53 protein-coding genes and 7 tRNA genes (2 of these 60 running past the window's edge) are annotated in these 56404 nt (G+C 60.2%); 17 read left to right on the top strand and 43 right to left on the bottom strand.

All coding sequences use genetic code 11. From position 1 onward, the window contains the following. Positions 1-826, top strand: partial view of an FAD-binding oxidoreductase gene (locus tag P3C29_RS02390; RefSeq protein ID WP_275963829.1) — the 3' portion only. The gene continues 458 nt to the left of window position 1, outside the view; only the last 826 of its 1284 coding nucleotides appear in the window; the start codon falls outside the window, past its left edge; its stop codon occupies positions 824-826. Positions 827-991: 165 nt separating this feature from the next. Here the strand turns inward: P3C29_RS02390 and P3C29_RS02385 are convergent. The 19 genes from P3C29_RS02385 to leuC form a co-directional block, all read right to left on the bottom strand. Beyond that, positions 992-1068: transfer RNA gene (locus P3C29_RS02385), tRNA-Asp, on the bottom strand. A gap of 105 nt (positions 1069-1173) precedes the next feature. Beyond that, positions 1174-1250 (bottom strand) — tRNA-Asp (locus P3C29_RS02380). Between the two features lie 55 nt (positions 1251-1305). After that, positions 1306-1381 (bottom strand) — tRNA-Val (locus tag P3C29_RS02375). Positions 1382-1488: 107 nt separating this feature from the next. After that, entirely contained in the window at positions 1489-2253 is a 765-nt protein-coding gene (locus P3C29_RS02370) for an SDR family oxidoreductase (protein WP_010175731.1), read from the bottom strand. An 11-nt stretch (positions 2254-2264) separates the two neighbouring features. After that, positions 2265-3476, bottom strand: a complete 1212-nt coding sequence (locus P3C29_RS02365; RefSeq protein ID WP_169387647.1) for an O-succinylhomoserine sulfhydrylase — start codon at positions 3474-3476, stop codon at positions 2265-2267. A 66-nt stretch (positions 3477-3542) separates the two neighbouring features. After that, positions 3543-5048, bottom strand: coding sequence for an amidophosphoribosyltransferase (gene purF / locus P3C29_RS02360; protein ID WP_003212683.1), 1506 nt, complete (start codon positions 5046-5048; stop codon positions 3543-3545). Between the two features lie 41 nt (positions 5049-5089). Beyond that, entirely contained in the window at positions 5090-5647 is a 558-nt protein-coding gene (locus P3C29_RS02355; protein WP_003212681.1) for a CvpA family protein, read from the bottom strand. A 175-nt stretch (positions 5648-5822) separates the two neighbouring features. Further along, entirely contained in the window at positions 5823-6485 is a 663-nt protein-coding gene (locus P3C29_RS02350) for an SPOR domain-containing protein (protein WP_010175738.1), read from the bottom strand. Further along, positions 6469-7776 carry a bifunctional tetrahydrofolate synthase/dihydrofolate synthase gene (gene folC / locus P3C29_RS02345; RefSeq protein WP_275963828.1) on the bottom strand — a complete coding sequence of 436 codons (1308 nt, stop codon included), beginning with the start codon at positions 7774-7776 and terminating at the stop codon, positions 6469-6471. Before folC ends, P3C29_RS02350 begins: the two co-directional genes overlap by 17 nt. After that, the gene (gene accD / locus P3C29_RS02340; protein ID WP_010175741.1) at positions 7773-8693 is read right to left on the bottom strand and encodes an acetyl-CoA carboxylase, carboxyltransferase subunit beta; all 921 of its coding nucleotides are present in this window, start codon (positions 8691-8693) and stop codon (positions 7773-7775) included. Before accD ends, folC begins: the two co-directional genes overlap by 4 nt. Before the next feature lie 243 nt (positions 8694-8936). Beyond that, a complete protein-coding gene (locus P3C29_RS02335; RefSeq protein ID WP_201122723.1) occupies positions 8937-9569 on the bottom strand; it encodes a phosphoribosylanthranilate isomerase in 633 nt (210 codons plus the stop codon). 63 nt (positions 9570-9632) lie between these two features. Beyond that, positions 9633-10457: a tRNA pseudouridine(38-40) synthase TruA gene (gene truA / locus P3C29_RS02330; RefSeq protein ID WP_201126139.1), complete on the bottom strand. Its 825-nt coding sequence runs from the start codon at positions 10455-10457 to the stop codon at positions 9633-9635. Positions 10458-10613: 156 nt separating this feature from the next. Beyond that, the gene (locus P3C29_RS02325; RefSeq protein WP_275963827.1) at positions 10614-13175 is read right to left on the bottom strand and encodes a FimV/HubP family polar landmark protein; all 2562 of its coding nucleotides are present in this window, start codon (positions 13173-13175) and stop codon (positions 10614-10616) included. Positions 13176-13335: 160 nt separating this feature from the next. Continuing rightward, positions 13336-14346, bottom strand: coding sequence for an aspartate-semialdehyde dehydrogenase (locus tag P3C29_RS02320; protein ID WP_201122719.1), 1011 nt, complete (start codon positions 14344-14346; stop codon positions 13336-13338). A 248-nt stretch (positions 14347-14594) separates the two neighbouring features. Further along, the gene (gene asd / locus P3C29_RS02315; protein WP_010175747.1) at positions 14595-15707 is read right to left on the bottom strand and encodes an aspartate-semialdehyde dehydrogenase; all 1113 of its coding nucleotides are present in this window, start codon (positions 15705-15707) and stop codon (positions 14595-14597) included. A gap of 64 nt (positions 15708-15771) precedes the next feature. Further along, complete coding sequence (gene leuB / locus P3C29_RS02310) at positions 15772-16854, bottom strand: 3-isopropylmalate dehydrogenase (protein ID WP_201122717.1); 1083 nt, start codon at positions 16852-16854, stop codon at positions 15772-15774. Between the two features lie 53 nt (positions 16855-16907). Beyond that, positions 16908-17672 (bottom strand): class I SAM-dependent methyltransferase, encoded by a 765-nt coding sequence (locus tag P3C29_RS02305; protein ID WP_201122715.1) that lies wholly within the window; start codon positions 17670-17672, stop codon positions 16908-16910. A gap of 134 nt (positions 17673-17806) precedes the next feature. After that, positions 17807-18451, bottom strand: a complete 645-nt coding sequence (gene leuD / locus P3C29_RS02300; RefSeq protein ID WP_010175750.1) for a 3-isopropylmalate dehydratase small subunit — start codon at positions 18449-18451, stop codon at positions 17807-17809. Between the two features lie 10 nt (positions 18452-18461). Further along, positions 18462-19880, bottom strand: a complete 1419-nt coding sequence (leuC, locus tag P3C29_RS02295; protein WP_010175751.1) for a 3-isopropylmalate dehydratase large subunit — start codon at positions 19878-19880, stop codon at positions 18462-18464. Positions 19881-20025: 145 nt separating this feature from the next. Here leuC and P3C29_RS02290 point away from each other — a divergent pair, with 145 nt between their 5' ends. Continuing rightward, a complete protein-coding gene (locus P3C29_RS02290; RefSeq protein ID WP_003212656.1) occupies positions 20026-20916 on the top strand; it encodes a LysR family transcriptional regulator in 891 nt (296 codons plus the stop codon). A 63-nt stretch (positions 20917-20979) separates the two neighbouring features. Further along, positions 20980-24258, top strand: coding sequence for an EAL domain-containing protein (locus P3C29_RS02285; RefSeq protein WP_201122710.1), 3279 nt, complete (start codon positions 20980-20982; stop codon positions 24256-24258). Between the two features lie 2 nt (positions 24259-24260). On the opposite strand, the gene P3C29_RS02280 is transcribed toward P3C29_RS02285, so the two are convergent. The 12 genes from P3C29_RS02280 to gltX all read right to left on the bottom strand — a co-directional run bounded on the left by P3C29_RS02280 (position 24261) and on the right by gltX (position 33900). Then, the gene (locus P3C29_RS02280) at positions 24261-25910 is read right to left on the bottom strand and encodes a hypothetical protein (protein ID WP_275963826.1); all 1650 of its coding nucleotides are present in this window, start codon (positions 25908-25910) and stop codon (positions 24261-24263) included. Positions 25911-26026: 116 nt separating this feature from the next. Then, positions 26027-26965, bottom strand: a complete 939-nt coding sequence (locus P3C29_RS02275; RefSeq protein WP_275963825.1) for a hypothetical protein — start codon at positions 26963-26965, stop codon at positions 26027-26029. 89 nt (positions 26966-27054) lie between these two features. Then, positions 27055-28089, bottom strand: coding sequence for a hypothetical protein (locus P3C29_RS02270; RefSeq protein WP_275963824.1), 1035 nt, complete (start codon positions 28087-28089; stop codon positions 27055-27057). A gap of 565 nt (positions 28090-28654) precedes the next feature. Then, positions 28655-29632 carry a tRNA-dihydrouridine synthase family protein gene (locus tag P3C29_RS02265; RefSeq protein WP_275963823.1) on the bottom strand — a complete coding sequence of 326 codons (978 nt, stop codon included), beginning with the start codon at positions 29630-29632 and terminating at the stop codon, positions 28655-28657. 40 nt (positions 29633-29672) lie between these two features. After that, complete coding sequence (locus tag P3C29_RS02260) at positions 29673-30122, bottom strand: thioesterase family protein (protein WP_169387636.1); 450 nt, start codon at positions 30120-30122, stop codon at positions 29673-29675. A 50-nt stretch (positions 30123-30172) separates the two neighbouring features. Then, positions 30173-31006 (bottom strand): alpha/beta fold hydrolase, encoded by an 834-nt coding sequence (locus P3C29_RS02255; RefSeq protein ID WP_275963822.1) that lies wholly within the window; start codon positions 31004-31006, stop codon positions 30173-30175. A 28-nt stretch (positions 31007-31034) separates the two neighbouring features. Further along, positions 31035-31574 carry a TetR/AcrR family transcriptional regulator gene (locus tag P3C29_RS02250; protein ID WP_275963821.1) on the bottom strand — a complete coding sequence of 180 codons (540 nt, stop codon included), beginning with the start codon at positions 31572-31574 and terminating at the stop codon, positions 31035-31037. Positions 31575-31758: 184 nt separating this feature from the next. After that, positions 31759-31834: transfer RNA gene (locus tag P3C29_RS02245), tRNA-Glu, on the bottom strand. Between the two features lie 79 nt (positions 31835-31913). Then, positions 31914-31989: transfer RNA gene (locus P3C29_RS02240), tRNA-Ala, on the bottom strand. A 50-nt stretch (positions 31990-32039) separates the two neighbouring features. Beyond that, a tRNA-Glu gene (locus tag P3C29_RS02235) sits at positions 32040-32115 on the bottom strand. Positions 32116-32195: 80 nt separating this feature from the next. Then, positions 32196-32271 (bottom strand) — tRNA-Ala (locus P3C29_RS02230). Between the two features lie 147 nt (positions 32272-32418). After that, positions 32419-33900, bottom strand: coding sequence for a glutamate--tRNA ligase (gene gltX / locus P3C29_RS02225; RefSeq protein WP_025856465.1), 1482 nt, complete (start codon positions 33898-33900; stop codon positions 32419-32421). A gap of 196 nt (positions 33901-34096) precedes the next feature. Between gltX and P3C29_RS02220 the strand changes: the two genes are divergently transcribed. Both P3C29_RS02220 and P3C29_RS02215 read left to right on the top strand, forming a co-directional pair. Then, complete coding sequence (locus tag P3C29_RS02220) at positions 34097-35143, top strand: HlyD family secretion protein (RefSeq protein WP_169387634.1); 1047 nt, start codon at positions 34097-34099, stop codon at positions 35141-35143. 49 nt (positions 35144-35192) lie between these two features. Next, the gene (locus tag P3C29_RS02215) at positions 35193-36683 is read left to right on the top strand and encodes an MDR family MFS transporter (RefSeq protein WP_201126138.1); all 1491 of its coding nucleotides are present in this window, start codon (positions 35193-35195) and stop codon (positions 36681-36683) included. Positions 36684-36858: 175 nt separating this feature from the next. Here the strand turns inward: P3C29_RS02215 and uvrB are convergent, their stop codons facing one another. Further along, on the bottom strand, positions 36859-38874 hold the full coding sequence (gene uvrB, locus P3C29_RS02210; protein WP_275963820.1) for an excinuclease ABC subunit UvrB: 2016 nt from the start codon (positions 38872-38874) through the stop codon (positions 36859-36861). A gap of 343 nt (positions 38875-39217) precedes the next feature. Here uvrB and P3C29_RS02205 point away from each other — a divergent pair, with 343 nt between their 5' ends. Then, a complete protein-coding gene (locus tag P3C29_RS02205; RefSeq protein ID WP_275963819.1) occupies positions 39218-40414 on the top strand; it encodes an amino acid aminotransferase in 1197 nt (398 codons plus the stop codon). Positions 40415-40736: 322 nt separating this feature from the next. After that, complete coding sequence (locus P3C29_RS02200) at positions 40737-40946, top strand: hypothetical protein (RefSeq protein ID WP_169387631.1); 210 nt, start codon at positions 40737-40739, stop codon at positions 40944-40946. A gap of 284 nt (positions 40947-41230) precedes the next feature. Here the strand turns inward: P3C29_RS02200 and P3C29_RS02195 are convergent, their stop codons facing one another. After that, a complete protein-coding gene (locus P3C29_RS02195; RefSeq protein ID WP_010175788.1) occupies positions 41231-42100 on the bottom strand; it encodes a LysR family transcriptional regulator in 870 nt (289 codons plus the stop codon). A 104-nt stretch (positions 42101-42204) separates the two neighbouring features. Between P3C29_RS02195 and P3C29_RS02190 the strand changes: the two genes are divergently transcribed. Beyond that, positions 42205-43596: an aldehyde dehydrogenase family protein gene (locus tag P3C29_RS02190; protein ID WP_201122696.1), complete on the top strand. Its 1392-nt coding sequence runs from the start codon at positions 42205-42207 to the stop codon at positions 43594-43596. A 124-nt stretch (positions 43597-43720) separates the two neighbouring features. Continuing rightward, a complete protein-coding gene (locus tag P3C29_RS02185; RefSeq protein ID WP_201122694.1) occupies positions 43721-44353 on the top strand; it encodes a hypothetical protein in 633 nt (210 codons plus the stop codon). Here the strand turns inward: P3C29_RS02185 and P3C29_RS02180 are convergent. Then, the gene (locus P3C29_RS02180; RefSeq protein ID WP_275963818.1) at positions 44350-44988 is read right to left on the bottom strand and encodes a TetR family transcriptional regulator; all 639 of its coding nucleotides are present in this window, start codon (positions 44986-44988) and stop codon (positions 44350-44352) included. The two genes, P3C29_RS02185 and P3C29_RS02180, sit on opposite strands and share 4 nt — an antisense overlap. A 129-nt stretch (positions 44989-45117) precedes the next feature. On the opposite strand from P3C29_RS02180, the gene P3C29_RS02175 reads away from it, so the two are divergent. Both P3C29_RS02175 and P3C29_RS02170 read left to right on the top strand, forming a co-directional pair. Beyond that, positions 45118-45774, top strand: a complete 657-nt coding sequence (locus P3C29_RS02175) for a class I SAM-dependent methyltransferase (protein WP_275963817.1) — start codon at positions 45118-45120, stop codon at positions 45772-45774. A gap of 97 nt (positions 45775-45871) precedes the next feature. After that, positions 45872-47083, top strand: coding sequence for a YeeE/YedE family protein (locus tag P3C29_RS02170; RefSeq protein ID WP_169387625.1), 1212 nt, complete (start codon positions 45872-45874; stop codon positions 47081-47083). Positions 47084-47090: 7 nt separating this feature from the next. On the opposite strand, the gene P3C29_RS02165 is transcribed toward P3C29_RS02170, so the two are convergent. Next, positions 47091-47474, bottom strand: coding sequence for a c-type cytochrome (locus P3C29_RS02165; RefSeq protein WP_201126137.1), 384 nt, complete (start codon positions 47472-47474; stop codon positions 47091-47093). Between the two features lie 108 nt (positions 47475-47582). Between P3C29_RS02165 and P3C29_RS02160 the strand changes: the two genes are divergently transcribed. After that, positions 47583-48119 (top strand): hypothetical protein, encoded by a 537-nt coding sequence (locus P3C29_RS02160; protein WP_275963816.1) that lies wholly within the window; start codon positions 47583-47585, stop codon positions 48117-48119. Here P3C29_RS02160 and P3C29_RS02155 read toward each other — a convergent pair. From P3C29_RS02155 to P3C29_RS02140, 4 genes are all read right to left on the bottom strand, one after another. Then, on the bottom strand, positions 48116-49021 hold the full coding sequence (locus P3C29_RS02155) for an alpha/beta hydrolase (RefSeq protein WP_275963867.1): 906 nt from the start codon (positions 49019-49021) through the stop codon (positions 48116-48118). The genes P3C29_RS02160 and P3C29_RS02155 overlap by 4 nt on opposite strands. 62 nt (positions 49022-49083) lie before the next feature. After that, the gene (locus P3C29_RS02150) at positions 49084-49524 is read right to left on the bottom strand and encodes a TspO/MBR family protein (protein ID WP_275963866.1); all 441 of its coding nucleotides are present in this window, start codon (positions 49522-49524) and stop codon (positions 49084-49086) included. Between the two features lie 124 nt (positions 49525-49648). Continuing rightward, on the bottom strand, positions 49649-50041 hold the full coding sequence (locus P3C29_RS02145) for a hypothetical protein (protein WP_275963815.1): 393 nt from the start codon (positions 50039-50041) through the stop codon (positions 49649-49651). Between the two features lie 45 nt (positions 50042-50086). Next, positions 50087-50686, bottom strand: a complete 600-nt coding sequence (locus P3C29_RS02140) for a hypothetical protein (protein WP_275963814.1) — start codon at positions 50684-50686, stop codon at positions 50087-50089. A gap of 464 nt (positions 50687-51150) precedes the next feature. Here P3C29_RS02140 and P3C29_RS02135 point away from each other — a divergent pair, with 464 nt between their 5' ends. From P3C29_RS02135 to P3C29_RS02125, 3 genes are all read left to right on the top strand, one after another. Then, the gene (locus P3C29_RS02135) at positions 51151-51477 is read left to right on the top strand and encodes a DUF6124 family protein (protein WP_275963813.1); all 327 of its coding nucleotides are present in this window, start codon (positions 51151-51153) and stop codon (positions 51475-51477) included. A gap of 171 nt (positions 51478-51648) precedes the next feature. Next, a complete protein-coding gene (locus P3C29_RS02130) occupies positions 51649-51885 on the top strand; it encodes a hypothetical protein (protein WP_177089087.1) in 237 nt (78 codons plus the stop codon). Next, the gene (locus P3C29_RS02125; RefSeq protein WP_345952304.1) at positions 51861-51986 is read left to right on the top strand and encodes a hypothetical protein; all 126 of its coding nucleotides are present in this window, start codon (positions 51861-51863) and stop codon (positions 51984-51986) included. Before P3C29_RS02130 ends, P3C29_RS02125 begins: the two co-directional genes overlap by 25 nt. 22 nt (positions 51987-52008) lie before the next feature. Here the strand turns inward: P3C29_RS02125 and P3C29_RS02120 are convergent, their stop codons facing one another. Further along, the gene (locus tag P3C29_RS02120; RefSeq protein WP_003214497.1) at positions 52009-52242 is read right to left on the bottom strand and encodes a hypothetical protein; all 234 of its coding nucleotides are present in this window, start codon (positions 52240-52242) and stop codon (positions 52009-52011) included. A gap of 675 nt (positions 52243-52917) precedes the next feature. Here P3C29_RS02120 and P3C29_RS02115 point away from each other — a divergent pair. Next, entirely contained in the window at positions 52918-53412 is a 495-nt protein-coding gene (locus tag P3C29_RS02115; protein ID WP_275963812.1) for a hypothetical protein, read from the top strand. A 256-nt stretch (positions 53413-53668) separates the two neighbouring features. Here the strand turns inward: P3C29_RS02115 and P3C29_RS02110 are convergent, their stop codons facing one another. The 3 genes from P3C29_RS02110 to P3C29_RS02100 all read right to left on the bottom strand — a co-directional run bounded on the left by P3C29_RS02110 (position 53669) and on the right by P3C29_RS02100 (position 55621). Further along, positions 53669-54181 (bottom strand): hypothetical protein, encoded by a 513-nt coding sequence (locus tag P3C29_RS02110; protein ID WP_201122669.1) that lies wholly within the window; start codon positions 54179-54181, stop codon positions 53669-53671. Positions 54182-54443: 262 nt separating this feature from the next. Further along, entirely contained in the window at positions 54444-55343 is a 900-nt protein-coding gene (locus P3C29_RS02105; RefSeq protein ID WP_201122667.1) for a nucleotide-binding protein, read from the bottom strand. Next, positions 55340-55621 carry a hypothetical protein gene (locus P3C29_RS02100; protein WP_242487033.1) on the bottom strand — a complete coding sequence of 94 codons (282 nt, stop codon included), beginning with the start codon at positions 55619-55621 and terminating at the stop codon, positions 55340-55342. Before P3C29_RS02100 ends, P3C29_RS02105 begins: the two co-directional genes overlap by 4 nt. 524 nt (positions 55622-56145) lie before the next feature. On the opposite strand from P3C29_RS02100, the gene P3C29_RS02095 reads away from it, so the two are divergent. Beyond that, positions 56146-56404: the 5' portion of a (2Fe-2S)-binding protein gene (locus tag P3C29_RS02095; RefSeq protein WP_169387611.1), read on the top strand. It continues 194 nt past the right edge of the window; the window shows 259 of its 453 coding nt (coding positions 1-259); its start codon is at positions 56146-56148; the stop codon falls past the right edge of the window.

Below are 56404 nucleotides of genomic sequence, written 5' to 3'. Positions count from 1 at the left end.
GCTGGAGTTGCTGGACGAGCGGCGCATTCGTGAAGTGGTCGCCTGTGACAACTATGTGGGCGGCCTGCTGGACATGAGCGGCGGGCACATTCACCCGCTGAACCTGGCGCTGGGCGAAGCGGCCGCGGTGGAATCCCTCGGCGGCACGATTTATGAGCAGTCGGCGGCGACTCGCATTGAGCGCGGCGCCAATCCGGTGGTGCATACGGCACACGGCAAGGTCAGGGCCAAGTTCATTATTGTCGCGGGCAATGCCTACCTCGGGAACCTGGTACCCGAGCTGGCAGCCAAGTCGATGCCGTGCGGTACGCAGGTGATTACCACCGCGCCACTGGGCGATGAGCTGGCGAAGACACTGCTGCCGCAGGACTACTGCGTCGAGGACTGCAATTACCTGCTGGACTACTACCGCCTGACCAGCGACAAGCGCCTGATCTTCGGCGGTGGCGTGGTGTATGGCGCGCGCGACCCGGCGAACATCGAAGCGATCATCCGGCCGAAGATGCTAAAGGCGTTCCCGCAGCTCAAGGACGTGAAAATCGATTACGCCTGGACCGGCAATTTCCTGCTGACCCTGTCGCGCCTGCCACAGGTTGGCCGCCTGGGGGATAACATCTATTACTCCCAGGGCTGTAGCGGCCATGGCGTGACGTACACCCACTTGGCGGGCAAGGTCCTGGCGGAAGCCCTGAGAGGCCAGGCAGAGCGTTTTGATGCGTTTGCCGGCCTGCCGCACTACCCGTTTCCGGGTGGGCAACTGTTGCGCACGCCGTTTGCGGCGCTGGGCGCCTGGTACTACGGGCTGCGGGACAAGCTGGGGTTCTGATCCCGGATCACGGGGCTGGCTTGCCGGCCCCTGTCCATCAGGTACCGAGCCAAATCGCAGACACAAAAAACCCCGGTCTTTCGACCAGGGTCTTTGCTATCGATCCAACCAAGCCAACGGCTTGTTTTGGCGTCTCAGGGCGTTCAGTGGGCCCTGGAACAGATATGGCGCAGCGGACGGGACTCGAACCCGCGACCCCCGGCGTGACAGGCCGGTATTCTAACCGACTGAACTACCGCTGCGTATCGCTCAGACTGTTGAAGTGTCACCTTCAACCGCCTTCAAACATCTGACTGAGCAGCCTTGGCTGTTCAATCTCAAATCTGAAACATCAGACCTGGAAAATATGGCGCAGCGGACGGGACTCGAACCCGCGACCCCCGGCGTGACAGGCCGGTATTCTAACCGACTGAACTACCGCTGCGCGTCGGTGCAACCTTTAACGTTGCGTCTTGCCCGAAGGCAAAACTCTCAAGAAGTGGTGGGTGATGACGGGATCGAACCGCCGACCCTCTGCTTGTAAGGCAGATGCTCTCCCAGCTGAGCTAATCACCCTTTGCTTCGTTGAGGCCGCGAAATTTACGCAGATAGCAGACCTAAGTCAATAGCCTGCTTGAAGTTTTTCTGAAAAAGACAAAATTGCTTCAGGACCGTCACGCGCCCTACTCGCTGTAAATCATCTTCTTGCTCATGCCACCGTCAACGACGAACTCCTGCCCGGTGACAAACCCCGCATTGCGCGACAGCAACCACGCCACCATCGCCGCCACGTCTTCCACAGTGCCTACCCTGCCCGCAGGGTGCTGGGCGTGATCCGCATCCGTGAGCGGCTCGGCACGCCGCGCCGCCGGGTCACGGGCATCGATCCAGCCCGGGCTCACGGCATTGACCCGCACTTCCGGCCCCAGGCTCATGGCCAGCGCGTGGGTCAGGGCCAACAAACCGCCCTTGCTCGCCGCGTAGGCCTCGGTGTCCGGCTCCGACTGACGGGCCCGGGTCGAGGCCAGATTAACGATGGCGCCACCGTGGGCCCGCAGATACGGCGCACAGTGCTTGGCCAGCAGCATCGGCCCACTGAGGTTTACCGCCAGCACGCGATTCCAGTAAGCCAGGTCAAGGCTTTCCAGCGTGATATTACGTGGATCGGCGACTGCCGCATTGCAAACCAGTGCGTCCAGACGCCCGAACTGGCCGAGCACCTCGGCCACGCCCTGGGCGACCTGCCGCTCATCGGCCACGTCCATGGTGATAAACCAGGCGTTGTCGCCCAGCACCTTGGACACCTTGGAACCGCGCTCACGGTCGAGGTCCGTAAGCACCACCTGCCAGCCTTCGCTGATCAACCAGGCGGCAATCCCCAGGCCGATGCCCCGCGCCGCGCCAGTCACCAGCGCGACCCGTCCGTTACTGGCGGTTGCCGCCTCCATGGACCACTCGATCACAGGGCAGCCAACCCACGGGCCAGATCGGCCTGCAAGTCAGCAACGTCTTCCAGGCCCACCGCAATGCGGATCAGGCTGTCACGAATACCGGCCGCTTCACGCTCCTGCGGCGCCAGGCGGCCGTGGGAGGTGGTGCTTGGGTGAGTAATGGTGGTCTTGCTGTCACCCAGGTTGGCGGTAATGGAGATCAGGCGGGTTGCATCGATAAAGCGCCAGGCGCCCTCTTTTCCGCCCTTGACCTCGAAACTCACCACGGCGCCGAAACCACGCTGCTGGCGCTGGGCCAACTCGTGTTGCGGATGGCTCTTGAGGCCGGCGTAGTGGACCTTTTCGATACCATCCTGTTGCTCCAGCCACTCGGCCAGCGCCTGGGCGTTGGCACAATGGGCCTTCATCCGCAGGCTCAGGGTTTCCAGGCCTTTAAGGAAGATCCAGGCGTTGAACGGGCTCAGGGTCGGGCCAGCGGTGCGCAAGAAGCCCACCACTTCCTTCATCTGCTCGCTGCGCCCGGCAACCACACCGCCCATGCAACGGCCCTGGCCGTCGATGAACTTGGTGGCCGAGTGCACAACGATGTCCGCGCCCAGCTTCAGCGGCTGCTGCAGTGCCGGCGTGCAGAAGCAGTTGTCGACGATCAGCATCGCGCCCTTGGCATGAGCCACTTCGGACAATGCGGCAATGTCTACCAGCTCGGCCAACGGGTTGGACGGCGACTCGACGAACAGCAATCTGGTGTTGGCCTTGATGGCCGCGTCCCAGCCGGACAGGTCTGCCAGCGGCACGTAGTCGACTTCAATGCCAAAACGCTTGAAGTACTTTTCGAACAGGCTGATGGTCGAGCCAAACACGCTGCGCGACACCAGCACATGATCGCCGGCGCTGCACAGGCTCATGACCACCGCGAGAATCGCGGCCATGCCCGTGGCAGTGGCGACCGCCTGCTCGGCGCCTTCCAGCGCGGCGATACGCTCTTCGAATGCGCGCACGGTCGGGTTGGTGTAGCGCGAATAAACGTTGCCCGGCACTTCACCGGCAAAACGCGCTGCGGCGTCGGCCGCAGTGCGGAACACATAGCTGGAGGTAAAGAACATCGGATCACCGTGCTCACCTTCCGGGGTGCGGTGCTGGCCGGCGCGCACAGCCAGGGTATCGAAAGCTACGCCATCGAGGTCGCTATCCAGGCGACCGGCATCCCATTCCTGACTCATGCTCTACTCCTCAACTCGAATGCTTTATCAAAGATGCAAAACCGGCCCCTCAGGGCCGGTGTCTACTCAGTTGTTGTACAGGTCGATGATCGCGCTGACCGCCTGGGTCTTGATCTTCGAGGAATCGTTACGCGCCTGCTCGATCTTGTTCAGGTAGGCCTCGTCGACATCGCCAGTGACGTACTTGCCGTCGAACACCGCGCAATCGAACTCCTCGATCTTGATCTTGCCACCGCCAACCGCTTCGATCAGGTCCGGCAGGTCCTGGTAGATCAGCCAGTCGGCGCCGATCAGGTCTGCAACGTCCTGGGTCGAACGGTTGTGGGCGATCAGCTCGTGAGCGCTCGGCATGTCGATGCCGTACACGTTCGGGTAACGCACGGCAGGCGCGGCGGAGCAGAAGTAAACGTTCTTCGCCCCGGCTTCGCGGGCCATCTGGATGATCTGCTTGCAAGTGGTGCCACGCACGATGGAGTCATCCACCAGCATCACGTTCTTGCCGCGGAACTCCAGCTCGATCGCATTGAGCTTCTGGCGTACCGACTTCTTGCGCGCCGCCTGGCCCGGCATGATGAAGGTACGGCCGATGTAACGGTTCTTGACGAAGCCTTCGCGGAATTTCACGCCCAGGTGGTTCGCCAGCTCCAGCGCTGCGGTGCGGCTGGTGTCCGGGATCGGGATCACTACGTCGATGTCGTGGTCAGGACGCTCGCGCAGGATCTTGTCGGCCAGCTTCTCGCCCATGCGCAGGCGCGCCTTGTACACCGAAACACCGTCGATGATCGAATCCGGACGCGCCAGGTACACGTGTTCGAAAATGCACGGGGTCAGTTTCGGGTTCAGTGCGCACTGACGGGTGTGCAGCTTGCCGTCTTCAGTGATGTAGACCGCTTCGCCCGGTGCCAGGTCGCGGATCAGGGTGAAGCCCAGCACGTCCAGGGACACGCTTTCGGAGGCGATCATGTACTCGACGCCTTCGTCGGTGTGACGCTGGCCGAACACGATCGGGCGGATGCCGTGGGGGTCGCGGAAACCAACGATACCGTAGCCGGTCACCATTGCGACGACGGCGTAACCACCGACGCAACGGTTGTGCACGTCGGTCACGGCGGCGAACACGTCTTCTTCGGTCGGCTGCAGCTTGCCGCGCTGGGCCAGCTCGTGGGCGAACACGTTCAGCAGTACTTCGGAGTCCGAGTTGGTGTTGACGTGGCGCAGGTCAGATTCGTAAATCTCCTTGGCCAGCTGTTCAACGTTGGTCAGGTTGCCGTTGTGCGCCAGGGTGATGCCATACGGCGAGTTGACGTAAAACGGCTGGGCTTCGGCCGACGTCGAGCTGCCCGCTGTCGGGTAGCGTACGTGGCCAATGCCCATGTGCCCGACCAGGCGCTGCATGTGGCGCTGATGGAACACGTCACGCACCAGACCATTGTCCTTGCGCAGGAATAACCGGCCGTCGTGGCTGGTCACAATACCGGCAGCATCCTGGCCGCGGTGCTGGAGGACGGTTAGCGCGTCATACAGCGCCTGATTCACGTTCGACTTACCGACGATACCGACGATGCCACACATGCGACGCAACCCCTACTTAATGAATCTTGACTGAACACAACTTACTGAGGCGTTTTGGCCGGCAAGAGGTGTTCCTTGAACGGAAGATCAGCGGGTACGCTGATCCCGCTGGCCAGCCACTGACTGCTCCACCCCAAAATGAGGTTTTTGGACCAATCTGCAACCAATAGAAATTTTGGCACGAGTACAGACTCCTGCCACCACGAATCCTGCTGTACCGGCCCCAGGCTCAACAGCCCGACCGCCACAACCACCAGCAAGCCGCCACGTGCGGCGCCGAAGGCCATGCCGAGAAATCGATCGGTCCCGGAGAGGCCGGTGACGCGTATCAATTCGCCGATAAGATAATTGACCATTGCCCCCACCAACAACGTGGCGATGAACATGATGGCGCAGCCCGCGATGACGCGAGCCGAAGGTGTCTCGATGTATCCGGCCAGGTAGACCGACAATGAACCGCCGAACATCCAGGCTACAACCCCTGCGATGATCCATGTCAGCAACGACAGTGCTTCTTTAACGAAGCCGCGGCTTAGACTGATCAAAGCGGAGATGGCGACGATTGCAACGATCGCCCAGTCAACCCAGGTAAATGGCACAGTTCAGCCTACAGACGGATAAGGCGGCGCATTTTAGCAGAGCGCCGGGCTATCGGTAAGCTGTGATTGGCAGTGCATTTGAAATCAATGAGTTGCGCCAGATAAATGCAGAAGCCGGCTTGCTGGCGATGGCGGCCTCAAGGACGCCATCGCCGGCAAGCCGGCTCCTACAGTTTTAACCGCGCTCGGGCTGGAAGCGAACCACAAAACCCTTCAGGTTCTGCTGGCGATCCAGCAAGTCCCGCAGGCGATCGGCTTCGGCGCGCTCTATCAACGGTCCGATAAAGACCCGGTTCTTGCCGTCGGCGCTGCGGATATAGGCGTTGTAACCCTGGGTGCGCAGCTTTTTCTGCAGCGCATCAGCACTTTCGCGGTTAGCCAGGCTGGCCAGTTGGATCGACCAACTGATCGGCAAGCCATTCGGGTCAATACGGCTCTGCCCCACGTCCGGCTTGCCCGGTGCCGCCGGTTGCGGCGCCACAGGTTTTGGTGCTGGTGCCGGCGCTGCTGGCTTGGCCACAACCGCCGGAGCAGCAGGCGCAGGCTTGACCACCGGTACGCTCGGCTGAACCGGCATCGACGGCGCTTGCTGTGCGGCGACTTCATCGTCGGTCGGTACCGGCTCTTCTTCCGGCAGCGCTTGCGGCTCGGGAACTACCACCGGCTCAACCTGAACCTGAGGCACCGCCGGCGCCTGGGGCGCAGCCGGGGCTTCGACGGTCACCTGGCGCTGCTCGTCCTGACGGGAAAACAGCATCGGCAGAAAAATCACCGCCAACGCCACCAGAACCAGGGCTCCGACCATTCGCTGCTTGTATGCGCTATCCAGTAATGCCATGTGCAGCTTCCTCCGTGGAGCGCCGGGCCAACCACTCGAGTGCCTCGGCAACACAATAAAATGATCCGAACAACAGAATCTCATCCTCAGGCGTCGCAATCGCGCACTGGGCTTCCAGGGCGGCTGTCACGCTTGCATGGGACGTCACCGACGCACCAAGGTTCTGTAACGCCACCTGCAACTCGACGGCAGGACGACTGCGCGGTGTATCCAGCGGCGCAACCGCCCAGGCTTGAACGTTGCCCAGCAACGGCGCAACCACGCCATCCAGGTCCTTGTCGGACAACAAGCCGAACACCGCCAGTCGGCGACCGGCGGGTGGCGTGCGCGCCAGGCGCTTGGCCAGGTATTCAGCGGCATGAGGGTTATGCCCCACATCCAGCAGTAGATTCAGGCGCTTGCCATTCCAGTCGAAGGCTCGTCGATCAAGACGCCCCACCACCCGAGTAGCCTGCAACGTAGCGGCAATCTGCTCGGCATGCCAGGGCAAATCCAGCAACAGGTAGGCTTGCAGTGCGAGCGCGGCGTTTTCCATCGGCAGGTTCAGCAGCGGCAGGTCACGCAATTCAACGGCCTGGCCACGCGCATCAAGCCCGCGCCACTGCCAATGCTGGTCGCCGATCTCGAGATTGAACTCACGCCCACGCAGGAAGAACGGGCAATCCAGCTCACGCACCTTGTCCAGCAAGGTATGCGGCGGATCGAGGTCGCCGCACAGTGCAGGCTTGCCCTGACGGAAGATCCCGGCCTTTTCATAGGCCACGGATTCACGGGTGTTACCCAGGTAGTCGGCGTGGTCGACACCAATGCTGGTGATCAGCGCCAGGTCGGCATCCACCACATTGACCGTGTCCAGACGCCCGCCCAAGCCGACTTCCAGCACCACCACATCGAGTTGCGCACGCTCGAACAGCCAGAACGCCGCGAGGGTGCCCATTTCGAAATACGTCAGGGAAATTTCGCCACGCCCGGCATCGAGTGCGGCGAAGGCTTCGCAGAGTTGCTCGTCAGTGGCTTCGACGCCATTGAGTTGCACCCGCTCGTTGTAGCGCAGCAGGTGCGGCGAGTTGTACACGCCGACCTTCAAGCCCCGGGCTTGCAGCAAGGCGGCGACAAAGGCGCAGGTAGAGCCCTTGCCGTTGGTGCCGGTCACCGTGATCACACGCGGTGCCGGCCTGCCCAACCCGAGGCGGGTCGCTACCTGTTGCGAGCGCTCCAGGCCCATGTCGATGGCTGACGGATGCAACTGCTCAAGGTAGGCGAGCCATTCGCCCAGGGTACGTTGGGTCATATGTTTGCAGGCACCGGTGGCACGACAATCGGTTCTACTTTAGGCGCGACGTACACAGGTGTCGGCAGGCCCATCATTTGTGCCAGCAGGTTACCCAGGCGCGGACGCAGTTCGGAACGGGCGATGATCATGTCGATCGCGCCGTGCTCCAGCAGGAACTCACTGCGCTGGAAGCCTTCCGGCAGTTTTTCGCGCACGGTTTGCTCGATAACACGCGGGCCGGCGAAACCGATCAGGGCTTTTGGCTCACCGACGATCACGTCACCCAGCATTGCCAGGCTGGCGGACACGCCGCCGTAGACCGGGTCGGTCAACACGGAGATGAACGGAATGCCTTCTTCACGCAGACGCGCCAGTACCGCAGAGGTCTTGGCCATTTGCATCAGGGAAATCAGTGCTTCCTGCATCCGCGCGCCGCCGGAGGCTGCGAAGCAGATCATCGGGCAACGATTTTCCAGGGCGTAGTTGGCGGCACGTACAAAACGCTCACCGACGATGGCGCCCATGGAGCCGCCCATGAAGGAGAATTCGAAGGCAGAAACCACTACCGGCATGCCCAGCAGCTTGCCGCTGACGGAGATCAGCGCGTCCTTCTCACCGGTCTGCTTCTGGGCAGCGGTCAGGCGGTCCTTGTACTTCTTGCCGTCGCGGAATTTCAGACGGTCGACCGGCTCCAGGTCAGCGCCCAGTTCGGAGCGACCATCGGCGTCGAGGAAGATATCAATGCGGGCGCGGGCGCCGATACGCATGTGGTGGTTGCACTTGGGGCAAACGTCCAGGGTCTTTTCCAGCTCCGGGCGGTACAACACCGCGTCGCAGGAAGGGCACTTGTGCCAAAGACCTTCAGGAACCGAGCTTTTCTTCACCTCGGAACGCATGATCGAGGGGATCAGTTTGTCTACTAACCAGTTGCTCATGCTTTCTTTCTCCAGTACCGGCGGCCTGAACACAGCCCCGCGTATGCCCTTGAGCTAAATTCATATGTGGCGATGACACAAGCTGGACGGGGTCAGACGTTCGACCTGCCATTTCCTGCCTGCGCCCTCAGCCTTCCAGACAACCTGCCGTGCAGGGTTGCCACTTCATTTCCGGGCCTCCCACAGGCGGCGCCGGGCTGTTTTACACAGTGGTAGTTATGGACGGCGGCAGACTGCCAGCCGTCACATCGTCCCGCTGCTGTCGCGCACGGCTTGCATGAATGCGCGAATCTTTGCGTGATCCTTGATGCCCTTGCCCTGCTCCACCCCGCCGCTGACGTCCACCGCGTACGGCCGAACCTGCCGGATGGCGCCTGCCACGTTGCCCGGGTTCAGGCCTCCCGCCAGGATGATCGGCTTGCTCAAGCCTTCGGGAATCAACGACCAGTCGAACGCTTCGCCGGTGCCGCCGGGAACGCCTTCGACGTAGGTGTCGAGAAGAATCCCGCGGGCGCCAGTGTAAGCAGCGCACGCCCCAGCAATATCGTCGCCGGCCTTGACCCGCAGCGCCTTGATATACGGGCGCTGATAGCTTTCGCACTCGTCAGGGCTTTCATCGCCATGGAACTGCAGCATGTCGAGTTGCACGGCATCGAGGGTTTCATTGAGTTCGCAGCGGCTGGCGTTGACGAACAACCCCACGGTGGTCACGAACGGCGGCAGCGCGGCAATGATTGCCCGCGCCTGCAACACATTCACCGCCCGCGGGCTTTTGGCATAAAACACGAAACCGATGGCATCGGCCCCCGCCTCGACCGCCGCCAACGCGTCTTCTATGCGGGTAATCCCGCAAATCTTGCTGCGAACGGCAGACATGTCGATGAAACCTCAGGGCGTGTCCGGGAAAGTCCCGGATGGTAACAAATGCTTTTGAGGGCGTCAGCCGCCAAGTTCGCTGAAACCTGTGAGGAAGTGTGGCCCGATGAACCGCTGCGGCAATTCGAACTCGTCGCGGTACTCCACATCCACCAGGTACAGGCCGAACGGATGCGCCGTGACGCCACCGGTGCGACGAACACGGCTTTCCAGCACTTCCCTGGCCCACTCCACCGGACGCTCGCCGGTACCGATGGTCATCAGTACCCCGGCGATATTGCGCACCATATGGTGCAGGAAGGCACCGGCGCGGATATCCAGGACGATCATCTTGCCGTGGCGGGTTACCCGCAGGTGATGAACTTCCTTGATCGGCGACTTGGCCTGGCACTGGCCGGCACGAAACGCGCTGAAATCGTGGATGCCCACCAGATGCTGGGCCGCCTCAGCCATTCGATCGGCGTCCAGCGGGCGGTGGTTCCAGGTGATTTCTTCGTTGAGGTGCGCCGGGCGGATCTGATCGTTGTAGATCACATAGCGATAACGCCGGGCGATGGCCTTGAAGCGCGCATGAAAGTGCGCCGGCATCACCTTGGCCCAACTGACGCTGACGTCGTGGGGCAAGTTGATATTGGCGCCCATGACCCACGCCTTCATCGTGCGCTCGGCCTGGGTGTCAAAGTGCACCACTTGCCCGCAAGCGTGTACACCGGCGTCGGTACGCCCGGCACACATCAGCGAGACCGGCGAGTCGGCGACTTTCGACAGGGCCTTCTCCAGGGTTTCCTGCACCGTCGGCACGCCGGAGGCCTGGCGCTGCCAGCCACGATAGCGCGAACCTTTGTATTCCACGCCCAGGGCGATTCTGAAAAAGCCTGCGGCCGCCATTTCGGCGGCCGCGTTATCTATATTTGCCAAGAACTGAGAGCCTGATGAGTTGCGCAAAGGCGGCCATTATAAGGCCGCACGCCGGGGACGCCATGAGTTTGGTGCCCGGAAAACAAAACGGCAGCCCGAAGGCTGCCGTGGTGTTCGCCGGATGTATCAAGCCAGCCGGCTGAGCATTTCCTTGGCTTCGCCTTTCTGGCCGTCATCGCCTTCATTCAACACTTCGGCCAGGATATCCCGCGCGCCGTCGGCGTCGCCCATGTCGATGTAGGCCTGGGCCAGGTCGAGCTTGGTCGCCACTTCGTCGGTGCCGGAGAGGAAGTCGAATTCCGGCTCGTCGCCACCCAGCGCCGCGTCTTCGGCGGTAAAGGACGGTTCGATCGGCGGATGTTCCAGGCTTTGCGACAGGCGATCCAGCTCGGCGTTGACGTCGTCAAGCTCCGAGGCGAACGCGTCCGGCTTGGCCGCTGCAGGCGCTTCGGGCTCGTCGGCCAGGGACAGGTCGAAGTCTTCCGGCAGGTCGAGGTCGTCCAGGTCGGTCGGCGTCAGGGTCGGCGGTTCTACCGGCGGCAGGTCCTTCATCTGGCCTTCAAGGCCGGAGAGGAAGTCGTCGTCGGACTGGGTCGACGATGGCGGATCGAGTTGCAGGTCCAGGTCGAAGTCCGAGAGGTCTTCTTCGCTGGCCTTGGCCTCGGTCTGCTGCTGCAGCACGGACTCAAAGCTCAGGTCGTCCGATTGCGGGTTGACCACGGCCGGCGAAGCGGCTTCCAGGTCGTCCAGGCTCAGGTCGAAATCGGTGTCAAACGCGTCCAGCTCCGGCGCAGGTTCCGGCGCGGGTGCAGGCGGCGCGGGCTCGTCCTTGAGCAGGTCCTTGACGTACTGGGCGTCGAGGGCCGCAGCGGCAACAGCAGCGCTGACACCCGCCGCGAGCACAGCCATGGCCGGGAAGCGGCTTTTCAGCTGTTCAACCTGGGCGTGATTGTCGCCGTTGGCGACCAGTTGGCGCTCCTGGGTGACAAACCCGTCCTTGTTACCCTGCAAACCGTGCACTTCCATCAGTTTAAGGCGCAGGTCGCTGCGGGCAGGCTCTTGCTTGATCGCCTCTTCCAGCACTTCAGCGGCCTGGTTCAGGTGACCACGATCGATGTGCGACTGGGCTTGTGCCAGGGCGTCGACTGGACGCTCGGCAGCAACCGGGGCGACAACCGGCGCAACGACTGGAGCCACCACCGGTGCAACGACTGCCGCTGGAGCTGGCGCCAGCTTGACGTTCGGCGGCGGTACATCAAGGCCTTCGAAACTGTCGGATGGCAAATCATGATCGATGTTCGGTGCAAACTCCGGCTCTTCAGCCAGGGCCCGCGCCATGCGCAGGTGTTTTTCTTCTTCAAGGCGCGCGTTGCGATGACGGGCCCACAGCAGCAGAAGCAACAGCACCAGCAAACCTGCCGCGCCGCCGATCACGCCGAGCACGATCGGGTTGGTCAGCAGGTCGTTGAATTTGCCTTCGGTGGTGGCCGGTGCCGCGTCAGCCTTGACCGGCGTCTCGACCGGCGCAGCCACCGGCGTTGCGGCAGCCGCCGGCGCGGCCGGTTGTGCAGCCAGCTCGGCCGGCATTGCAGCCGGAGCAGCAGGCTGCGCAGCAGCGCCACCCGGGGCCTGCAACTTGGCCAGCTGATTGTTCTTGAGCTCGATCAGCCGCTGCAGCTTGTCCAGCTGACTCTGCAGGTCAGCCATGCGGCTTTTCAGTTCTTCATTTTCGCGACGGGTCGAATCCAGGCTTTCCTGGGTCACCGCCAGCTTGTTGTTCAGGGCACGGCTGTCACCTGCGCCGCCTTTTACGCCCTTCTTGGCCGCTTCGGCCGAGACCAGGCTCAAGTTGTCCTTGGTATTGGCCTGGGACGGTGCATTACCCGCCTGTGTACGCTTGGTGGCGTCCAGTTGCGCCTTGCCGGCGAGCTGATTGCCACCGCGACGACCTTCGCGCCACGCAGCGTTTTGCGCAGTGACTTCAGCAATCGCCTGGGGCTGCGGCAGGCTGGTGCTCTGGCCCGAATCCGGCAGGCGCAGGACCTGGCCGGTTTTCATCCGGTTGATGTTGCCATCGATAAAGGCGTCAGGGTTCAGCGCCTGAATGGCCAGCATGGTTTGCTGCACCGAGGCGCCATTGCGGTTCTTCGCGGCGATTTCCCACAATGTATCGCGGGAAGTCGTGGTGTGTTCCTTGGCTTTGCTGATTGTCGGCGCGGTGGCCGGCGAGTTCAGGCGTGGCGCGGGCGCCGCTGCGGGCGCACCGGCTGCCGGGGTCGACTGGTCGAACTTGGCCGGGTCGAGCAACACGCTGTAGTCGCGCATCAGCCGGCCGTTGGGCCATTGCACTTGCAGCAGGAAACGCACATAGGAATCAGGCAGCGGCTTGCTGGAGGTGACACGCACCACGCTGCGGCCGTTGGGGTTGACCACCGGGGTGAAGGTCAGGTCGTTCAGGAACGCCTGGCGATCGACGCCCGCATCCACGAAGGCCTGGGACGACGCCAGGCTGGGGGTGATCTCGGAGGCGGTCAGGCCACCGACGTCGAGCAACTCGATTTCCACCGACAGCGGCTGGTTCAGCTTCGACTTGAGGGTCATCTCCCCAAGTTGCAGTGCTTGCGCCATACCGGAGGACAGCGCCGAGGCGGCCGCTATTGCTAACACCAGTTTGCGAACTTGAACCATAGCCTCATCCTTTTTGAACACTCCCCGGCCTGCGAGAAGGTGGGTAACCGCTGCCATTAGGCATGGCGAGCCGATAGATCACCGACGCGCAATTTTTCCAGCTTGGGGCCAAGCATAGCGCTTGGCTAGAATCAATCTACAAATTGCCGCCAAGTATCTTTTACACAAGGCCTTTTATCAACAACTGCGCCAGCTGTACGGCGTTCAGTGCGGCCCCTTTGCGTACGTTATCTGACGTCAGCCACAAATTTAGTTCCGCCGGATCATCGACACCGGCGCGCACCCGGCCCACATAGACCACGTCCTGACCGACCGCATCGCCAACAGCAGTAGGGTAATCGCCCTCTTCAACCAACTCGACACCCGTTGCCGAGTCCAGGGCCAGGTTGACGGCAGCGAGGTCCACCGCTGCACCCAATTGCAGGGACACAGTCAGGCTATCGCCAAAAAACACCGGGGCTTGAACGCAAGTGACGGAAATCTTTAGCAAAGGCATTTCCAGCACGGCGCGCAATTCGTGCACCAGGCGCTTTTCCAGCGCGGTGTGGCCTTGGGCGTCAGGCTTGCCGACCTGGGCCAGCAGGTTGAAAGCCATCTGCCGGTCGAAGAACTTCGGCTCCAGCGGACGTACGTTCAACAGTTCGGCGGTCTGGCGGGCGAGTTCACTGACGGCTTCACGGCCCTGGGCGGAAACGGCCAGGTTGGCGGTGACATTGACGCGCTGGATATCCAGCAAGCCGCGCAGCGGCGCGAGCACCACGGCCAGGGCGGTGGCGGACGGGCTTGGGCTGCTGACTTGATACGGTTTTTTCAGGCCATCCAGCACTTGGGCGTTGGCTTCCGGGACCACGTGCGGCGCCTGATCGGCCGGCAAGGCGCCAGACAAGTCGATCAGGGTACAGCCGGCGGCGGTGGCGCGCGGCGCGAAACTCAGGGTGACCGCAGGGCCGGCAGCGAAGAACACCAGCTGGACTTTGCTGAAATCAAATTCGTCGACTTCCCGCACCCGCACGTTTTTGCCGCGAAACGGCACCGAATGCCCGGCCGATTCGCTGCTGGCCAGCAGGTGCAGGTTGCCCACCGGGAAGTCCTGCTCTTCGAGGATTTGCACCAGGGTTTCGCCAACGGTGCCGGTGGCGCCGATCACGGCAATATCAAAGGTCTGGGTCATGGGGGCTGCCTCGGGCATTGCGGGGGGAGCGGCACTTTACCGGGTGGCTGGGGGTGAGGCAATTGAGATGGGGCTTGTGGTGTGGCGGATGGCCCCATCGCGGGCAAGCCCGGCTCCCACAGTTGACCGAGTAGTTCAGGCAAACACCCTTCACTGTGGGAGCCGGGCTTGCCCGCGATGAGGCCCGAAAGCGCAATAAAAAACCCGCGCCTGTCACCAGAACGCGGGTTTCTTATTGCAGGCAGCGATTACCGCTCCAGCAAGATCCGCAGCATGCGGCGCAACGGCTCAGCCGCGCCCCACAGCAGTTGGTCGCCGACGGTGAACGCGCCGAGGTACTGAGTCCCCATGTTCAGCTTGCGCAGACGGCCAACCGGCACATTCAGGGTACCGGTCACCTTGTTCGGGCTCAGTTCCTGGATGCTGATATCGCGGTTGTTCGGCACCAGCTTGACCCAAGGGTTGTGCTGGCTGATCAGCCCTTCGATATCGGCGATCGGCACGTCTTTGTTCAGCTTGATGGTCAGCGCCTGGCTGTGGCAGCGCATGGCGCCGATGCGCACGCAGATGCCGTCCACCGGGATCGGGCTCTTGAAGCGACCAAGAATCTTGTTGGTCTCGGCCTGGGCCTTCCACTCTTCACGGCTCTGGCCGTTAGGCAGCTCCTTGTCGATCCACGGGATCAGGCTACCGGCCAATGGCACACCGAAGTTCTCGGTCGGGTAGGCTTCACTGCGCATGGCTTCAGCCACACGGCGGTCGATGTCGAGGATCGCGCTGGCCGGGTCAGCCAGTTGATCGGCAACAGCGGCATGGGTCGCGCCCATTTGCTTGATCAGTTCACGCATGTTCTGCGCGCCGGCACCGGAGGCCGCCTGATAGGTCATGGCGCTCATCCACTCCACCAGGCCGGCTTCGAACAAGCCGCCCAGGCCCATCAGCATCAGGCTGACGGTGCAGTTGCCACCGATGTAGTTCTTGGTGCCCGCGTCCAGCTGCTGGTCGATCACCTTGCGGTTCACCGGGTCCAGCACGATCACCGCGTCGTCCTGCATGCGCAGGCTGGAAGCGGCGTCGATCCAGTAACCCTGCCAGCCGGCTTCACGCAGCTTGGGGAAGACTTCGCTGGTGTAGTCGCCGCCCTGGCAGGTCAGAATGACGTCGAGGGTCTTCAGTTCTTCAATGTTGTAGGCATCCTTGAGCGGCGCAATGTCCTTGCCCACAGACGGCCCTTGACCACCCACATTGGAAGTGGTGAAAAACACCGGCTCAATAAGATCGAAATCCTGCTCTTCCAGCATCCGCTGCATGAGCACGGAACCGACCATACCGCGCCAACCGATCAGACCTACACGTTTCATCGCAACTACACCTTGTTCAAAAGTGGGCCGCCTTGCAGCAACATCTGCAAGCGGGCCCGAGAGATTACAGATTCCGCAGCGCGGCGACTACTGCGTCGCCCATTTCTTGCGTACCGACCTTGGTGCAACCCTGGGACCAGATGTCGCCGGTGCGCAGGCCTTGGTCCAGCACCAGGCTCACGGCCTTCTCGATGGCATCTGCGGCGTCAGTCAGGTTGAAGCTGTAACGCAGCATCATCGACACCGACAAAATGGTCGCCAACGGGTTGGCAATGCCCTGCCCCGCGATATCCGGCGCCGAACCGTGGCACGGCTCGTACATGCCCTTGTTGTTGGCATCCAGGGACGCCGACGGCAGCATGCCGATGGAACCGGTGAGCATCGACGCCTGGTCGGACAGGATGTCGCCGAACAGGTTGTCGGTGACGATCACGTCGAACTGCTTCGGTGCACGCACCAGCTGCATGGCGGCGTTGTCGACGTACATGTGGCTCAGCTCAACGTCCGGGTAGTCCTTGGCGACTTCCTCGACAATTTCACGCCACAGCTGGCTGGACGCCAATACGTTGGCCTTGTCCACCGAGCAGACTTTCTTGCCACGCACGCGGGCCATGTCGAAACCGACACGGGCGATACGGCGGATTTCACTCTCGCTGTACGGCAGGGTGTCGTAGGCCTGGCGCTCACCATTCTCCAACTCGCGCACGCCCCGTGGCGAGCCGAAGTAGATACCGCCGGTCAGTTCGCGAACGATCAGGATGTCCAGGCCGGACACGATTTCCGGCTTCAGGCTGGAAGCATCGGCCAGTTGCGGGTAGAGAATCGCCGGGCGCAGGTTGCCGAACAGGCCCAGTTGCGCACGGATTTTCAGCAAGCCGCGCTCAGGGCGGATGTCACGTTCGATCTTGTCCCATTTCGGGCCACCCACGGCGCCCAGCAGCACGGCGTCGGCCGCGCGGGCACGGTCCAGGGTTTCGTCGGCCAGGGGCACGCCGTGCTTATCGATGGCCGCGCCGCCGATCACGTCGTGGCTCAATTCGAAGCCCAGGCTGTACTTGGTATTGGCCACTTCCAGGACCTTGACCGCTTCGGCCATGATTTCCGGACCAATGCCGTCGCCAGGGAGAATCAGAATCTGCTTGCTCATGCGTTCCTCATTTCATCAAGCGACCCGCCCGCAGGCAGGTCGGGAAAAATTAATCAGCGTTCGGCCCACACCACCAGCACGTCGGTGCTGAAGGTGCCGTCGGCTTGAATCTCGAAATAGTCCCGCACTTCCTGGCCCATCGCCTTTTGCAGCGCCAGGATCGCAGCACGCAAGACCTCTGGCGTGCGCATGCGCTCAACCCACGAGGTGTATTCCAGGCGCAGGCGCTGGCGGCTGCTGTTGCGCACATGCAAACCGGCTTCGCTGAGCTGGTGCATCCACTCGCCGGCGGAATAATCGCGCACGTGGCTGGTGTCGCGCAGCACTTCGACGGTTTGCAGGTAAGTGTCCAACAGCGGGCTGCCCGGTGACAAGACGTCAATAAACGCTGCCACGCCGCCCGGCTTGAGCACGCGGCGCACTTCACGCAGGGCCAGGCCAAGGTCGCTCCAGTGGTGGGCCGAGTAGCGGCTGAACACGAAGTCGAATTCACCGTCGGCAAACGGCAGGCGCTCGGCGGCGCCGTGCACGGTGCGAATGTTGTCCAGCCCACGGTCCACGGCAGCCGCGGCGACCACATCGAGCATTTGCTGGGACAGGTCGTAGGCCACCACTTCTTTAACCAGCGGTGCCACGTTGAAGCTCACATGACCGGCGCCGCACCCCAGGTCCAGCAGTCGCGCAGCGCCCTGCCCGGCCAGTTCGGCCTGGAGCAGCGCGAACTCGGTGCCTTGAGCGTGAACGGCGCTGCTCAGGTAGGCCGAGGCCTGTTCGCCGAATTGCTTTTGCACGACTTGGGTGTGGACGGTGCTGGTCATGGTGATTTTCCTTGGGTTTTGGGGTGTTTGTACGGGCGCTATCGCAGGCAAGCCAGCTCCTACAGTTGACCGAGTTCACGATCAAAAAGTGGGAGCGGGCTTGCCCGCGATGGGCCCGCACGGCCTACCTCAAATCAAGCGTCGCGAAACAACCACGGCTGGCTCGCTCGGTGCTTTGTTTCAAATGCTGCAATCGCATCGCCGTCCTGCAAGGTCAGGCCGATGTCGTCCAGGCCATTGATCAGGCAGTGCTTGCGGAAGGCGTCCACTTCAAAGTGGTACACCTTGCCGTCCGGACGGGTCACGGTCTGCGCCGCCAGGTCGATGGTCAACTGGTAGCCCACATCGGCTTCCACTTGCTGGAACAACTCATCCACTTCGGCATCGCTCAAGATGATCGGCAGCAAGCCGTTCTTGAAGCTGTTGTTGAAGAAGATGTCGGCGTAGCTCGGCGCGATGATGCTGCGAAAGCCATATTCTTCCAGGGCCCACGGCGCGTGCTCACGGCTGGAGCCGCAACCGAAGTTTTCCCGGGCCAGCAACACACTGGCGCCCTGGTAACGCTCGGCGTTGAGTACAAAGTCCTTGTTCAACGGGCGCTTGGAGTTGTCCTGGTAGGCGTAGCCCACGTCCAGGTAGCGCCACTCGTCGAACAGGTTCGGGCCGAAACCGGTGCGCTTGATCGACTTCAAGAACTGCTTCGGAATGATCTGGTCGGTGTCCACGTTGGCACGGTCCAACGGCGCGACTAAACCGGTGTGTTGGGTAAAAGCTCTCATCGGGTATTCCTCAGATCAATTCGCGAACGTCGATGAAACGACCGTTGACGGCAGCGGCGGCGGCCATGGCCGGGCTAACGAGGTGGGTACGGCCACCGGCGCCCTGACGCCCTTCGAAGTTACGGTTGGAGGTAGACGCGCAATGCTCGCCCGATTCCAAACGGTCCGGGTTCATCGCCAGGCACATCGAGCAGCCCGGCTCGCGCCATTCAAAACCGGCTTCGAGGAAGATCTTGTCCAGGCCTTCAGCCTCGGCCTGGGCTTTGACCAGACCCGAACCTGGCACCACGATCGCCTGCTTGATGGTCGAGGCGACTTTGCGGCCCTTGGCGATCACCGCCGCAGCGCGCAAGTCTTCGATCCGCGAGTTGGTGCAGGAGCCGATGAATACACGGTCCAACTGAATGTCGGTGATCGCCTGGTTGGCTTTCAGGCCCATGTACTTCAAGGCGCGCTCGATGGAGCCACGCTTGACCAGGTCGGTTTCCTTGGCCGGGTCCGGCACGTGTTGATCAACGGCCAACACCATTTCCGGCGAGGTGCCCCAGCTGACTTGCGGCTTGATCTGGGTCGCGTCGAGTTCAACCACGGTGTCAAACACCGCATCGGCGTCGGAAACCAGGTCTTTCCAGGCTTCAACCGCCGCGTCCCAATCGGCACCGGTGGGTGCGAATGGACGGCCCTTGACGTAGGCAATGGTCTTTTCGTCCGCCGCCACCATGCCCACACGGGCACCGGCTTCGATGGACATGTTGCAGATGGTCATGCGGCCTTCGATGGACAGGTCGCGAATCGCGCTGCCGGCGAATTCGATGGCATGGCCGTTACCGCCGGCGGTGCCGATCTTGCCGATCACGGCGAGCACGATGTCTTTGGCAGTGACGCCGAAAGGCAATTCACCCTCGACCGACACCAGCATGTTCTTCATTTTCTTGGCGACGAGGCACTGGGTGGCGAAGACGTGCTCCACCTCGGACGTACCAATACCGTGAGCCAGGGCACCAAACGCACCGTGGGTGGAGGTGTGGGAGTCGCCGCAGACCACGGTCATGCCGGGCAACGTGGCGCCCTGCTCCGGGCCGATCACGTGGACGATCCCTTGACGCACGTCATTCATCTTGAATTCGGTGATGCCATATTCGTCGCAGTAATCATCGAGGGTCTGCACCTGGAGGCGCGACACGGTGTCGACGATGGCGTCGATCCCGCCTTTACGCTCAGGCGTGGTCGGCACGTTGTGGTCCGGGGTGGCGATGATCGAGTCGACGCGCCAAGGCTTGCGCCCGGCCAGTCGCAGGCCTTCGAACGCTTGGGGCGAGGTCACTTCATGGATGATGTGACGGTCGATGTAGATCAGCGACGACCCATCATCGCGCCGTTTCACTTCATGGGAATCCCAAAGCTTGTCGTAAAGCGTTTTGCCGGCCATCACTCGGTCCTCATCAGGTGTTTCTATGCCCCGGGCCTTGAACGATTCAATAACCCTTTGGCTTGTGAGGCTGATGGTATGGCGCTACATTAAATAACTCAAATTCATATTTTTTATGCTTTGGATTACCAACTGGAATACGACAATGGACCTGGCCAACCTCAATGCCTTTATCGCCATCGCCGAGACCGGCAGCTTCTCCGGCGCCGGTGAACGCCTGCACCTGACCCAACCGGCCATCAGCAAGCGCATCGCCGGTTTAGAGCAGCAATTAAAGGTGCGACTGTTCGACCGGCTGGGGCGTGAAGTCGGCCTCACCGAGGCCGGCCGCGCGTTATTGCCCCGGGCCTATCAGATTCTCAACGTGCTGGACGACACCCGCCGCGCCCTGACCAACCTCACCGGCGAGGTCAGTGGGCGCCTCACTCTGGCCACCAGCCATCACATTGGCCTGCATCGCCTGCCGCCGGTGCTGCGCACGTTTACCCGGGAATACCCGAACGTGGCCCTGGATATTCAGTTTCTCGATTCGGAAGTGGCCTACGAAGAAATCCTCCATGGCCGCGCCGAAGTGGCGGTGATCACCCTGGCCCCGGAGCCGCACACCCTGGTGCGTGCGACACCGGTGTGGGACGACCCGCTGGATTTCGTGGTGGCACCGGAACACAGCCTGATCAGCAATGGCAGCGTCAGCCTGGCGGACATCGCCCGGCACCCGGCGGTGTTTCCCGGTGGCAACACCTTTACCCACCATATCGTGCAGCGGTTGTTCGAGGCCCAGGGCCTGACGCCGAACATCGCCATGAGCACCAACTACCTGGAAACCATCAAGATGATGGTCTCCATTGGCCTGGCGTGGAGCGTGTTGCCGCGCACCATGCTCGATGATCAAGTGGCGCGCATCGCTTTGCCGGGCATACAGCTCAGTCGCCAGCTAGGCTATATCGTGCACACCGAAAGGACGCTGTCGAACGCTGCGCGGGCTTTCATGAGCCTATTGGATGCACAGGTCGATCTGCCAGGGAATCAGGCTTGAATCGCCGTGGCCCGTAGACCGTGAACCCGCGCCGAACGCCCAATGAGCCAAGGCCCTTTGATAATGCGCAACCCCGTCGATACCGTGCCACCCCTGCCCCGCATCTACGCCCTGGACCCACAGGAGGCGGAGCAAAGCTGGGACAGCGCGCCGCAACTGCTGGCGGCGCTCAACGCTGCCCGGCTGGGCGCCTGGAGCTGGGACATCGATACCGGCCGGATAAGCTGGTCCCGGGGTACCCAGGCGTTGTTTGGCTTCGATCCCCGCCAGCCGCTGCCCAAGGACCTGGAATACCTCGACCTGCTGCCCGCCGAAGACCGGGCCAAAGTGGTGCGGGCGTTTCACGCGGTGCTGGCGGGCGAACCGTTCGCCCAGGCCATGCATCACCGCATCCAATGGCCGGATGGCAGCCTGCACTGGCTGGAAATCAACGGTAGCCTGCAGCCGGAAAAGACCGGTCGCCGCCGGATGATCGGAGTGATCCGCGAGATCACCCAGCAGCGCGAGCGTGAGCACGCCCTCAGCCATTCGGAAAAGCGCTTCGCCACGCTGTTTCACCTGTGCCCGCTGATGGTGCTGCTGACGCGCCAGGCCGACGGCCTGATCAGCGAAGCCAACCAGTACTTCGAAAGCCTGTTCGGCTGGCCGCTGGCCGATGCCATCGGCCGCAGCACCCTCGACCTGGGCCTCTGGGTGCACCCCGAGCAACGCGCGCTGCTGATCAAGGCCACCCAGCGCAAAGGCACCCCCATCACCATGGAGGTGCAGTTTCGCGCCAGCAACGGGCAAATCCACGACGGCACCCTCAGCGCCCAGAAAGTCGAGCTGGACGGCGAGGACTACCTGATCAGCACCTTCCTCGACACCACTGAACGCAAGAATGCCGAGCAAGCCCTCAAGGACAGCCAGGAACGCCTCGACCTGGCCCTGGACTCGGCACAGCTGGGCACCTGGGACTGGCACATTCCCAGCGGCATGCTCTACGGCTCGGCCCGCGCCGCCCAATTACACGGCCTGGAACCCCAACCGTTCCACGAATCCTTCGACGCCTTTTTTGAAGGCATGCCCGACGAAGAGCGCGAGAACATGCGCAACGCCTACCGCACCCTGCGGGAAGGCCCGGCGGGCAACTACCAACTGACCTATCGCGTGCAACTGGAAGATGGCAGCTCCCGCTACCTGGAGAGCCGCGCCCGCCTCTATCGCGATGACCTGGGCGTGCCACTGCGCATGGCCGGGACCCTGCTGGACATCACCGACCAGGTTGAACGCGAGCAACGCCTGATCGCCTCGGAAGAAAAATTTGCCAGCCTGTTCCTCGCCAGCCCCGACCCGATTTGCGTCACGCGCCTGGAAACCGGGCAGTTCATCGAGATCAACCCCGCCTTCACCCAAACGTTCGGCTGGACTGCCGCCGAGGTGATCAACAACAACGCCGAACAGATCGGCCTGTGGGACGAGTCCAGCCAGCGCCTGCAACGCATCGAGCAGGTGATTCGCGAACAGGCCCTGAGCAACGTGGCAATCATTGTCCATCACAAAAACGGCCAGACGCTGACGTGCGTGATTTCCAGCCGTCTGATCCAGGTCGGCGACCAGCCCTGCATTGTCACCACCCTGCGGGACATCACCCAGCAGCAACGCTCGGAAGCGGCGCTCAAGGCCAGCGAAGAGAAATTCGCCAAGGCCTTTCACTCCAGCCCCGACGCCGTGTCGATCACCGAGCGCGATACCGGGCGCTACGTGGAAGTGAATGACGGCTTCTGCCGCCTGACCGGCTACCGCGCCGAAGAGGCGATTGGCCTGACGCTGTACCAGATCGGTATCTGGGCCGATGAAAACCAGCGTGCCGCGCTGCTGGCCGAGCTGCAGATCAAGGGCCGCATTCATCACCTGGAAATGCTCTGGCACAACAAGCGCGGCGACGTGCTGGCGGTTGAAGTGTCGGTGGAACCCATCACCCTCAATGAAACCCCGTGCCTGCTGCTGACCGCCCGGGACGTGAGCCTGCTGAAAAATGCCCAGGCGCAGATTCGCCACCTGGCCTATCACGACCCGCTGACCAACCTGCCCAACCGAGCCTTGCTGATGGACCGCCTGAGCCAGCAGATCGCCCTGCTCAAGCGCCACAACCTGCGGGGCGCCCTGCTGTTTCTCGACCTGGACCACTTCAAGCACATCAATGATTCCCTCGGCCACCCGGTGGGCGACACGGTGCTGAAGATCGTCACCGCGCGCCTCGAAGCCAGCGTGCGCATGGAAGACACCGTGGCCCGCCTGGGTGGCGATGAGTTTGTGGTGCTGCTCAGCGGCCTGGAAGGTACGCGCCAGCAAGTCAGCGCTCAGGTCCAGGAGCTGGCCGATACCCTGCGCGAACTGTTATCCGAACCGATGTTTCTCGACGGCCACCGGCTGCAGGTCACCCCGAGCATTGGCGTGGCACTGATTCCCGATCACGGTTCCACCCCGGCGGATTTGCTCAAGCGCGCCGACATCGCCCTGTACCGGGCCAAGGATTCCGGGCGCAACACCACCCAGATGTTCCACAACAGCATGCAGAAAACCGCCAGCGAGCGGCTGCGCATGGAAACCGACCTGCGCCTGGCCTTGTCTCGCGGTGAATTCAGCGTGCACTACCAGCCACAGGTGGATGCCCGGGGCAACCGGATCGTCGGCGCTGAAGCCCTGGTGCGCTGGCAGCACCCGCAACTGGGCGCGCAATCGCCGACGGAATTCATCAAGGTGCTGGAAGACAGCGGGCTGATTCTGGAAGTAGGCACCTGGATCCTCGACGAGGCCTGCGGGACGTTCGCCCGGCTGATCGCCGAGGGCCTGGTGGACCCGTTGAACTTCAGCCTGTGCGTCAACATCAGCCCACGGCAGTTTCGCCAGAACGACTTTGTCGAACGGGTGGAACGCAGCCTGCGTACTCACCACCTGCCCTTTACACTGCTGAAACTGGAAATCACCGAAGGCATCGTGATCCAGAACCTGGACGACACCATCAGCAAAATGCGCCGCCTGAAGAAACTCGGTGTGAGTTTTGCGATGGATGACTTTGGCACCGGCTATTCATCACTGACGTACCTCAAGCGCCTGCCAGTGGACGCGCTGAAGATCGACCAGTCGTTCGTGCGCGATGCGACCCATGACCCCAACGACGCAGAAATCATCCGTGCCATTGTGGCCATGGCTCGCAGCCTGAACCTGGAGGTGATTGCCGAGGGCGTGGAAACCCCTGAGCAACTGGCGTTTCTGCAGGGATTGGGTTGCCATCTATACCAAGGGTATCTGCACAGTCGGCCAGTGCCCGCCGAGGGATTTCGACAGCTCTTGTTGTAGGCCTAGACCAGCTTTATAGCGAAGCTGTTCGGGTTATTCCAGGTCGACGACGCCAGCGATTCCTTGGAACCATAGAGGTCTATGACGCCGTTTACGGCCACGACTGAATGCTGATAGTTGGCCAGGGTGCCCAATGCCCCATTGGCCAACTCCCGGGCAGTACTCGGCCGCGTATAGGCGTAGAGCCCCAGACGGCGGAATGCCTCTCCCGGGGCTTCACCATTGTTGAGGGTGTCCATTGCCACCTCAAAACCCTGTGCTGCACGGCCCTCGTGATTTTCCAACTGCGCCCGCTTGGCACTCACCGCGTATAAAAAGTTGGCATCCTTGAGCAGCACCTTATCAGCACCGTTAAGGTTGGAATGTTGCTCGGCCTTTTTCAGCTCTTCGTGGGTAATGCGCAACGTAAAACCGTCTCGCATGACGACTGCGTAGCCATTCTCTGTTGCGCTGATCTGCTTGTAGATACCCGCGGGATTTTGCCCCAGCTTCATCATGGCGGCTTTCATCGCAGAAACGGTCACGCAATTACCTTCTACACCCTGGTAAAACCCACCCCAGATATTCGCCGGCTTGACCCCAACCGGCACCCTGGAAAGTTGAACGGTGTCTGTGCCCGGATTAATGAGTACCTCATGCGTCAGGGTTTCATCGCCGGTAAGCCTGTAGCCCAGGGCTCTGTCGAGCCCCTCCGGCTTCTGATAGTTATGCTTGACTCCCCCGAGCACCAAGGATGCACCACTATAATGTGTATCCATGACACCAACAGTGTCCTTGCCCTGCAGGAAATCCGAAGAGACGTATTGCATGAAGCCAATCATGCCCAGTCCCTTTAAAGCCCGATGCACTGTTTCACCGGACAGGGTCTTCGTCAGCGCATCGTTAAAGCCAGAGTTTGCACCGGCGTCCAAGGCCTCCATCTGTTTACGTTTCACAAACGCGGCAATTATGAAGTTGGCGTCCTGTATCGCACCCGGGTCGTTACCAGCAAACCTTGATGCCTGCGTCGCACGCTTCAATTCGTCGTGGGTCACACTCACCGTGTAACCGTCCCTCATGGTGATGTCGTATCCCTCGGCAGACGGCTTTACTTCCTCAAATACATCGGCAGGGCTTTGACCAAATTTGAGCATCATCATCTTGATGACTGCCGCATGGGTGCTGACATCAAAGTGCTCGCCAAAACTTCGCTCAATTGCAGTGAAAGCGTTAACGATGTCTTTAGGTGTTGCGCTGTGTTTCCTCAATGAAAAATCTGCCGAGGGATCGGGCATGACTGGCTTTGGAAGATCTAACGGAGCCGGCTTGTCAGGTATCACTTTTACGGAAGGCTGTGCGTCCGGGGTTATTATTTTTTTATCTGTCGCTGTTGCATCGCTACCGAGCATCTCCCGCAGCCAGCCCATGATTGTATTCAGGGACGTTAATATATCTGTCCAGGCATCATTCCCGGACGCCCGAGGGCCATACACACTTTTATCGGAAGTAACGTTAAGCCCCGAAGTGTTGCTGGCGGATATAGGTCCTTGGCTGCTCTTTTCCAAAAATGGAGCGTGTGAGAATTCATTGCCCTTCAAACCGCTCAAAGCTGAATAAACCATCTCCTGCTTCTCCACATTTATAATTAACGTGCAATCACGGCGAGACAGCATCGAGCCAACCAACAGGCACAGTGACCCTGCCGGGGGGGTTGAGTCGACCTCACCGCCGTGTTGCACAAAAAACGGAACCTTATTTAGACGAATGTTCTAAAGCGCATTGACCGGCATCACACCAACGCAATGGCATCACCGCGTCTTGGCGCGCCCCCCTTTTTCCCATACAACTCTTCAATGCCGTTGATCACTGCCACGGAGTGCCCGGTGCGATTGACCATGCCGAGCGTGCCATTTGCCAGTGTACTGACCGGCACGTTCTTCATATGTGCCTTCAAACCTAACCGCAGGAACCCCTCTCCCGCACCTCTCTCATCTTCCCCATCATTGAGGCTGCGAACCGCCGCACTAAAACTTCGCTTGGCAGTGCCGTCATTGTTTTCCATCTGCGCCCGCTTGGCGCTTACCGCAAACAAAAAGTGAGCATCCTTGAGCATTTCCTTATCGCGGCCGACAAACTTTGCGCCGCGAATGCCCTCGGCCAACTCCTGACGGCTTAACGTGAGAGCAAATCCGTCACGCATGGTGACCTGGTAACCCTCGGCTATTTTTTTAACCTCTTTATAAATATCCGTCGGGCTCTGGCCAAACTTCACCATCGCCGCCTTGATAGCCGAGACCGTCACACAGTTACCATCAGGCCCCTGGCGGAACCCACCCCAGATATCATCGGCCTTGGCCCCACCCCGCTTGCTGGAAAGATCCGGAAGATGAGTTGCCTGGGGATCAGGCATTGGCGTGTCCGGTTTCGGCACGACTTGCGGCTGGGGCACGGGCGTAGTGTCACGCGCAACGTTGGCGCTCTTGTCCGACAGCAGGCTTTGTAACTGGGTAAAAAACCGGGTGAACATTTCAAGCAAGTTGTTAAGTAGCTGTGAACTCTGCTCCGTATCACGGACACCGCCCTGGGCGTTATCGTCACGGGATAAAGCGTTGCTGGTCGCAAAACTTATCCCCCTCGAAGCGTTATTCGCTGTCACTGCCACACCCGGCTCATGCTGCAAGTACTCAGGCTTTATAACCACCCCACTGTTAATCGCCATACCAGTCATACACTCACCTCTATTTACACAGTGCTCCCCGGCGTAACCAAGCACAGGGAGCAACCGCTTTCAGTTAGTTATGTAAATCTGTCAGGGGTTTACGCCTTCGTCCGGCGACCGGTATCAACCCGCCAATCGTTATCGAACCGGTTCCGGCTACGCCGATTGAAGACCTCGTTCGAACGGTCTTCGGCGGGCCCCGGAGCCGTCAAATCCGTCTCCGGCGCAGGGAGCACGTCTGGCGTCACTTCGGGCTGCGGCACTATTGGCGTTTTTGGATCGACTTCGGACTTAACGGGAGGCTGTGGAATGACTGGCGTTTTGTTGTCGATGGCGGGTTTTAACGGCGGCCGTGGCACCACCGGGATTTTGGCGTCGACCGTGGGTGTAACCGGCAGGTGCGGCACTACCACGGTTTTGCCATCGACGTCTTGCGTGACTGTCGTGTGGGGGGCCACTTTCGTCTCAGGGTGAGGGCAGTGGCAGTTAAGCACCTGAACGGTCAGGTTAATATCATTCGTCAGCTTATTCTGCTGCTCTGCATCCGGCCTGACATTTGGCACAGGGGCTGGAACCACTTTCGGTTGAGGGTTGCCCTCTGGCATCACCTTCGGCAGGACTTTGGCGTCCGGTTCTACTTTGGGCGCTGGGCCTGGGACTACCTTCGGTTGTGGATTCGACTCTGGCATCACCCTCGGCAGGACACTGGCGTCCGGTACGTCCTTCGGCCCCGGCCCCGGCCCCGGGCCGGGGCCGGGGCCGGGGCCGGGGCCGGGGATTACCCTGGGTTGAGGGCTGGCTTCCGGCATCACCTTCGACTGCGGGCCTGTCTCTGGCGGCACTTTAGGTAAAGGGGCAGCATCAAGCTCCCGCTTGGGTTGCCCCCCCTGGGCCGCCAACATGCTGCGTATGGCCTTGAAGGCAAAGTCAAACATCTCAAACAACTTCTCCAGGGCATCCTTGCTTACCGTAACGTTACTGTCTTTTGGCCCTAAATCATTATTACGGATCACGGTAGTGGATAAACCATTGAGCGTCTGGTTATCGCGAGACTTATTAACCACCTGCTCTCGATCCAATGGACGATAGTCAGTATTCATGGGCACAGTAGTATTAATCGACAGATTAGACATGGACTCATCCTTATTCGGCGCTCCTCTGAACCGGCGGGCGGTGCAGGGAACCCGTGTCTTCAATGGGAAGTAAAAACATGCACGAGTGTTGGCACTCCCTACTTTCGTGGGATGTGAGGTAATTGAGTTCCGATAATCGGGCTTCACATAAGGAAACCATAAGGCGAGCAGAGACTTTCTCCTATGGACATCCATAGAAAAGTCGTGTCCAGCCTCACCCTGTACGAAAACGCGCCCGATACATAGAGCAACAGTCAGTACTGCACGCAATTTAATGAAATCACGGATCCCAAATAAAACGGCGAACCTGTGTTAATTGCCACGCGCGCAAATACTTCAGCCCGGCCGGATCAACCTACTACGTGTAAAAATCCGGCATTACTAAAACCCGAAAAACAAAACAACTTACACATATAAAGAAACCACTCCACACAAAGAATACTTTCGCCACACCGACAACCACCCAGTTACTTCAAGCATTCACGCGCGAGGGTAATTTCAAGCAAAAAAAAGGGGCGCCCGAGGCGCCCCTGAAATAAACAATGAAACTTCTATATATATAAACTTAATCTTGCAACACCAACGCCTCAGGCCGCTGACCGGGCATCCCCAGCAATCGCCCCACTTGCTCCAAGTCAGTTTCCCGGCGCATCGCCGTAAATAACTCCACCGCCTCGGGGTAGTTGCGGGTCAGCATGGCCAGCCACTGCTTCAAACGACCCGGCGCCTGGCGCTCGGTCAGTTGCTCCACCGATTGCCGCCAGAACTCATGCAGCATTGGCTGCATCTGCGCCCAAGTCATCTCCACCACTTCTTCGCCCGCACGAGCAGCCGCAATCTGCCGGGCCAGGTCCGGGCGAGCCACCAGGCCGCGGCCGAGCATGATGTCTTCGACGCCGCTGATCTCGCGGCAACGCAGCCAGTCTTCAACGCTCCAGATATCGCCGTTGGCGAACACCGGCACCTTGACCACCTCCTGCACACGCGGGATCCACTCCCAGTGCGCCGGCGGCTTGTAGCCGTCGGTCTTGGTGCGCGCATGCACCACGATATGCGCCGCACCGCCTTCAGCCAGGGCGGTGGCGCACACCAGGGCACCGTCCGGGCTGTCGAAGCCCAGGCGCATCTTCGCGGTAACGGGAATATGCGCAGGCACGGCGCGCCGTACGTGCTCGACGATCTGGTTGAGCAGCTCCGGCTCCTTGAGCAGCACCGCGCCGCCACGGGACTTGTTGACGGTCTTGGCCGGGCAGCCGAAGTTGAGGTCGATCACCTGGGAGCCCAGCTCGCAGGCCAGGGCGGCGTTTTCGGCGAGGCACACCGGGTCTGAACCCAGTAACTGCACGCGCAGCGGTACGCCGGCAGCGGTTTTGGCACCGTGCAGCAATTCAGGGGCGAGCTTGTGGAAGTACGCAGGCGTGAGCAGGCGGTCGTTGACCCGGATGAACTCGGTCACGCACCAATCAATACCGCCAACCCGGGTCAGCACGTCCCGCAGGATGTTGTCGACCAACCCCTCCATGGGCGCCAAAGCAATTTGCATGGAAAACACTCAACGAAAAACGTGGCGCAGTTTACGGGTTTCAGGCGCCGGAGGGTAATTCGCCTTGCAGCGCAGGGCCGTAACCCTCAAGAAATTCCGACGGCATGCGCTTGGGCTTGCCGCTGGACAGCTCGATGCAGACAAAGGTGGTTTGCGCTCGCAGCAAGGTGGCACCGTCACGCGGGCGCACCAGTTGGAAGCGTCGGGTCATTTTCAGCCGCTGGTCCCAGTCGACGATCCAGGTGGCCAACTGCAGCTCGTCGCCTTCGTAGCCCGCCGCGAGGTAATCGATCTCATGGCGCACCACAGCCATGGCGCGGTCCAGCCGGCGATACTCGGTGAGGTCCAGCCCCAGGCGCTGGGAGTGGCGCCAGGCGCAGCGTTCCAGCCAGGACACGTACACGGCGTTGTTGGCGTGCCCCAGCCCGTCGATGTCTTCGGTACCGACCTGAAGATCGATGATAAACGGCGTTGCCAAGTCCCAGCCCATGCGGTGCTCCCGGTCGATTAATGTCGGCGGGGAGCAGTGTAACCCATGGTTCAGGCGGTTTGGCGTTCCGGCACGTGGCGACCGGCCAGCAGTGCCAGTACGCCTTCGATCACGCGCGGGTCTGCCAGCACCTTCTGGTGCCCTCCCTGCTCCAGGCGCAGCAGGCGGCTGTCGAACCACGCGTCATGGATCACCTGGCAGGCTTTGACCGAGACGAAGGTGTCGTCTTCGGCGTGCACGATCAGGCCCGGGATGTTCATTTGATAGTGAGCGACGTCGAGGTGCTTGAGCGGCATGCCCATCGTCAGTTCGACCTGCTGGATAAACGCCGAACGCGCCCGTGCCGGCAAACCGACCATGCCGGCAAAGCCGCGCAATACGTCGAGAAACCGCGAAGGTGCGGCGATGCTGACCAGCGCCTCGGTGCGCAACCCCAACTGCACCGCCAACATCGCACTGGCGCCGCCCATGGAGTGGCCGACGACAGCGTGCAACGGTGGCAGCTCGGCGGCCGCTTCCAGCATGGCGCGAGCAAACAGCAGCACATGGGCCTCACGCCCAGGCGAGCGACCATGGGCCGGACCGTCCAGGGCAATCACCGAATAACCCGCCTCCACCAATGCAGTGATCAGGCTGGCGAATTGCGTTGGGCGCCCTTCCCAACCGTGCATCAACAACACGGCCGGGCCCTGGCCCCATTTCAGCGCCGACAAGCCGAAACGCAAGGTGATGCGCTCCGATTGCGCCAGCAGCGGCAGCTCCCAGTCACGGGGCGGCAGATCCCGGGGCGTCATGAATGCCCGACGCATCTTGCTGGCGACGGTTTGCGGCGCCAGCCGGCCCAAGGTGCCATTGACGCCACGAATCCAGTTCAACGTGCCCATCGCTCATTCCTCAGGCCAGAAGCCGTTCTTAACGCACTGCGGACTTGGCCGCGCGCAACACACGATCCGACAATTCGCCCGGGCCCAGGGCGCGGGCCAGCGACAAGCCGCCGATCATCAGCGCCATGTCGGCCAAGGCCTTGTCGGTGTCTTCGGGGCTGGCAGCCAGCTGGGCAGCCATCAATTCGCAATGCTCGTTCAGGGCGTGGCGGAACTCGTCTGGCAAGCGGCTCATCTCGCCCACGGTGGACGGAATAGGGCACGCCTGGGAAGTGGAGTCGCGGTGTTTGCGCGACAGGTAGAACGCTGCCACCAGGGCACGGCGCTCCTCGCCGGTCAGCGTCGAGTCCATGTCTTCAACAGCGGCACGACGCCGGGCCAGCAACGCGGTGAAGGCCTCCAGCATCAACGCATCCTTGCTTTCAAAGTGCGCGTAGAAACCACCGACGGTGAGCCCCGCGGCGCCCATCACTTCGCCAACACTTGGTTCGGCCGGGCCACGCTGGATCAAGGCGGCGCCGGCAGCTTGCAGAATACGTTCGCGGGTTTGTGCTTTTTTATCGTTCATCGTTGCCTCCGAATCTCATGCTTCGAATATTATTACCATAATAATATTTCGCAAGCCACCGGCATGACCATTGGTCAGAAGAACAGAGCGGGAAGAGAAAGGAGGGATTAGCCAAACGCCAGACAAACAAAAGGGCCATTCAATAATTGAATGACCCTTAAAAATCCCGCAGAGCGGGTAATCGTGGCGTCCCCTAGGGGACTCGAACCCCTGTTACCGCCGTGAAAGGGCGGTGTCCTAGGCCACTAGACGAAGGGGACACAAACCTTCTGTACAACTGATCAGCGCTGAGAACTGATCGATTCAAGGACGGTGTGGCCAGACCTTGAACCTGTAAATTGGTGGAGCTAAACGGGATCGAACCGTTGACCTCTTGCATGCCATGCAAGCGCTCTCCCAGCTGAGCTATAGCCCCGGATTTTTCGCCTCGCGGCGCAGCAGACCTTTCGAACTGCTTGTTGAAACTGGCGTCCCCTAGGGGACTCGAACCCCTGTTACCGCCGTGAAAGGGCGGTGTCCTAGGCCACTAGACGAAGGGGACACAAACCTTCTGTACAACATGATCAGCGCTGAGAACTGATCGATTCAAGGACGGTGTGGCCAGACCTTGAACCTGTAAATTGGTGGAGCTAAACGGGATCGAACCGTTGACCTCTTGCATGCCATGCAAGCGCTCTCCCAGCTGAGCTATAGCCCCTCGTCGGTGAGGACGGGGCGAATCTTAATGGCGTATTCGAAACGTGTCAAATTTATTTTCAACAATTTTCAAAATTTTTTGCCGAGATAACAATCACTTACCGAGCAAAACCCGGAAAACCGGGGTTTGGCCGTTACAACAGTGTGCTTAAGCGATAGCGCCCAGCAGCTTTTCCCATTCCTTGTTTTCTTTCTTCGACACACCACCAAGCAAATCAAGGGCTTGGCGCAGACGGAAACGCGTCAGGTCCGGGCCCAGGATTTCCATCGCGTCGAGTACGGAGACCGAACTGGCCTGCCCGGTGATCGCGGCAAACATCAGGGGCATGGCATCGCGCAGTTTCAATTCCAGGGATTCAACCACCGCCTGGATCGTCGCGGTGATTGCATCCTTCTCCCACTGGCGCAGGCTTTCGAGCTTCCACAGGATCAACTGCATCAACTGGCGAACCTGGTCACCCGAGAGCTTCTTCGACTCAAACAGCTTGGGATCCGGGTTCACGCCACCGGCAAAGAAGAAACTCGCCAACGGTGCCACCTGGCTGAACGTCTCTACCCTGCCCTGCACCAGCGGCGCGATCTTCATCATGTACTCGGGGTTCAACGCCCACTGCTGCACGCGGCTGGCGAACTCTTCCACCGGCAGGTCACGCAGCCACTGGCCGTTGAGCCACGAGAGTTTCTCGATGTCGAAGATCGGCCCGCCGAGGGACACGCGGGACAAGTCGAAGTTATCGACCATTTCCTGCAGCGAGAACTTCTCGCGCTCGTCCGGCATCGACCAGCCCATGCGGCCCAGGTAATTGAGCATCGCTTCCGGCATGAAGCCCATGCGCTCGTAGAAGGTCACCGAGGTCGGGTTCTTGCGCTTGGACAGCTTGCTCTTGTCCGGGTTACGCAGCAGCGGCATGTAGCACAGCTGCGGTTGTTCCCAGCCGAAGTACTCGTACAGCAGGATCAGTTTCGGCGCAGACGGCAGCCACTCTTCGCCACGCAGCACGTGGGTGATGCCCATCAGGTGATCGTCGACCACGTTGGCCAGGAAGTACGTCGGCAGGCCGTCGGTCTTCATCAGCACTTGCATGTCCATGCGGTCCCACGGGATCTCGACGTCGCCGCGCAGCATGTCCGGCACCACGCACACGCCTTCGCTCGGCACCTTCATGCGGATAACGTGCGGCTCGCCGGCGGCCAGGCGCCGGGCCACTTCTTCTTTCGACAGCAGCAGCGCGCGGCCGTCATAGCGCGGGGTTTCGCCACGAGCCTGTTGCTCGGCGCGCATCTGGTCCAGCTCTTCGGCGGTGCAGAAGCACGGGAAGGCGTGGCCCATGTCGACCAACTGCTGGGTGTACTGCTTGTAGATGTCGCTGCGCTCGCTCTGGCGATACGGGCCGTGGGGGCCGCCGACGTCCGGGCCTTCGGCCCAGGTAATGCCCAACCAGCGCAGGGCATCGAAAATCTGCTGTTCCGACTCACGGGTGGAACGCAGTTGATCGGTGTCTTCGATCCGCAGGATGAATTCACCGCCATGCTGCTTGGCAAAGCAGTAGTTGAACAAGGCGATGTAAGCAGTACCTACGTGGGGATCCCCAGTAGGCGATGGCGCAATGCGCGTGCGGACGGTGGTCATGGCGGGTCTCGAATTGGCGATAAAACTGAAAATGAAACAAGGGGCGAATGGTAACAGCCCCAAGCCCTTGGGCTCCAGCGTGGGGAGGCGAACAAAGGGCATATGAGACAAGCTCCGGTCTCAAGACTCGACATGGCTATTTGCCAGACCGTTCGCTGGCTATATTCCATTACCTTTTGTTACCGACATGATCGCCATGCCTGCCCCGCTCAAACGCCGCCTGTTTATCTTCCTGTTTATCGTGGTCCTGATCGCCGCGGGCTTTTTCGCCCAGTGGTTCTTCAAGGGCCGCTTTTATGAAAGCACCGACAACGCCTACGTCCAGGGCGAAATCACCCGGGTCTCCAGCCAACTGGGCGCGCGCATCGTCGAGGTCATGGTCGGTGATAACGAACACGTGGAAAAAGGCCAACTGCTGGTCAGACTCGAAGGCGACGACTTCCACCTCGCCGTCGACCGCGCCAACGCCGCCCTGGCCATGCGCGAAGCCGAGCGCGTGCAGGCCCAGAGCAAACTCACCCAGCAAGCCAGCCTGATTGCCGCCAGTGAAGCCAAGGTGTCCTCCAGCCAGGCCACCCTCGGCCGCTCGCAGATCGACCTGAACCGCGCGCAAACCTTGCGCAAGCCCGGCTACGTCTCGGAAGAACGGGTGACCACCCTCGACGCCGACAACCATATCGCCCGTTCCCAGGTGACCATGGCCCAGGCCGACCTGCAGGGCCAGCGCCAGCAGGTCAACGCACTGAACGCCGAGATCAAGCGCCTCGACGCGATGATCGCCAACGCCAGGACCGACCTGGCCCAGGCCGAACTGAACCTGACCCGCAGCGAAATCCACGCGCCCATCAGCGGCCTGATCGGCCAGCGTGCCGCGCGCAATGGCCAATACGTACAGGCCGGCGCCTACCTGCTGTCGATCGTCCCCGACCAGGACATCTGGGTGCAGGCCAACTTCAAGGAAACCCAGATCGGCCACATGCAGCCCGGGCAAACCGCCGAGCTGACGTTTGATGCCTACGGCGACACCCCGATCGAAGGCCGCGTCGCCAACCTGTTCGGGGCCTCCGGCGCGCAATTCAGCCTGCTGCCGCCGGACAATGCCACGGGCAACTTCACCAAGGTCGTACAACGGATTCCGGTCAAACTGACCTTCGCCGCTGACAACCCGCTGCAAGGCAAGATCCGCCCGGGCATGTCGGTAACGGTCAAAGTGAACATCCAAGACCCGCACGATGGCCGGTGATCAACTGCTGCCGCCGGTCGGCGAACCGACCCGGCGCGACTGGATCGCGGTGATGAGCGTGATGCTCGGCGCCTTTATGGCGGTGCTCGACATCCAGATCACCAACTCTTCCCTCAAGGATATCCAGGGCGCGCTGTCGGCCACTCTGGAAGAAGGCTCGTGGATTTCCACCTCCTACCTTGTGGCCGAAATCATCATGATCCCCCTCACCGCCTGGCTGGTGCAGCTGTTGTCGGCACGCCGGCTGGCGGTGTGGGTGTCGGGCGGGTTCCTGATCGCCTCGCTGATGTGCTCCATGGCCTGGAGCCTGGAAAGCATGATCGTGTTCCGCGCCTTGCAGGGCTTTACCGGCGGTGCTCTGATCCCGCTGGCATTCACCCTCACCCTGATCAAGTTGCCAGAACACCACCGCCCCAAAGGCATGGCCATGTTCGCCATGACCGCCACCTTCGCCCCCTCCATCGGGCCGACCATTGGCGGCTGGCTCACCGAGAACTGGGGCTGGGAATACATCTTCTACATCAACATCCCGCCGGGCCTGATCATGATCGCCGGGCTGTTGTATGGGCTGGAGAAAAAGGCGTCCAACTGGGACCTGCTCAAAAGCACCGACTACCTCGGCATCGTCACCATGGCCGTGGGCCTTGGGTGTTTGCAGGTGTTCCTGGAAGAAGGCCATCGCAAAGACTGGCTGGAATCGAGCCTGATCCTCAGCCTGGGCACCGTCGCCCTGCTGAGCCTGATCACTTTTGTGATAGTGCAGATGTCCAAGCCAAACCCGCTGATCAACCTGCGCATCCTCGGCAATCGCAACTTCGGGCTGTCGAGTATTTCGAGCCTGGGGATGGGCGTGGGGTTATACGGCTCGATTTATCTGCTGCCGCTGTACCTGGCACAGATCCAGAACTACAACGCCCTGCAAATCGGCGAAGTGATCATGTGGATGGGGGTTCCGCAGCTGTTTTTGATTCCGCTGGTGCCCAAGCTGATGAAATACGTGTCGCCCAAGTGGCTGTGCACCCTGGGGTTCGGGCTGTTCGGATTGGCGAGTTTTTCGTCGGGGGTGCTCAACCCGGACTTTGCCGGGGACCAGTTCAACCGGATCCAGATCATCCGCGCGCTCGGGCAACCGTTGATCATGGTGACGATTTCGTTGATTGCCACGGCGTACATCCTGCCGAAGGACGCCGGGTCGGCGTCGAGCCTGTTCAATATCCTGCGAAACCTCGGTGGGGCGATCGGGATCGCGCTGCTGGCGACGCTGCTGGATGCGCGCACCAAGACCTACTTTGATTATCTGCGGGAGGCGATTGTGCCGACCAACCCGCAGGTGGCGGAGCGGATGGCGACGTTGACCGAGAAGTTTGGGAGTGAGACGGCGGCGTTGGGCAAGTTGAGTGAGATAGCGCATCAGCAGGCGCAGATCATGGCCTACAACGATGCGTTTCACTTTGTGGGGTTGGCGCTGGGGATCAGCATGGTGGCGATCTTGTTGACCAAGGCGTTGCCGGCGGGGCTCAAGGCCGGGGAAGCCCACTGAATAACTGTGTACACCAAACCTGTGGTGAGGGGGCTTGTCCCCCGTTGGGCTGCGCAGCAGCCCCTGTAAGAATCACCGCAGTCTTTCAGGCAGAACCGGGTAAGCAGGTTTTGGGGCCGCTTCGCAGCCCAACGGGGGACAAGCCCCCTCACCACAGAAGCTGCATCGCTGCAAATCAGACAGCCAACAGACGCTCGCGCAACTTGCCAATCTCATCGCGCATCTGCGCCGCCGCTTCAAACTCCAGGTCGCGCGCCAACTGGTACATCTTCTCTTCCAACTGGCGAATACGCTTGGTGATCTCGCTCGGCGAACGCAATTCGGCTTCGTACTTGGCGTTCTCCTCGGCCGCCTTGGCCATGCCCTTGCGCTTCTTGCTGCGCGAGCCCGGCACGGTGGCGCCTTCCATGATGTCGGCCACATCCTTGAACACGCCCTTCGGTGTGATGCCGTTCGCAAGGTTGTAGGCAATCTGCTTGTCGCGACGACGCTCGGTCTCGCCAATCGCGCGCTCCATGGAACCGGTGATCCGGTCCGCATACAGAATCGCCCGGCCATTGAGGTTACGCGCCGCGCGGCCAATGGTCTGGATCAACGAGCGCTCGGAACGCAGGAAGCCCTCCTTGTCGGCATCCAGAATCGCCACCAGGGACACTTCCGGCATATCCAGACCTTCGCGCAGCAGGTTGATACCCACCAGCACATCAAAGGTGCCCAGGCGCAGGTCGCGGATGATTTCCACGCGTTCCACGGTGTCGATGTCCGAGTGCAAATAACGCACACGCACGCCGTGGTCGGCCAGGTAATCGGTCAAATCTTCAGACATGCGCTTGGTCAGCGTGGTGACCAGCACCCGCTCTTCCAGGGCCACACGCTTGGTGATTTCCGACAGCAAGTCGTCCACCTGAGTCAGCGCCGGGCGGATTTCGATTTGCGGGTCCACCAGGCCGGTCGGGCGCACCAATTGTTCAATCACACGCCCGGCATGTTCGGCCTCGTAGTTGCCCGGGGTGGCCGAGACAAAAATCGTCTGCGGGCTGATGCCTTCGAACTCGTCGAAACGCATCGGCCGGTTATCCAGCGCCGACGGCAGGCGGAAGCCGTATTCCACCAGCGTTTCTTTACGCGAACGGTCACCTTTGTACATCGCGCCCACCTGCGGCACGCTGACGTGGGACTCGTCGATCACCAGCAAGGCGTCATCCGGCAGGTAATCAAACAGGGTGGGCGGCGCCTGGCCGGACTCGCGGCCCGAGAGGTAGCGCGAGTAGTTTTCGATGCCGTTGCAGTAGCCCAGCTCGAGGATCATCTCCAGGTCAAAGCGGGTGCGCTGCTCCAGGCGCTGGGCTTCCACCAGCTTGTTGTTGGAGCGCAGGTATTCCAGGCGCTCCACCAGTTCGCTCTTGATGCCCTCGATGGCGCCCATCAGGGTTTCACGCGGGGTCACGTAGTGGCTTTTCGGGTAGAAGGTGAAGCGCGGCAGTTTGCGGATCACTTCGCCGGTCAAAGGGTCGAACGCCGACAGGCTCTCGACTTCATCATCGAACAGCTCGATGCGGATCGCTTCCAGGTCGGATTCCGCCGGGTAGATGTCGATCACATCCCCACGCACGCGGAAGCTCGCCCGGGCGAAATCCATGTCGTTGCGGGTGTATTGCAGGCTCGTCAGGCGGCGCAGCAGTTCGCGCTGGTCGAGTTTGTCGCCACGGTCGACGTGCAGCACCATCTTCAAATAGGTTTCCGGGCTGCCCAGGCCGTAGATGCACGACACCGTGGTGACGATGATCGCGTCCTTGCGCTCCAGCAGCGCCTTGGTCGCCGACAGCCGCATCTGCTCGATGTGGTCGTTGATCGAGGCGTCTTTCTCGATAAAGGTGTCGGACGACGGCACGTAGGCTTCCGGCTGGTAGTAGTCGTAGTAGGAAACGAAGTACTCCACCGCGTTGTTCGGGAAGAACGCCTTGAACTCGCCATACAACTGCGCGGCCAGGGTCTTGTTCGGCGCCAGCACCAGGGTCGGGCGGTTCACCTGGGCGATCACGTTGGCAATGCTGAAGGTCTTGCCGGAGCCGGTCACCCCGAGCAAGGTCTGGTGCGCCAGGCCGGCCTCGATGCCCTCGACCATCAGGCGGATGGCTTCCGGTTGATCGCCGGCGGGCTCGAAGCGGGTGACTAGCTGGAAATCCGACATAACGTACCTCTTGAGTCACCCCGGGGCCGGAAAAAGCAGCGGGGACGAAAAAGACCGCGACCCGCGGCTGTTCGGCGCAGGTTGCAGGAAAAAACCATGATAGCTGTAGAAGTGGAGGCGAATGTGACGGGTTTCAAGGCAATCGTCCTACATGCCGTCGGCCACCAATGTTGCAATAAGACTAACGGTCGGTAAATAAACCGAAAAACTTGGCCGAAAAGCCGTTTCGGCTGTCGCCGTGAGCCCTGATGGCCTCTATACTAGCTCCCCGTTTGTGCACCGCTCTAGTGCATTCGGCTGGAGCGCGACACGTCCCTCCACTCTCTATAGAGCTGCCGCAAAAATGAGCCTGTTCTCCGCTGTCGAAATGGCACCACGCGATCCAATCCTGGGCCTCAACGAAGCATTCAACGCCGATACCCGAACCACCAAGGTCAACCTTGGCGTGGGCGTTTACTGCAACGAGGAGGGGAAGATTCCACTCTTGCGTGCCGTTGCCGAAGCGGAAGCCATTCGAGTGGCGCAACACGCCGCCCGTGGCTACTTGCCGATCGACGGTATCGTCGCCTACGACCAGGCCGTGCAAAAGCTGCTGTTCGGCGCTGAGTCGCCACTGATCAGCTCCGGCCGCGTAATCACCGCCCAGGCAGTCGGCGGCACCGGCGCCCTGAAAATCGGCGCTGACTTCCTCAAGCAACTGCTGCCCAACGCCGTCGTCGCCATCAGCGACCCGAGCTGGGAAAACCACCAGGCGCTGTTCGAAAAAGCCGGCTTCCCGGTACAGACCTATCGCTACTACGACGCCGCCACCCACGACGTCAACCGCGCCGGCCTGCTGGAAGACCTCAACGCCCTGCCGCCGCAGTCCATCGTCGTGCTGCACGCCTGCTGCCACAACCCGACCGGCGTCGACCTGAGCCCGGCCGACTGGCAACAAGTGCTGGACGTGGTCAAGGCGAAAAACCTCGTGCCGTTCCTCGACATGGCCTACCAGGGCTTTGGCGACGGCATCGACGAAGACGCCGCGGCCGTGCGCCTGTTTGCTGAATCGGGCCTGACTTTCTTTGTGTCCAGCTCGTTCTCCAAGTCGTTCTCGCTGTACGGCGAGCGCGTGGGCGCCCTGTCCATCGTCACCGACTCCAAGGAAGAAAGCGCGCGCATCCTGTCCCAGGTCAAGCGTGTGATCCGCACCAACTACTCCAACCCGCCGACCCACGGCGCGGCGATCGTGGCAGCGGTGCTGAACAACCCTGAGCTGCGCGCCCAGTGGGAAGCGGAACTGGCCGAAATGCGCCTGCGCATCCGCGGCATGCGCGAGCAGATGGTCGCTGACCTGGCCAAGGCTGCACCGGGCCACGACTTCAGCTTCGTCGGTCGCCAGCGCGGGATGTTCTCCTACTCCGGCCTGAACGTTGAGCAAGTGACCCACCTGCGCAGCGAGTTTGGTATCTACGCGCTGGACACTGGCCGCATCTGTGTGGCGGCGTTGAACCAGAAGAACATCGATGCTGTGACCAAGGCTATCGTTCAGGTGCTGTAAGCCTGTTGTGATGCACAAAAAGGGGAAGCCGGTGGCTTCCCCTTTTTGTTGCTGAAACACTCTTTTCTGAACACCGAACCTGTGGTGAGGGGGCTTGTCCCCCGTTGGGGCGCGAAGCGGCCCTAAAACCTGCCCCCGTGAACTTTCTGAATGAATGCGGTGCCTGAATCAGGGCCGCTTCGCGCCCCAGCGGGGGACAAGCCCCCTCACCACAGGATGGGTGGCTGCCTTGAGAAGTGGGTGGTGAGCCTTAAAAATTCGCTGCTTTCAGTCCGCTACCCCTAGACTGACAGCAAGACTGTCCCTTCCCCATGAGTACCCTATGAGAAACGACGACCTGGACCTGCGTGCCGACCGCGACGAACTGGACCACTTCACCCCGCGCCCAACCCCCGTCAAGCGCCAGAAAAGCCTGGTGCTGCAAGTCGCCCTCGGCGTGTTCCTCGGAGGCCTGGCGCTGTGGCTGGTGCAACTGGGCGCCGGCGCCCTGATGGCCAAGCTGGCTTTGGGCACCTTCCAGTTCGGCGGCTGACAAAGACCCAATGTGGGAGCCGTCGAGCTTCAGCGAGGCCGCGATAGCGGTGGGTCAGGCACCCTCAATGTCGACTGTACCGACGCCATCGCAGCCTCGCTGAAGCTCGACAGCTCCCACAGGGGATCTACTCCCGCCTTCAGTCCGCTCTCTTGTGGCCGGTGCAACTCGGTGCAAGCAGACACCCTGCAATTTGGCGGCCGACAAAGATCAAATGTGGGAGCCGTCGAGCTTTAGCGAGGCCGCGATAGCGGTGGGTCAGGCACCCTCAATACAGAAACCTGTTACGCCTTCAGTCCACGCTCTTCCAGCAATCGCACAAAACTGTTCAAACTCTGCGACACCGTGCCCCGGCGCCAGATCAGCCAGGTATTCAAGATCCGAAACGTATCGGTCAGCGGCCACACGCTTACCGTCGTAAACCCCGGCATGCTTTCCAGCATGCTGCGCGGCATCAGCGCCAGCCCCGCACCGGCGCTCACACACGCCAGCATCCCGTGATAAGACTCCATCTCGAAGATCTTCCCCGGCACCGCGCCATCCTGTGAGAACCAACGCTCGAAGTGGTGCCGGTACGAACAGTTCGAGCGAAACGTGTAGATGCTCTCCCCGCTCACATCCTGCCCCCGGGTGATCGGTGCATGGTGCAGCGGTGCAATTACCACCATCTCTTCCTCAAACACCGCCACGCCTTCGAGCGTCGCGTGCAGCACCGGCCCATCGACAAACGCCGCCGCCAGCCGCCCCGACAACACGCCCTCGATCATCGTCCCGGACGGCCCGGTGGTCAGGTCCAGCTCGACCTTGGCGTGTTTCTGGTTATACGCCGCCAGCAACGCCGGGATGCGCACCGCCGCCGTACTCTCCAGCGAGCCCAGGGCAAACGCGCCCTGAGGCTCCTCCCCCGCCACCGTCGCACGTGCTTCCTGCACCAGGTCGAGAATGCGCCGGGCATAGCCAAGAAAATTCCACCCGGCCGGCGATAACCGCAGCCGGCTTTTCTCGCGAATAAACAAATCCACGCCCAGGTCCTGCTCCAACTGCTTGATCCGCGTGGTCAGGTTCGACGGCACCCGATGGATCAACTGCGCGGCGGCGCTGATGCTGCCTTGCTCGGCAACGGCTTTGAAAATTTCCAGCTGGACCAGATCCAAGTTATTCTCCAAACGTGAATGTATTGCTTAATATTATTCAGTTTCCGAAAAAGATACAGCCCCGTACGCTGGCCTCCATTCCATTCACTGCGCAGGACGGTGCCATGAGCCAGATTTCTTCCCAGACCCACGCCTTGTCGATCAACCCCGCCAACGGTGAAACGGTCGCCAGCTACCCGTATGAAACCGAGGCGCAGCTGGATGCCGCCCTCACCCGCTCCATCAATGCCTTCCGCAACGGCCGCAATACGCCTGTCGCCCAGCGCGCCGAATTGCTGCTGGCCCTGGCCAGCACCCTGCGTGACCAGGCCGAAGAAATGGCCCAAATGATCACCCTGGAAATGGGCAAACCCATCGCCCAGGCCCGTGGCGAAATCGAAAAATGCGCGCAACTGGCCGAGTGGTACGCCGCCCACGGCCCGGCCATGCTCGCCCCGGAAGCCACCCTGGTGGACAACGGCACCGCCCAGATCGAATACCGCCCGCTGGGCCCGATCCTCGCCGTGATGCCGTGGAACTTCCCGGTGTGGCAAGTGCTGCGCGGCGCCGTACCGACCATGCTCAGCGGCAACACCTACGTGCTCAAACACGCGCCTAACGTGATGGGCAGCGCGTACCTGATGAAACAAGCCTTCCAGCGCGCCGGGTTCGCCGATGGCCTGTTCGAAGTGATCAACGTCACCCCGGACGGCGTGTCCAAAGCCATCGCCGACCCGCGCATCGCCGCCGTCACCCTCACCGGCAGCGTGCGTGCCGGCATGGCCATCGGCTCCCAGGCCGGTGCCGCCCTGAAGAAATGTGTACTGGAACTGGGCGGCTCCGACCCGTTCATCGTGCTCAACGACGCCAACCTCGACGAAGCCGTGCAAGCCGCCCTGATCGGCCGCTTCCAGAACTCCGGCCAGGTGTGCGCCGCCGCCAAGCGCCTGATCATCGAAGAAGGCGTGGTGGAAGCCTTCACCGCCAAATTTCTCGAAGCCAGCCGCAACCTGGTGATGGGCGACCCGACCGCCACCGACACCTACATCGGCCCGATGGCCCGCTTCGACCTGCGGGACGAACTCGACGGCCAGGTCCAGGCCACCCTGGCCGAAGGCGCCACCCTGCTGTTGGGCGGCCATAAAGTCGAAGGCGCAGGCAACTACTACGCCCCCACCGTGCTGGCCAACGTCACCGACCAGATGACCTCGTTCAAACAGGAACTGTTCGGGCCGGTCGCCTCCATCATCACCGCCCGCGATGCGGACCACGCCGTGGCCCTGGCCAACGACAGCGAGTTCGGCCTCACCGCCAGCGTGTTCACCACCGATCCGGAAAAGGCGCGCAGCATTGCCAACCAACTGGAAACCGGCGGCATCTTCATCAACGCCTACAGCGTGTCCGATCCTCGGGTCTCGTTTGGTGGCGTGAAAAAGAGCGGCTTCGGGCGGGAGTTGTCGCACTTCGGCGTGCGGGAATTCTGCAACGCGCAGACCGTGTGGCTGAACCGCAAGTAATCCAGGACCTGTTCTATCCACCCACAGGAAGAGAACCCAGGTAGCATTCGCTACCCGGGTCTTGCGACGAGAGTCAATCGCAGGGCGCCACCACGTTCATTCCAAACCAGGGACGGTAGGTAACATGGCTGAAGCGTTTCAACGGTTGGCAGACAGCATCGGCATCGAACTCCCCGAGCGCTTGTTGGCGCTCTTGAAAGCGGCCGAACTGAACCCACGTCTCCTCAGCTACTTTGTTGATTTCTTCTGGATAGATGTCGAGCAGGCCCAGCGGGAGATTGATGAGTGGCTCAACCCGATTGAGCAATCAGGTCGCACATTCCTGCCGTTTGCCACCAGCGGAGGCGGCGAGCATTACTGCTGGGTTCGACTTGAGAATGGCTGTTCGGGAGTGGTGCAGATTCTCCATTACGGGCAAACCACCTCACTCGCGCATGCGGACATTTCCTCATTCCTGACCAGTGAATACGTGTGCGTCGCCACCGACCTTTCATGGCTCGCGCCTCAAGCGGATGCCGGCGCCACACTGGCAAGTGAAGTCGAATTGATCCGCGCGGCACTGTCACCCAAGGACTACGCGTTTCTTCAGGAGCTGTTTGCCAGCCCGCGCGCCTCCCGAAGTTACAGACCGGGCCCGAGAAGCGCGCAGAAGATGGTTGACTCATTCATTTCCCAGGACGAAGCACAACGGATACTCGACACCCTGCGCAACCCAGTCCACAGCGAATTCGAAGTACTGCGTGACTGGATGCGCTAGCGGCCAGATTGGTTAAGCACCGTCACATATGCACTGAACATATCCGCCATCGCGTCCGCGTAGGCGATGATTTGCACCTCGGTGCGCGGGCTTCCCGAGAACTCCTTTGCCACCGAGCTGAAGGTGGTGGCGATCAAATCGCACGCCAGTATGCGAGTGGCGTCCGGCACCTGCGGCAGTAATTCAAACATGAACGTCTGGAAGATGTTTTGTCCCTCCGCCCGAACCTCATGGGCCTCCGGCGCATCACGGTAAAGCGGTGCCGCATCGCTCAGGGCGACCCGCATCTGCGCCTCATCACATTCCGAACGAATAAACGCATGCACCAGGGTGCGCAGCCGCTCAAGAGGCGGTTGACTCACGTCCTCCAGGATCCGGCTGAGCATTTGCGAGGTTTGCTGCCATTCATCCGTCTGCAATCGGAACAGGATGGCCGCCTTGTTGGGGAAATACTGGTACACCGAGCCCACGCTGACGCCGGCCTTTTCCGCGACCCGGGCGGTGGTGAAACGGCTGGCGCCTTCCTTGGCCAAAACCTGAATAGCCGCTTCGAGAATGGCCGACACCAACTCGGTGGATCGCGCCTGTTTGGGCTCTTTGCGTGAGGAAATCTGCGAGGTCTGGCGGTCGGTCATGGCGCGTTCCTGCGGCTGGGCGAATGCGAATAGCGAATGTGACGAATTGTTCGCATACTTTAAATGCGACGAATCATTCGCATACTAGCCCGGCGCCTCCCGGCGCTCAACCTGCAACAGGACATCCCCATGAATACGCTTACCTCAGCCCCGATGGCGGCCCTGATTGAACGGCTGTACACACAGGCCGATGCCGTCTCAAGCCCTGTTTTCACCACCATGCCCCACGAAGAACGCAACCGCCTGATGCACAGCAAGACTGAATACCTCGAATTCTACGGCCAGCTGAAAGACCTGTGGCTGCCGGTCTCCCGCGACACCGGCACCCTGCTTTACATGCTGGCACGCAGCGCAAAAGCCCGAGCCATCATCGAGTTCGGCACCTCGTTCGGCCTGTCCACCCTGCACCTGGCGGCCGCCCTGCGGGACAACGGCGGCGGCACGCTGATCACCAGCGAGTTCGAACCGTCGAAGATCGTCCTGGCGCGGGAGCACCTGGTGCAAGGCGGCGTGAGCGACCTGGTGGATATTCGCGAAGGTGATGCCCTGGTCACACTCGCGAGCGGCCTGCCCGACAGCGTCGACCTGCTGCTGCTCGACGGCGCCAAGGCGCTGTATGGCGATGTACTCAGCCTGGTGGAAAGCCGCCTCAAGCCCGGCGCCTTGATCGTCGCCGACAACACCAACTACTGCCCCGACTACCTGGCCCGCGTGCGCTCCCCGGCACACGGCTACCTGTCGGTGCCGATCGGCGACGACGTCGAGCTTTCCGTACGCCTGGGCTAGTGCCCTCATCGGAGGATTCGAGGCACCCGTGCAAGAGTGCGAGGTTTATACTCGGCCCCCTCGCACTTAACTCACAGCCTTCGAAACGAGATACCCGATGAGCCTTTCTCTCTCTGCAACCCCTGCGCGCAAACCGGTCGCGCCACTGCTGGCGTTTGCCATCCTGGTACTGGGCGCCGCCTTCCTGCAAAACAGCGTGGGCGCGCGCCAAGTGCTGTTGCTGGTGGTCGGCGCCGCGCTGGGCCTGACGCTGTACCACGCTGCGTTCGGCTTCACCTCGGCCTGGCGGGTATTCATCACCGACCGGCGCGGCGCCGGTTTGCGTGCGCAGATGGTGATGCTGGCGATTGCCGTGGTGCTGTTCTTCCCTGCGCTGGGAGCCGGCACCTTGTTCGGCCAACCCGTGGTCGGGCTGGTGGCGCCGGCCGGGGTGTCGGTGGTGTTCGGGGCATTCATCTTCGGCATCGGCATGCAACTGGGCGGCGGCTGTGCGTCCGGCACCCTGTTCACCGTGGGCGGCGGTAATGCGCGCATGCTGGTGACCCTGTTGTTCTTTATCTGCGGCTCGTTGATCGCCACCCACCACGTCGACTGGTGGTTCTCGTTGCCGTCGTTCCCGGCCGTTTCCATCGTCAAAAGCTTCGGCGTCGTGCCGGCCTTGCTGCTGAGCCTGGCGGTGTTCGGGATCATCGCGGCCGTCACCGTGCGCCTGGAAAAAGGCCGTCACGGGCAACTCGAAACCGGCGTCACCAGCGAACACCAGGGCCTGCGCCGCTTCCTGCGCGGGCCATGGCCATTGGTGTGGGGCGCGATTGGTCTGGCCCTGCTCAACTACGCCACCCTGGCACTGGCCGGGCGGCCGTGGGGCATCACCTCGGCGTTCGCCCTGTGGGGCGCCAAGGTCGCCAGCGGGTTGGGCGTGGACGTCGCCAGTTGGGCGTTCTGGCAAATGCCGGGCAATGCCAAAGCCCTGGCGGCGCCGGTGTGGGAAGACGTCACCAGCGTGATGGACATCGGCATCATCCTTGGTGCGCTGTTGGCGGCAGGCCTGGCAGGACGTTTCGCCCCCAGCCTGAAGATTCCGGCACGCTCGCTGTTCGCGGCGGTGATCGGTGGCCTGCTGCTGGGTTACGGCTCGCGCCTGGCGTATGGCTGCAACATCGGTGCGTACTTCAGCGGTATCGCGTCGGGCAGCCTGCATGGCTGGGTGTGGTTGGTGGCCGCGTTTGTCGGCAACAGCGTGGGCGTGCGGTTGCGGCCGTTCTTCTTTGCAGGTGAACGGCCGCAAGTGGCGTTGAGCGGTTGCTGACTGATCGTCACCGGCTTTTTGAAATCACTCCACTCATGTACTCGTTCAAATCGCGAAAATCCTGAACCTTCCAGGAGAACGGCGACAGCTTCACACCGTTCTCCCGCAACGTTCTGGGAATCAGGTCGCCATTTGGGCGAAGAATGACGGATGACACGATAACGCCCGGATAATCATTCAGGCGTTTCTTGAACGCGGGCGTTGTCAGGTCAGGCGTAGGCGGGTTGCTTTTATTGGCCAAAGGTCCTGAGCCCTTGATATCGGCCCCATGACACAGGCCACATCGCTGCACGTAGATGTTTTTTCCATTCACACTGTCCGCAAAGGACAGTGATGTTTGAACGAGCGCTAACATCCCCAACGAAGCGATGAATACTATTTTTGCTTTCACTGTTCCCTGTGACCTTGTTATATAAACCGGATGATTTTCCTTCGGGCCGCACCTGCTTGCAAGGATCGCCAAGAGAAACCAATGAACACTCAGCATGGAGCGAGTCGATTGAAAACCGTTAGATGCCTGGCCCTGTTAGCACTGCCACTGTTTTCCGGGTGCTCTACCCTGGACAGCCTCAAGTCGTTTACCACTGCGTATAAAGAACCGCAAAACCCGACCACCAGCCGACTGAGAGTGATCACTGACCAAGTGGTGCGGTTAATACCAGACACCCGTTGCGTCAACTGGGATTTGCCGGGTGCCGGCATGGTCAACGCCAGGAGCGCGGCCCCGTTGAATGATAAAACCTTCAACGACAAGCGCCTGGAAATCCCGGGGGCCGAGGCTGGGAAAAACAGCGCCGAAGTGTATGTCCAACCCGACAAGCCGCTGACGGTGGTCTACACAGGTTCCGCCCGCCGGTATGAATGCTTCTACAGCGTTTACTTTGTGCCTGAAGCCGGTGCGGACTACGAGGCAACCTCAGCGCTCTGCACGATCGCCATTCATAAGATCGTCAAGAATGCGGCCACAGGGGAAGTCAGTCGCGAGCCTGTTAAAAACGACCAGGCCAAGGTGTGCCCCTCGGTGTCCCCCATCTAATCTGCGACACGAGCCGTTATCCACTCGCGGCTGTAAGCAAGCACGCGGCTGGACATCGCCGTCGGGAAATGAATAAACCCGTGGGCAGACGCCGGTAAAAGGAACACCTCGGACTCTGCCCAGCGATTACCCATCTGCAGCGTATCGTCGAGCAACGGGTCCAGCTCCCCCACAAACATCAGCGCCGGCGGCAGCCCGCCAAGGTCGCCATACAACGGTGACAACGGCGGCTGCCGACGCTGCTCATCGCTCAGGCCCGGCGTCAGCAGGCGCAGCGCCTCAACCATGCCCGGGCCATCCAGCAACAACGTGTCCGGCCCCGCCGAGCGCACGCTGGGGGTGCCGGTCAAATCGTAGACGCCGTAATACAGCACCGCCCCGCTCACCCGCGCCAGCAACGCCGGCCATTGCTTAAGCGCCAGCAACGTCGCCGCCGCCAGATGCCCACCGGCAGATTCGCCGACGACGATCACCGGCAGGCCGGCAAACTCCTCGCAGTCCCCGAGCAACCAGCGCGCCGCCGCCAGGCAGTCCTCCATCAGCCCTTCAACCGGCGTATTGACGGCGAGCCGATAATCCACCGACACCACCGCCACGTCGCACGCCTTCACCATCGCCACGTTCAGGTCATCATCCATCTGCGCATTGCCGATTACCCAGCCGCCGCCGTGGATGTCCAGCACCACGCCCTTGGCTTTTCCATTCGGCCGAATAATGCGCACCGGCACTGAAGCGCCGCCCACACCGACCACACGTGTTTGCGCCTGAAGCCCATGCTTGAGCAATTTATTCGCGCCGCCCATTTGGCTGGCCCGCAACAGCGCCTGGATCACCCGGGGCGTGACGCGATTGCGGATGCGAAAACGCGGCAGCCAGGCGAGCTTTTTGTTGAAGCGCTGCATTTGCGCCACTTCACCCTCGCCCGCCGGCCATCGTTTGTGGTTCGCCAATTCGAAATTCCTCTTCAGCGGTTATTGCGCAAGATGGAAAAATTCAACGCAGCCGCAACGCTGAGCCACACGAGGTAAGGGAACAGAATCAGCCCGGTGATCAGGTCCAGCCGCACGGTCAGCACCACCATGGCGGCGACCACCAGCCACAGCAGCGCGAGAATCACCATGCCCGCGAGAATGCGGTGGGCGCCGAAGAACACGGGCGTCCACAGGGTATTGAGCGCGATTTGCGCAGCCCATAGCGCCAGCACGATTTCGCTGCCGGGGATCAGGGTCAAGCGGTAGCCGGCCCAGGCCAGCAGCAGGTAGATGATCGACCAGGCGACCGGGAACAGCCAGTTGGGTGGGGTGAAGCCGGGTTTGACGAGGGAGGCGTACCACTCGCCCGGCTTGAAGATAATGCCGGTGCTCGCGGCGGCGGCGCAGGCCAGAAGAAAAATGCACAACGTCAGCATAATCGGTCCTTAGCTGGGAGCAGCTACCTGGAGATGAAAGCCATGACGGCGGTTTCAGGGTTGGACGCTCCGCGAAGCAAAAAGTGTATTTTTCTTTGCTCCGCACGCCGGCACACATGCGCTAGCTGAACGCGATATACACAGGCTGTTGCTCCACCGCCGCCTGCTCACACGCACGGACCAGATCCCGCACGCAGTAAAGTCGCCAGCCCTGCCCCGCGCCCCACTTGGCAGCCACATCATCAAGGGATGCCGCCTCATCCCGCGCGGCCCGCTCCCAATCATCGTGGCCGATCTCGGCGATCAAGCGTGTTTGGTAGTCCTGCAAAAAGGGAAGCAAGCCTTGGGCATGATCAACCGCCAGCAGCACAACGTCTGCCGTATCGAGTTGCTGCCTGGCCGCCTCGACCCAGTCCCGCGCCTGCAACGGAAGCGCGTCCAACACCGCCTCAAAGGCCGACCCGGACTTGTCGCTGCCCTGAAACGAACCGCACCCGATATCGCCACCTGCCATGTCGTTCTCCTTGAGAGTGATTCATGTGCGCCGGGTTACTGACGATTACTTTTCCGGGCAGGGATTGAACACTTCCGTCGCCGCCACCGCAGACACATACGGAATTTTCGTACCCGGGACCATCCCGACGGAGTAGGCGTTTTTGCCGGTTTCGCGCACATAGGTCTTATCCGTGGTCAGATCGCCCGGCTGGTTTTCACCCAGCAGGTAATCCAGAAACTGGATCTTCACCGGCGTGTTGAACTGCCCTTCGGCCGTCAGCGGAATGATCTGAGCAGCGCCCGCCCGCGTGAAGGCGAAAAACGCCGCGGCGGCTTCACGACTGCGGAAGGTTTTGACGCACAGTACATCGCGGGTACGCAGCGTGATGAAGCGCTTATAGCTGCCACCGGAATAGGTACTCAGAATCAAGCCATCGTCCACCAGAACGCCCAGGCCCTGAGTGGCACGGCACTGGCCATCGCCGCCATTCTCCGAGCCGTAGGGCAGGTAGCACCAGTTGGTCTGGCTCAGGGCCCGCACCGAGCCGGGGGCGATCTTCAGATCGTGCTCGATTTGCTGGCGGGCTTCGGGGGTTTGATACGGAATGCTGCAGCCACTGAGGATCAGGGCCAGTAACACGAACAACAGGCGATAAGAGCGCATAGGTTTTCCATAACGGGCACGGCAGGTCGTTGCGCGAGCTGCCAGGGGGGCATTCCTTTGAAAGCTACGCAGGTTCTGTCACATTCTACGACAAGTGCCTGAGGGCGTACCGGCTGGTGGTTCCGTTTGCGGGGTAAGGGAGGCTGTGCGTTGACCGCAGCACCTTGCTCCATTGCCTACGCTTGCGTCAGAATCCGCCGGCTTGTGCACCTGGGTGGTCATCTCTAAGGTTGCTCGGTCGCTGAAAACTCAGTGATCGGGTTTAGTAGCCCTTAGTTGAATTGCGCTTAGTGCATGAGCTTCATCAATCAGACGTTCCTGTCTGTGCTTGATGGTGGCTGTGCGTAGGGCGCCTTCGGGCGCGCCGGCTTTGCGTAATTCCCCGGTCTACTAACCTGCGTGCAGCTGCCACCCTTTTCGTTTAGTAGCGAAAGGGGGTCAGCCCCAAGTCAGGAATTGCGTATATGTTCAAAGTAACCCCGAACCCTCCGAAAGCCCCGGATTTAAAGCTCTACCAAGCGGCCGAACGCGCCCTTGATCACTATCTGAATCCCGCCACCGAAAGCGCCCCGGACACAAACGCTCTCTTCAGCGTCAGCTCCGGCGCCAGCAACGAAACCCTGATCGCCAACAGCTACGAAACCGTCTCCTCCGTCAGCGCCCTGCTGCTCGACCTGTCCGACCAACTGACCGGCAAAGACCGCGACGTGGCATTGGCCATACACCAACTGAGCGAATTGAGCGTACTGCTGATCGGCAAACTGATGGACCGCGAAACACCTCGGGCGTAAAGCCCAACGCGGTCCTGCGGGACTAGCCCTTCAACTCACCCAACCGATTACTCGCCGCGTCGTCGTATGCCTCATACAACGACGCGGCGAGAGGTGCACGGTGCATTCAGCCATTGCTGAACCCCGCCTGGTTCGTTGTAATGAGCCGAGTCGAAATCCAAAAGGTGATTCATGGAAGCTGATCCGCTATGCCTGGTATTTGTACCCGCCCTCGTAGCCGTTCTCACCGCCGCTGAAGACAGAAAGGGCTCACCTCTTACTGAGGCTGAGGTCTGTGATATTCGAGACCGGGCGGTTTGTATCACCCTTCCCTTCAGCGTTGCGCTTGATATGGAAAGGCAGCGCGGCTATCCCGATCTGATTGCGGAGAATTGCTGGAGTGAATGGCAAAACCACAAAGGTCGTTGATCTATAAAGACCGCGACGGGGCATTGGCCATTCACCCACTGAGCGAGTCGAGCGTATTGCTGATCGGCAAACTGATGGACCGCGAAACACCTCGGGCGTAGAGCCCAACGCAGTCCTTCGGAATTAGCCCTTCAACTCACCCAACCGATTACTCGCCGCGTCGTCGTATGCAACGTACAACGACTCGGCGATTTGGCTTTTGATGGCCTTGGCGCTTTCCAGACCCAATACAAAACCTTCAGCCTTGCCGCCTGCGCGGTTCAGGTCTTCCTTTGTGTCAGCACCGGTGATCGCGTCGAGGAGCTTGATGGCCTGAGGGCCTACGCCTTTTGGGAGGCTGATTTGGTCGATGCTCATTGGGATGCCTCGGATGGGGTGCGGGATGGGGTGGTGCGGGGTGAAGAGGTCATGGGCGATGCCTTGAGATTGAGGTCGGTAGCGCGTGCAACCACTGCCGGGGGGCATGGTAGACCGGTATGGGAGAAAGGGGTGGTTTTGGTTGCGATCTGACTCATAATCTCTACAGTCCACCTGCCGATCTAGGGCTGTCTTGGATGATGGCAAAATGCTATTTTTACCGTCAATCACACATTCTACCTTCGGTGAAAATATGGAAATTGGTAATACAACAGCCGCAAGCTCCGCCATCGCAACTGGTGCAGTAGCAGGGATAGCAAATGCCACAATGGTTTATGGGGGAGCGGTTGCAGCAGCGAACGCGGCAGGATTAACGGGTGCGGCAGCAACTACTTCTGCGTTAGCAACTCTCGGAGGAGGTGCAGTTGCTGCCGGCGGTGGCGGAATGGCTGCTGGGGTAGTAACCGTGGCCAGTGCAGCAGCATGGCCAGCTGCTGCGATAGCAGTTGCAGGGTACGGGGGTTATCGATTGTACAAGTGGCTCAAATAAGAAAACCACAACATCAAGGACTAACAAAAGGGCATATATTTTTTTGATCAATTAATGCTCTACGCCCCCCCTAACAAAAGCAACAAAAAATCCCGTATGTATTTTCTACTGACAAGTAACTACCCATGACCATGACCATGACAGAGTTCGAACTAGCAAGTCTACTGCACGATCTTTATTCCAAAAGAGAGTATGACCATAAAATTTACAGAGACAACTACACAGTTCATCATAGCTTTTCCTTCAAACTGCCGAACCATAATAGCTTTATCAAAGTATTTGAAGCAGCTCAAACTATTTTCCCTGACGATGATAATGCGCTCAGCGCAAGAAGCTATACAAATCAAGACGGAAATTTAGAGTTAGTAAGGATTTTCAAAATTCCCTTTCGCTATGATTTCCTATACAAAGGCAAAGCAAAAGGAAAATACCTTACCAACTCAGCTAACGCCGAACTACTTTTAGCACTAAGAAAATATAACGCAAAAGCTCAATTAAGTTCGGATCACCGAAACAGTGTTCATCGCGCAATAGAGAACCTGATTGCAGACTTGAGTGAGTTTTTTAAAAAACTCGGTGGGAAGCTTAAAAAAAACACGAAAGATGATCCATATCTTTGAAAAAACAAAAAGGGATGGATTTGTTTTCAATCAAATAAATCCGTCCCCTTTCGCCCCCTCAGAATCGTGGTCAGCAACACCTCCTCCGCCGCAGCTGGCATTAATATATTGAAAGCGATTTTCCATGAGGCATTTTTGAGCAAATAAGAAGCTGTGTTGAGCAGTCACTATCTGCCAGCGGAAATCGGGGTCAGACCACCATTATTTTAAATGTGGTCTGACCCCGATTTTCGTGCCCCAATTTTCGGAACAATCGTTAGGGCCAAAGATGAGTTTCTGCGTATGTCTTCATTAAGAAAAGTACATCTGGCCCACCTATGTCTTGATACTCGAATCTTTTCGTACCGACATCCGTAAGGTCTATGCGTATTCCGCCAAATTCGTAGAGCCTAGCATAACGGGCTCTGTGAATATTCCAGCGCGGCTCGGCAATGTCATGAGCGAACGCGTTACGGATTTGATACGTGACGCCGATAAATTGATCGATTTCAGTGATAATCTCATCGGAAAGCGCATGTCCCGCTTCTTCTCGACAACGGTTAAGCGTGATTGCTGCGGCGCCAAATGTAATAACCAAATTGTTCTGTAGCGCCAAGATTAAATCATCAGGAGTATCTAAGACTTTATCCGGCAATACTAGAACCATACCACCACCTTGAAATATCAGTGGGCGATCTAGTTCATCGAGATCGATCTTCCCATCAAGTGCGTAGTCGTAAAGTTTCCACGCGAGAGCGAGTTGCCTGAACGCAGTATCAACGTAATTCATGATGCTTCCATGGTTGTTGAGAGTTTCAGCTCCACTCGAAAATTGAGAGCATAAACTGAGGCCAGACCGCCACTAGTTCAAATGTGGTCTGACGCCAGTTTTGTGACCCCAGTTTTGCAGCTGTAAAAATGTCCGCTTCGACCAAATGCAACTGTGGCGCCATGGGCAGAAGTGTTAGGAAGAAACCAGTATACGAGGCGTATCGTTGGTAAGCCCACCAACTAATAGCGCCTAGGCTATTTTTAGCCCAGGCGCTATACCCTCAGGAAAATAGTCTGGAAGCGTCGAAATCTAAACCCGCCTCTTTCATCTCCATAACAAGCCGCTTTTGCCATCCCTCGTGCGGATCAAGCTCCGTGTACACAACCCCGAAAAGGTCAGATGGAATCTCCACGTCGCCTTTCCTAAGGAGGCATACACGGCCTCGGCCAAGCTTACCGGCAAAATATCCTAGCTCGAAAATTACATTCTGCCGCGCCCGTGCCGAGGGCGCATCCGCCGTTACAGACCCGCCAACATCGTCTGGCGTTAGCAGTACAACGGCGTAACCGACTTCAGCGGAATGCTCAAATTTTTCAATGATAGTTCTGCCGCGATCAGGTTGCTCTTGAAGAACGATTGACTCTAATCCCAATCGGTCAAGAAATCTAGCTAGCATATGTTTAGCCCCTTCATCATGACCATGGACGATGAAGACCCTATTAGACGGAACAATAGATTTGGCTAGTGACGCATTGCTGATCTTGACGTGAGACTTATAATCCCTCGCAAACGGAATAACTACTTGAGCAACAAAAGCATGAAAACCGGAAATCATCTTCTTACTACCATTACTAAAGAAGTGATATCCAAAGTTTAATGCATAGTCCGGATCAGCCGCAAGCTTTTGGATCAGCAATATAGTCAAGCCAAGTTTTAGCTTATCATCTTCCGGCCACGCTAGTCGATGACTGCCAGCAAAACCTCCGCCAGTACCTTCGCTCTTCGTCAAAAAACCTTCAAGATCTGCATTCTTTGTTAAAGTGGCATTTACTGGTTCGAGTTCGGAACTAGATAAAAGCCGCGCGAGTTTTTTCAACGGTACTTCATATGTTTGGGACTGGGAGGATTGCAGATCTAACACGCAATTATTAATTTGGGTAAAGATATCGGAGGAACTCATTTGTTTTCCCCTGTTAGACGCTTCGCGGCTGCCTGCTCAATTATCCGCGCTCGATAATTTTCTTTCATACCTTCAATTAGAGGTCCTACAAAGGGATTGGCCGCATAAGCTCCTACACGCTGATCAATAGTATCGCTGACTTCCTGTATTGCATGCTCGATGCTAGCAGGATCGAAAGGATCGAAATTGATCGTACAAAGAGTGCCGTCTAGTTCTTTAAGCGCAATTTGCGCCTGTTTCAAATCGCGTTGCAACTGATCCAACCCTTTGATCATCATGCTCACCCAATCCGTGATAATGGCATTTTGGCACAGCTGATCGTGCCACAACGGACAGGGAGCACGGGAGTCCTAGAGATCTAAACCGATGAGTGGTGATAGCGCACGATGGTTATAAGAGTCGTCTCTTAGTAGGAGGTCTATGCCGCCTGTGTTGCTGGCCAGAAACGATCGTCTCGGGCGTCCGCAAGCGGTCGCTAGTGAAGGATAGCCATCCGCCAAAATCTGCTATCCCGTTCGCCTCATAAAAAACTATCTCTGTGAGGTAACCAACGAAAACCACCAACCGCGCGCACTCCCCTATCGCAATCCTGTCGAATACTTGCCTAATCCTCCGACCTTTCACCCCCTCGCATAGCGCCCCCCGGACCTACGGTCTAGAGTCAATCCAGTATCCCTCTACACTACTCAAGCTACGTGCGTTCGAACCAAACGGGCCATCGATGCCCAGCGGCGGAGCCCAGCCTCGCCGCCTGAAAAATACTAAAAAAATGCAACACCAACCGATGATCAGCGGGTGAGCCATGGAATTACGAATTAACCAGCAGACCCACCAAGTCGATGCAGAACCCGACACGCCTCTGCTCTGGGTCATCCGCGACAACCTGGGCATGACCGGTACCAAATACGGCTGCGGCCTGGCGCAGTGCGGTGCGTGCTCCGTGCTGGTGGACGGCAACGTGGTGCGCTCTTGCGTCACGCCGGTCTCCGGGGTGGTTGGTCGGGAGATCACGACCATCGAAGCCATCGAGTCGGATGATGTGGGCAAGCGGGTCGTTGCCA

The organism is Pseudomonas sp. 1912-s, assembly GCF_029269205.1.
GTDB lineage: Bacteria > Pseudomonadota > Gammaproteobacteria > Pseudomonadales > Pseudomonadaceae > Aquipseudomonas.
This window is presented reverse-complemented; position numbering and strand designations above follow the sequence as displayed.

What these genes read in the sequence shown, in the direction of transcription:
- P3C29_RS02370 (WP_010175731.1), bottom strand. Translation starts at nt 2,253, where the DNA reads ATGGAGGCGGCAACCGCCAGTAACGGACGGGTCGCGCTGGTGACTGGC.
- P3C29_RS02365 (WP_169387647.1), bottom strand. Translation starts at nt 3,476, where the DNA reads ATGAGTCAGGAATGGGATGCCGGTCGCCTGGATAGCGACCTCGATGGC.
- purF (WP_003212683.1), bottom strand. Translation starts at nt 5,048, where the DNA reads ATGTGTGGCATCGTCGGTATCGTCGGTAAGTCGAACGTGAATCAGGCG.
- P3C29_RS02350 (WP_010175738.1), bottom strand. Translation starts at nt 6,485, where the DNA reads ATGGCATTACTGGATAGCGCATACAAGCAGCGAATGGTCGGAGCCCTG.
- folC (WP_275963828.1), bottom strand. Translation starts at nt 7,776, where the DNA reads ATGACCCAACGTACCCTGGGCGAATGGCTCGCCTACCTTGAGCAGTTG.
- accD (WP_010175741.1), bottom strand. Translation starts at nt 8,693, where the DNA reads ATGAGCAACTGGTTAGTAGACAAACTGATCCCCTCGATCATGCGTTCC.
- P3C29_RS02335 (WP_201122723.1), bottom strand. Translation starts at nt 9,569, where the DNA reads ATGTCTGCCGTTCGCAGCAAGATTTGCGGGATTACCCGCATAGAAGAC.
- truA (WP_201126139.1), bottom strand. Translation starts at nt 10,457, where the DNA reads ATGGCGGCCGCAGGCTTTTTCAGAATCGCCCTGGGCGTGGAATACAAA.
- P3C29_RS02325 (WP_275963827.1), bottom strand. Translation starts at nt 13,175, where the DNA reads ATGGTTCAAGTTCGCAAACTGGTGTTAGCAATAGCGGCCGCCTCGGCG.
- P3C29_RS02320 (WP_201122719.1), bottom strand. Translation starts at nt 14,346, where the DNA reads ATGACCCAGACCTTTGATATTGCCGTGATCGGCGCCACCGGCACCGTT.
- asd (WP_010175747.1), bottom strand. Translation starts at nt 15,707, where the DNA reads ATGAAACGTGTAGGTCTGATCGGTTGGCGCGGTATGGTCGGTTCCGTG.
- leuB (WP_201122717.1), bottom strand. Translation starts at nt 16,854, where the DNA reads ATGAGCAAGCAGATTCTGATTCTCCCTGGCGACGGCATTGGTCCGGAA.
- P3C29_RS02305 (WP_201122715.1), bottom strand. Translation starts at nt 17,672, where the DNA reads ATGACCAGCACCGTCCACACCCAAGTCGTGCAAAAGCAATTCGGCGAA.
- leuD (WP_010175750.1), bottom strand. Translation starts at nt 18,451, where the DNA reads ATGAGAGCTTTTACCCAACACACCGGTTTAGTCGCGCCGTTGGACCGT.
- leuC (WP_010175751.1), bottom strand. Translation starts at nt 19,880, where the DNA reads ATGGCCGGCAAAACGCTTTACGACAAGCTTTGGGATTCCCATGAAGTG.
- P3C29_RS02290 (WP_003212656.1), top strand. Translation starts at nt 20,026, where the DNA reads ATGGACCTGGCCAACCTCAATGCCTTTATCGCCATCGCCGAGACCGGC.
- P3C29_RS02285 (WP_201122710.1), top strand. Translation starts at nt 20,980, where the DNA reads ATGCGCAACCCCGTCGATACCGTGCCACCCCTGCCCCGCATCTACGCC.
- P3C29_RS02280 (WP_275963826.1), bottom strand. Translation starts at nt 25,910, where the DNA reads ATGCTGTCTCGCCGTGATTGCACGTTAATTATAAATGTGGAGAAGCAG.
- P3C29_RS02275 (WP_275963825.1), bottom strand. Translation starts at nt 26,965, where the DNA reads ATGACTGGTATGGCGATTAACAGTGGGGTGGTTATAAAGCCTGAGTAC.
- P3C29_RS02270 (WP_275963824.1), bottom strand. Translation starts at nt 28,089, where the DNA reads ATGTCTAATCTGTCGATTAATACTACTGTGCCCATGAATACTGACTAT.
- P3C29_RS02265 (WP_275963823.1), bottom strand. Translation starts at nt 29,632, where the DNA reads ATGCAAATTGCTTTGGCGCCCATGGAGGGGTTGGTCGACAACATCCTG.
- P3C29_RS02260 (WP_169387636.1), bottom strand. Translation starts at nt 30,122, where the DNA reads ATGGGCTGGGACTTGGCAACGCCGTTTATCATCGATCTTCAGGTCGGT.
- P3C29_RS02255 (WP_275963822.1), bottom strand. Translation starts at nt 31,006, where the DNA reads ATGGGCACGTTGAACTGGATTCGTGGCGTCAATGGCACCTTGGGCCGG.
- P3C29_RS02250 (WP_275963821.1), bottom strand. Translation starts at nt 31,574, where the DNA reads ATGAACGATAAAAAAGCACAAACCCGCGAACGTATTCTGCAAGCTGCC.
- gltX (WP_025856465.1), bottom strand. Translation starts at nt 33,900, where the DNA reads ATGACCACCGTCCGCACGCGCATTGCGCCATCGCCTACTGGGGATCCC.
- P3C29_RS02220 (WP_169387634.1), top strand. Translation starts at nt 34,097, where the DNA reads ATGCCTGCCCCGCTCAAACGCCGCCTGTTTATCTTCCTGTTTATCGTG.
- uvrB (WP_275963820.1), bottom strand. Translation starts at nt 38,874, where the DNA reads ATGTCGGATTTCCAGCTAGTCACCCGCTTCGAGCCCGCCGGCGATCAA.
- P3C29_RS02205 (WP_275963819.1), top strand. Translation starts at nt 39,218, where the DNA reads ATGAGCCTGTTCTCCGCTGTCGAAATGGCACCACGCGATCCAATCCTG.
- P3C29_RS02200 (WP_169387631.1), top strand. Translation starts at nt 40,737, where the DNA reads ATGAGAAACGACGACCTGGACCTGCGTGCCGACCGCGACGAACTGGAC.
- P3C29_RS02190 (WP_201122696.1), top strand. Translation starts at nt 42,205, where the DNA reads ATGAGCCAGATTTCTTCCCAGACCCACGCCTTGTCGATCAACCCCGCC.
- P3C29_RS02185 (WP_201122694.1), top strand. Translation starts at nt 43,721, where the DNA reads ATGGCTGAAGCGTTTCAACGGTTGGCAGACAGCATCGGCATCGAACTC.
- P3C29_RS02180 (WP_275963818.1), bottom strand. Translation starts at nt 44,988, where the DNA reads ATGACCGACCGCCAGACCTCGCAGATTTCCTCACGCAAAGAGCCCAAA.
- P3C29_RS02175 (WP_275963817.1), top strand. Translation starts at nt 45,118, where the DNA reads ATGAATACGCTTACCTCAGCCCCGATGGCGGCCCTGATTGAACGGCTG.
- P3C29_RS02170 (WP_169387625.1), top strand. Translation starts at nt 45,872, where the DNA reads ATGAGCCTTTCTCTCTCTGCAACCCCTGCGCGCAAACCGGTCGCGCCA.
- P3C29_RS02155 (WP_275963867.1), bottom strand. Translation starts at nt 49,021, where the DNA reads ATGCAGCGCTTCAACAAAAAGCTCGCCTGGCTGCCGCGTTTTCGCATC.
- P3C29_RS02145 (WP_275963815.1), bottom strand. Translation starts at nt 50,041, where the DNA reads ATGGCAGGTGGCGATATCGGGTGCGGTTCGTTTCAGGGCAGCGACAAG.
- P3C29_RS02140 (WP_275963814.1), bottom strand. Translation starts at nt 50,686, where the DNA reads ATGCGCTCTTATCGCCTGTTGTTCGTGTTACTGGCCCTGATCCTCAGT.
- P3C29_RS02135 (WP_275963813.1), top strand. Translation starts at nt 51,151, where the DNA reads ATGTTCAAAGTAACCCCGAACCCTCCGAAAGCCCCGGATTTAAAGCTC.
- P3C29_RS02130 (WP_177089087.1), top strand. Translation starts at nt 51,649, where the DNA reads ATGGAAGCTGATCCGCTATGCCTGGTATTTGTACCCGCCCTCGTAGCC.
- P3C29_RS02125 (WP_345952304.1), top strand. Translation starts at nt 51,861, where the DNA reads ATGGCAAAACCACAAAGGTCGTTGATCTATAAAGACCGCGACGGGGCA.
- P3C29_RS02120 (WP_003214497.1), bottom strand. Translation starts at nt 52,242, where the DNA reads ATGAGCATCGACCAAATCAGCCTCCCAAAAGGCGTAGGCCCTCAGGCC.
- P3C29_RS02115 (WP_275963812.1), top strand. Translation starts at nt 52,918, where the DNA reads ATGACCATGACCATGACAGAGTTCGAACTAGCAAGTCTACTGCACGAT.
- P3C29_RS02110 (WP_201122669.1), bottom strand. Translation starts at nt 54,181, where the DNA reads ATGAATTACGTTGATACTGCGTTCAGGCAACTCGCTCTCGCGTGGAAA.
- P3C29_RS02105 (WP_201122667.1), bottom strand. Translation starts at nt 55,343, where the DNA reads ATGAGTTCCTCCGATATCTTTACCCAAATTAATAATTGCGTGTTAGAT.
- P3C29_RS02100 (WP_242487033.1), bottom strand. Translation starts at nt 55,621, where the DNA reads ATGATGATCAAAGGGTTGGATCAGTTGCAACGCGATTTGAAACAGGCG.